The organism is Curtobacterium sp. LFS079 (genome assembly GCF_047977865.1).
In the GTDB taxonomy this organism is placed as follows: domain Bacteria; phylum Actinomycetota; class Actinomycetes; order Actinomycetales; family Micrococcaceae; genus Arthrobacter.
Genome location: NZ_JBFPFO010000016.1, coordinates 1 through 55,316 on the forward strand (window position 1 = coordinate 1; position 55,316 = coordinate 55,316).

Below are 55,316 nucleotides of genomic sequence, written 5' to 3' on the forward strand. Positions count from 1 at the left end.
TGGGCGTCGAACAGGCCTGCGGGGACGCTTTGAGGGCGCGGCGGGGGTACGGCGCCCTTGCCGGCATCCCCGTCCGCGCGCACCAGCGGCATACCCAGTCCAACACTCATGTTTTCAGGCTACGCCAACCGGGGCGGAAGCTCCCCACCGGGAACCGTCGCATTTCGGCCGGCAGTGAAAACAGTTCTTACGGAATGCCAACGGATCCTGCTTCAGTTGCGGGGAACCGCTACGCGGACGGGCCGCAAACCTATGCTGGGAGTGTGAACAAGGCTTCCGAGCAGCGGCCCGATGAACCGGGCAACCGACGCATCCTCGTTGTCGAGGACGAGGCAACGCTGGCCGGCGTCGTCCGGGACTATCTGGCGCGGGCCGGCTTCCAGGTGCGGATCGCCGCGGACGGCTTCAGCGCACTGGATGTTGCCGCCGCCTGGCAGCCGGACCTTGTCCTGCTCGACCGCATGCTGCCCGGGCTCGACGGCGTGGAGGTCTGCCGCAGGCTGCGCCGGACCATGAGCGTCCCCGTCATCATGGTCACCGCGCTGGGAACGGAGGACGACCGCATCCTCGGCCTGGAAACAGGTGCCGACGACTATGTCACCAAACCCTTTTCGCCCCGTGAACTCGTGCTCCGGGTGAAATCCGTGCTGCGCCGCAGCATCAAGGAGTCCGCGCCGGAGCCGCCCGTGGAAACCGCCGGTTTCGTCCTGGACTCCGCCGCCCGGACCGTGCTGCACCGCGGTGAACCGCTCGCCCTGACCTTGCGCGAGTTCGACCTCCTGGCGTTCCTGCTCCGCCGGCCGCGGCAGGTCTTCAGCCGCGAAGAGCTGATCAAGGCCGTCTGGGGCTGGGACTTCGGTGACCTCTCCACTGTTACGGTCCACGTGCGCCGCCTGCGCGAAAAGATCGAAGACGATCCCACGGCGCCGCGGCTGCTGAAAACCGTGTGGGGAGTGGGCTACCGCTTCGACCCGCCGGCGCCCGACGACGACGGCCGGGGACCGCTGGCCGCGCGCGGTTCGCAGGGAGAGCCGGAGGCCGGCCATGGAGAGCGCTGAACTGCTGGCCATCCTGGGCTGGGTGCTGCTCTGGGCCGTTGCGATCGGCGCCGTAACGATCGTCCTGCTGCGCTACCTCCGCCGCGCCTCCATCCTGGTGCAGGTCTGCCTTGTGGTCGTGGCCGCCGTGGCGGTGCTCGTGGCCGGGATGGTGAGTGCCTTCAACGCCATGTTCATCTCCGCCCGGGACCTGGAAGTCATGTGGTACATCCTCGCGGTGGCCTCCGCCGTCGCGCTCGGCATCGCCCTGGTCCTGGGCGCCGGAGTGTCGCGCAACGCCGCGCGCCTTGTCACGGCCGCCCGGCAGCTCGGCAGCGCTGGTGGACCGGACGGCGGGCTCCCGGCCGGCCGCGGACTGCCGGCAATGACTTCGGAGCTGGCCCGGCTCGCCAGGGAACTCGAACAGAGCAGCGTCCGGCTCGAGGAATCCCGGCAGCGGGAGACCGCCGTCGAGAACGCCCGCCGTGAACTGGTCTCCTGGATCTCGCACGACCTCCGCACGCCCCTGGCCAGCATGCGCGCCATGGCCGAAGCACTGGAAGACGGAATGGCCCAGGACCCCTCCGCCTACCACCGCAAGATCATCAGCCAAAGCGAACAGATGGCGGCCATGGTCAACGACCTTCTGGAACTCTCCCGCATCCAGGCCGGAACCCTTCGGCTGCGGGCCGAGGCACTGGACCTGTATGACCTCCTCAGCGACGCCATCGCCGACCTTGCGCCGCTGGCCGCGAGGCGCGGAATCACGCTCGACGGCGGCGGCGTGGCCCAGTGCATGGCCGTCGCCGACGGGCCCAGCCTTGGCCGGGCCGTGCGCAACATCCTGCACAACGCGGTCATCTTCAGCCGGCCGGACAGCACCGTAAGTGTCGGTGCCGCGAACGTTGATGCCGTTGGAGTCGACGGGGCAGCGGCCGAGCGGTCGGAACTCGTGATCACCGTCCAGGACAGCTGCGGCGGGATCGCCGAGGAAGACCTTGTGCACATCTTCGAGACCGGTTGGCAGAAAGATCCCTCGCGCGGCAGGAGCGACGACGGCGGCCCGGGACCTGGCGGTTCGCGTTTCAGCGGAGCGGGCGTCGGCCTGAGCATGGTCGCCGGGATCGTCAAAGCCCACGGCGGCAGCGTCTCGGTGGCTAACCGCGATGGCGGCTGCCGCTTCGAACTGCGCCTGCCGGCCGCGAGCGAGACCAAAGACCACGACACCAAAAACCCCGACACCAAAGACCACGAAACCACAGCCGCCCGAGCGGCAACACCAGGGAAGGACACGCCATGAGTACGGCACCACGTCCAGCCGTGAAAACCACCGCGGCCCGGGCCCGCTGGGCCGCCGCGGCCGGACTGGTTGCCGTGGGGGCCGGCGTCGCCCTCGGCGAACTGCTCGCCGCCCTTTTGAGCCCGGGGGTGTCGCCTGTCACCGCCCTCGGCGGTGCCGTGATCGATGCCGTCCCGCCGGGGGTCAAGGACCTTGCCGTCACCTGGTTCGGCACCGCGGACAAGGCCGTGCTGATCGCCTCCATCGGCCTGGTCACCCTGGCGCTCGCCGCCGTCGCCGGAATCCTCGAGGACCGCAGGGCCGGGATCGGGGTGGTCCTCGCCGGCGCCGCGGGCGCAGCAGGGCTGGCCGCGGTGCTCACCCGGGCACAAGCGCCACAGATTGCAGTGCTGGCCCCGGTGGCCGCAGCGGTGCTGGCGATGGTGCTGCTTCGCATCCTCGTCAGACGGTTGGCACTCTGGAACCCTGCCGGCCTCGGCACACGGCGAAACGGTGCGGCCGCGCGGACAAGGCCGAGGGAAACCGCGCCCTTGGCCCGCCGCGGATTCCTGCAAGTGCTGGGCATCGGGGCCGCGGGGGCAGCCGTCGCCGGAACCGTGACGGCCGTCATCCGCCGGGCAGGGAGCTTGGCCGACACCGCCCGCAGCGCCCTGTCCCTGCCGGCGCCCGCGACACCTGCCCAGGCGATCCCGGCCGGTGCCGCACTCGACGTCCCGGGGATCCCGCCCCTCGTAACCCCGAATCCGGATTTCTACCGGATCGACACCGCCTTGATCGTCCCGACCCTGAGCCCGGACGACTGGAAGCTCAAAGTCACCGGAATGGTTGACCGGGAAGTCGGGCTGTCCTTCGCCGATCTCCTGGCCAAGCCGATGACGGCCCGCCACATCACCATCGCCTGCGTCTCCAATGAGGTGGGCGGAGACCTGATCGGCAACGCGCTTTGGCTCGGCTGGCCGGTCCGGGAACTCCTGGCCATGGCCGGTCCCAAGGAGGGCGCGGACATGGTGCTCTCTGTCAGCAGCGACGGCTGGACCGCCGGCACCCCCCTTGAAGCCCTCACCGATGGACGGGACGCCATGCTCGCCGTCGGCATGAACGGGGAACCGCTGCCGCTCGAACACGGCTTCCCGGTGCGGATGATCGTGCCGGGCCTCTACGGCTACGTCTCGGCCACCAAGTGGCTCACTGAACTGAAGGTCACCCGCTTCGTAGACGACCAAGGCTACTGGACGCCCCGCGGCTGGAGTGCCTTGGGGCCCATCAAGACCCAGTCCCGCATCGACGTCCCGCGGCTGCGCACCTCCGTCAAAGCGGGAACCGTGCAGTTCGGCGGCGTCGCCTGGGCCCAACACCGCGGGATCAGCAAGGTGGAGCTGCGCGTGGACCGCGGCCCGTGGCAGGAAGCGACGCTGGCAGCCGGCATCTCCAAGGACACGTGGGTGCAATGGCGTCGCGGCCTTGACCTGGGTCCGGGCGAGCACGAGATCCAGGTCCGGGCCACCGATTCCAGCGGCACCCCGCAGCCCGAACAGAGAACCCCGGTGGCCCCGGACGGCGCAGCCGGCTACCACACCATCACGGTCACAGCCGGCTGACTCCGCGGGCTGCGTGCCGTGATCCCGTAGGCTGGCAGCACGATCCGCCCAACACCGGAGGTACCCCTGTGGCCCTATCCGTCGCCGAGCACGCCGATGCCGTCCGCGGCCTCCTCGCCGGGCTGCCCGCAGCGAAGGGCAGCGAACGCCTTCCGCTGTTGGAGGCACTCGGCCGGGCGCTCGCCGTCGACGTCCTGGCGCCCGGGCACCTGCCGCCGTTCGCGAACTCCCAGATGGACGGCTACGCGGTCCGCTCCCTGGATTTCCCGCACGACGGCGGCGGTACTGACGGCGTTGGAACCGGCGGTGTTGGAACCGGCGGTGTTGGTATCGGCGGTGCGCGGCTGAAGGTGGTTGCCCCCATTCCGGCGGGTACGGCGCCCCAGGAACTGCTCCCGGGCAGCGCCGCCCCGATCATGACCGGCGCGATGATGCCTGCCGGAGCGGACGCCGTCGTGCCCATCGAGAGTGCGGTGCCGGACCGCTTCCCCGAACCGGGCGCGGACGCCGTCGTCGACCTTCCCGCTACGGAGGCCCGCAGCTTTGTCCGTGCAGCCGGCAGCGACATCGCCGCCGGAACGCTGGCGCTCGCCGCCGGAAGCAGCCTTGGCCCGGGGCAACTGGGCCTGCTCGCCGCGCTCGGCGTTGCCGAGGTGGAGGTCCGCAGGCCGCTGCACGTGTTCCTGGTGACCACGGGGGACGAAGTGGTGGAGCCCGGCCGGCCCCTGCCACCTGGCAAGATCCACGATGCCAACGGGACCCTGCTCGAGGCCGCCATGCGCCAGGCCGGGCTGAGGGTCACGCGGAGCGCCATTTCCTCCGACGACCCCTCCGTGCTGCTCGGGCTGCTGCGCGGCCGGGGCACCGGCACAGACCTCATCGTGACCACCGGCGGCGTCAGCAAGGGCGCCTACGAGGTGGTCCGGCAGGCCATGGCGGAGCACCCGGTGGAGTTCCTGTCCGTGGCGATGCAGCCGGGCGGCCCGCAGGGCATCGGAACCTTCGACGGTGTCCCGTTCCTCGGCTTCCCGGGCAACCCGGTAAGCTGCCTGGTTTCCTTCGAAATGTTCCTTCGTCCCGCGCTTTCCGCCGTCCTCGGCACGCCGGCGCCCCGGCCGGCACCCCGCGCGAAGCTCACGGAACGCCTCAGCTCGCCCGCGGGCAAGCACCAGCTGCGGCGGGCCCGCCTGCTGCCGGATGGCCGGGTGCGCCTGGAAGGCGGCCCCGGTTCGCACCTGGTCCACGCCTTGGCCAACGCCAACGCGCTGGTCCACGTGCCCGCCGACGTCACGGAACTCGAAGCCGGCGCGGAAGTGGAAGTATGGATGTTGTGAGTGATTCCCAATACATCCAGGATGCCGCCGGCGGCCTGACCCACCTGCGCCAGGACGGTACCGCCCAGATGGTGGACGTCTCGGGCAAGGCCGTGACCACCCGCGAAGCCACCGCCACCGCCACGGTCCGCAGCACCCCTGAGGTCCTGGCCCTGCTCGGCGCCGGCGAGCTGCCCAAGGGTGACGCCCTGGCCGTGGCCCGCGTCGCCGGGATCATGGCAGCGAAGAAGACCCCCGAGCTCATCCCGCTGTGCCATCCGCTGCCGATCTCCAAGGTCACCGTGGACTTCGAGCTTGGCAGCGACTCGGTACAGATTCAAGCGACCGTCAAGACCCGCGGAGTCACCGGCGTCGAAATGGAAGCCCTCACTGCGGCGTCCGTGGCGGCGCTCAGCGTCTACGACATGATCAAGGCCGTGGACAAGCACGCCGTCATCAGCGGCATCCAGGTCCTCGCGAAAAGCGGCGGCAAGAGCGGCGACTGGAGCCTTGACGGCGGGACGCCCGGCGGGGAGGCCCGGCAGTGAGCGGCTGCGAACCCGGCGAACACGGGCCCCGCAAGGCCGGCGTCGTCATTGCCTCGACCCGCGCCGCGGCGGGAATCTACCGGGACGAGACCGGCCCGGTGATCGAAGACTGGCTCGCCGAACACGGATTCGATACCTTTCCGGCCATGGTGGTGCCCGACGGCGAGCCGGTGGGTGCCGCGATCCGCGCCCTGCTCAGCCAGGAACCCGCCGTCATCATCACCAGCGGCGGCACCGGGCTCAACCCAGACGACCGGACCCCCGACGTCACCCTGCCGCTGCTGGACCGGGAAATCCCGGGCATCATGGAAGGCATGCGCCGGGCCGGTGCCGCGAAGACCCCGCTGGCCATGCTGAGCCGGGGCCACGCCGGAACGGCGGGCCGCACCTTCATCGTGAACCTGCCCGGGTCCCCCAAAGGCGTCATGGACGGGCTCGCCGTCCTGGACCCCGTCCTCGCCCACGTATGCGAGCAACTGGAAGGAAGCCATGGTCACTGAAAGCAGCTTCGAAGTGGTCCACGCCGTGCTCAGCGCCGAGCCGATTTCCGTGGACCAGGCCATCGCGGCCGTTGAATCGGACACCGCGGGGGCCGTGGTGAGCTTCAGCGGCGTCGTCCGCAACCACGACGGCGGCAAGGCCGTGGAACGGCTCAGCTACAGCGCGCACCCTACGGCGCACCAGGTGCTGGCCGACGTCGTCGCAACCCTGGTTGCCGAGCATTCGGAGGAGGCGGAGCAGCCCGTGAAGATCTGGGCCGCGCACCGCGTCGGCAAGCTGGAGATCGGCGACCCCGCACTGGTGTGCGCGGTGTCCGCCGCCCACCGAGGCCAGGCGTTCGCGATCTGCTCGGAACTGGTGGACCGGATCAAGGAACAGGTCCCCATCTGGAAGGAACAGTTCTTCAGCGACGGCACCGTCGAATGGGTCGGGGCCGGGGAATAGTAGGTCCGGGGCCGGGGAATAGGAGCCCGGGCCTGTGGGGGGGCCGCCGGGGGAGCGGCACCCGTAACCGGTTCAAGGCCTGGCCCCGCCCGACGGTAGGGTTAACGCCATGACCGAACAACTTGCCGTCGCCGTGCTGGGGGCCTCCGGGCGCATGGGAACCGAAGCCGTGAAGGCCGTGGAAACCGCCCCGGACATGAAGCTTGTGGCCGCCCTGGGCCGCAACGACTCCCTCGACACCCTGCTCGACGCCGGCGCCAAGTACATCGTGGACCTCACCGTCCCGGACAGCACCGAAGCGAACGTGCGCTTCGCCGTCGAGCACGGCATGCACGCCGTCGTCGGCACCACCGGCTGGGACGCCGGCCGCCTGGCCGCCCTGCGCGCCCTGCTGGCCGCGAACCCGCAGTCCGGCGTACTGATCGCCCCGAACTTCGCCCTCGGCTCGGTCCTCGCCTCCGCCTTCGCCGCCAAGGCCTCCAAGTATTTCGAGTCCGTGGAAATCATCGAACTCCACCACCCCAACAAGGTGGATGCGCCGTCCGGCACCGCCGTGCGCACCGCCCAGCTGATCGCCGAAGCCCGTGAAGAAGCGGGCGTCCCGGCCAGCCCGGACGCCACCGAAACCTCCCTTGACGGAGCCCGCGGCTGCGAAGTGGACGGCGTCCGCGTCCACAGCGTCCGGCTCCGCGGCTTGGTGGCACACCAGGAAGTCCTGCTGGGTGGACCGGGTGAGCAGCTGACCATCCGCCACGACTCCTACGACCGCGCCTCCTTCATGCCCGGTGTGCTGCTGGGCCTGCGCAATGTCGCGGGACACCCGGGCCTGACGGTGGGCCTGGACGGCTACCTGGACCTGGGTCTCTGAGCCATGGAAGCGTTGTGGTCCGCGGTCAAGAACTACCGCACCAAGATCTGGGTCGGCGCCATCACCTTGCTGCTGGTGCTGTACCTGGCGGTTTCCTTCCAGCGTTCCCTGTTGCTGCTCGGCGACGCCAACCTCGTGGCCAAGGCGATCGGTGCGGCCTACCTGGTGCTGCCGATGGTCGGCGCCTGGGCGATGATCCGCGAACTCATGTTCGGTGCCCGCACCGAGCAGATGGCCAGGATCCTGGAGGCCGAAGGCGGCCTTCCGGAGGACCGGCTGCCCCGGACTCCGGGCGGCCGGATCGTTCGCGCCGCAGCTGACGCCGAATTCGAAAAGTACCGGGTGGAAACTGAAGCGGCGCCGGAGGACTGGCGCTCCTGGTTCCGTCTCGCCTGCGCCTACGATGCCGCCGGGGACCGCAAACGTGCCCGCGCTTCCATGCGCGACGCCGTGCGGCTGTTCCGCGGGCGGCCCGCCGCTGGCGCCTGATCCACGCACGGCCCCGCCTTCCGGCGGCTATCAGCCCAGACGACGACCCCGGATCTTTTTCCTCGCTTTCACGTACGCGGCGTGGGCCTGTTTGGCGGTCTTCTCTTCCCGTCGGACCAGTTGCTCGTAGCTCGTCCGGCTTACTTCGCTGAGATCAGGGGAAGCGGCGAAGCCTGCCAGGAGCTCCCGGGCGATGACGGCATCCTGGTGGTCGCCGAGGATTTCCTGTAGCCGGTGGCTGGATTTCCGGAGTTTCCTGGCGGGTTTGCCGTGCAGGGGAGTAATGGTTTCAGCGCCGTGGCGCAAGCGTTTGGCGTCTTTCCGGACCTTGTGCAGCGCTTTGTCCTGTTTGGGTCCGGCCGCGGCCTTGCTCGCCTTGCGCCCGGATTTTTCCAGCCGGGCGATGGCCCTGTCGACGAGCCTGGCGCTGGCCTTGCGGGCGTTGCGCCGAGCTTTGGGCTTGGCGGGCGGATGGTCGCGGAAGGCCTCCAAGGCGCCCAGCAGCCGGAAGTACCGGGACGAGTCCAGCGCCGCCAACGCCCGGCGGTATCCAGCGTCGTAGCTGGCGCCGAGTTCGTGCTCGATCTGTCCCCGGACAGGTCCTGACGCCTGCTCCTCAGGCAGTTCACCGAGATTGGCGAGGATCCGGGCGCGCATGACCTCCGCATCGCGGGGCCTGCCGAGGATACGCCCGATCCAGCGCAGTTCGTCCTGCAGCCGGGTCACGGCCCGTTTGTCGAACAACGGCCGGTAGATGGCAAGTGCCGACCTGGTTCTCCGGACGGCCGAGCGCATGCCGTGCAGTGCATCGTGCTCCTCGCGGCGGACCCCCGCGTCGTGGGTGAGGATCTCGGTGATGCGGTCATCGATGTAGGCCAGGACGACGTCCTGGACAGGACCCTTCTTGCGCACCCGGATGGGGGGCCGTTTCGCGTCGCCCGGCCATCCGTCGCCGAGGGCTCGTGCAACCTTGGAGCTGTGGCTGGCCATCTGGGCGCCGGCGGCAGCGAACACAGGCCCGGCGGCGTGGAACAACTCAGGTGCGGCGTGGACGAGTTCGAGTTCCCATTCGCGCCAATGGGTTGCTTTTTCCAGGCCCCTGAGGCTTGTCGCATGGACGTGGTCGTCGGAGAAGTCCGCGAGGTGCTCCCCACCCGGCCCGTAGAGCCGGGTGGTGGTCCGCCGCGTCGTGAGCCGGGCCGTGGGCGAAAGTTCCCTGCCGCGGGTGTAGGCGGCCAGTATTTCGAGCAGCCGGGGAGGGACCTCATCAGGCCGGCCCAAGGGCGCGTGGATTTCCTGGCGGTCATCGGGACCGAGCGGCAGTTTCAGGTGCCAGCCGTCATCGCGTCCTCCGGTGCGGCGGCGCAGGGTGATTGCCCGCTTGGCCAGTTCCATGTCCGGGGTGTCGAAGTACACGGCTTCGAGAAGCATTTCGGATGGGTCCCCGGTGTGTTCGACGCCGGGGATGTTGAGGAAGAGCGGTGTCCGGGCGGTGGGGCCGGGCTCGTACTTGCGCTCTGATTCGGTGCTTTCCGCCGTGGTCATGGGGGTCAGGCGACGGGGCTCGCCGGGCTGTCCAGGACGCTGGCGAGGACGGCATCGGCGACGTCGTCACGCAGGTAGTAGGCGCGGTTTTCGCGGGGTTCGAGGCTGCCGTGGACGATGTAGTAGCCGCGGCCTTCGCCCGGTCCGCCGGCGGCGCGGTCGAGGGCCTCGACGGCGGCAGGGTCCAGTTGCTGTTCCCGTCCGAGCCGGCGCAGCCGATCCAGTTCTTCGGGGCGCAGCGCGCTGATCAGCGCGGGGATGTTCGTCATGGCGCACGTCCTTTGCCGGCACCTGCTGGGATGGTGTCGCGTGTCCGTTGGGCCGTCGGTGCCTTGTCCGGCCCGGCACACCCCGATTGTAGGACCGGCGGCAGCCGCCGAGAAGGGCCGGGCCGCGGATTACGGCGACGGCCCCGATGCATGGTCCATCATCCGGCAGCGCACCGTTCCCGCACCTTGTGTTCGAATATATGTTCGAATAATATGTCCGCATGAAAAACCCCAGGCCGGATGGCCCCATGAAAGCGGACGGGCCCATGAAAGCGGACGGGCCCATGAAAGCAATGAGCCCCGGGGTGGTCGACTTCCTCTTCAGGCAGCTCGTCAACGGCGAACCACCGGAAGACGTGCAGTGGCAACGCGAGGGGACCCTCCTCATCGAAGAACCTCCCGGCGCCGAGCTCGCCAGGCGCCTGGCGGAAACCGACCTGGATGCCCTGACGCCCGCGGAACTCTTCGACTACGTCCGTTCAGCCCAGCGCCTTGGCGCCTGGGCCGACAAGCTGCGGGAGGCCGCCGTCGAGCGGTATTGTGCCGGGCGGATCTGACGACGGATGTGAATTTGACGACTGACACCTTGCCCCCATTCCCGTATCGTGCGGCTGACAAGGTAACGTTTTTCGTATGTCTGACTCCCGCGCAAATGTTCCTGCCCTCGGTACCCTGCTGACCGCCATGGTCACCCCCTTCACCAAAGACGGTGAAGTCGATTACAAGCAGGCGGCGGAACTGGCGAGCAAGCTGGTCGACGATGGCTGCGACGGACTGGTCGTCACGGGAACCACGGGTGAAACCTCCACCCTGACCGACGAGGAAAACCTTGGCATGTTCCGTGCCGTCAAGGACGCCGTCGGGGACCGTGCCGCCATCATCGCCGGCACCGGCACCAACGACACCGCGCACTCCGTGCACCTCTCGCAGGAAGCCGCGAAGCTCGGCGTCGACGGGCTCCTGCTCGTCACCCCGTACTACAACAAGCCCAGCCAGGCCGGCGTCCAGGCGCACTTCGAGACCGTTGCCTCCGCCACCGACGTCCCGGTGATGCTGTACGACATCCCGGGCCGTTCCGCCACCGAGATCGCGCCGGAGACCATGATCCGCCTGGCTGCGCACCCCAACATCGTGGCCGTCAAGGATGCCAAGGCCAATTTCGCTTCGGCCACCCGCGTCATGCGTGAGACGGACCTCGCCTTCTACTCAGGCGACGACGGGCTGACCCTCGAATGGATGGCCCTCGGCGCTGTCGGCTTGGTGGGCGTCACCACCCACATCGCCACCCGCCGCTTCCGCGAACTGGTTGATGCAGTCATCGCCAACGATTTCGGCACCGCGCGCAAGATCAACTTTGAACTGGAGCCGGTCATCCGTGCCACCATGACCCGCATCCAGGGCGCCGTCGCCGCCAAACAGATTCTTAAATGGCAGGGAGTCCTGCCGAACTCGTATGTCCGCTTGCCCCTCGTGGAGCCGGACGCCAACGAGATCAACACCATCCGCGAGGACTTGGCGGAAGCCGGAATGGACTTCACCGTCTAGGAAAATTCCGCCGGAAAGTAGCGCACTATGACCCAAACCGCCCTTCCCGGACTTACCACTCCACCCAAGCTCAAGGAGGGAACGCTCCGGATTGTGCCCCTTGGCGGCCTGGGTGAAATCGGCCGCAACATGGCCGTATTCGAAATCGACGGGAAGCTCCTCATCGTCGACTGCGGCGTGCTCTTCCCCGAAGAGACCCAGCCGGGCGTGGACCTGATCCTGCCGGACTTCAGCTACATCGAAGACCGGCTGGATGACGTCGTCGCCGTCGTCCTGACCCACGGGCACGAGGACCACATCGGTGCCGTGCCGTACCTGCTGCGCCTGAAGCCGGACCTGCCCCTGGTGGGTTCGCAGCTGACCCTTGCACTGGTGGAGGCCAAGCTCCAGGAACACCGGATCAAGCCGTACACCCTCACCGTCACCGAAGGCCAGATCGAGCAGTTCGGCCCCTTCGAATGCGAATTCGTCGCGGTCAACCACTCCATCCCGGACGCCCTCGCGGTGTTCATCCGCACGGCAGGCGGCAACGTGCTGCACACGGGCGACTTCAAGATGGACCAGTTGCCGCTGGACGGCCGGATCACCGACCTGCGCCACTTCGCCCGGCTGGGCGAAGAGGGCGTGGACCTCTTCCTGGCCGACTCCACCAACGCGGACGTTCCGGGGTTCACCACCGCGGAAAAGGAAATCGGCCCCACCCTGGACCGGCTGTTCAGCCAGGCGAAGAAGCGCATCATCGTGGCCTCCTTCTCCTCGCACGTGCACCGCGTGCAGCAGGTCCTGGACGCCGCCGCCAAGCACGGCCGGAGCGTGGCCTTCGTGGGCCGCTCCATGGTCCGCAACATGGCCATTGCGGCCAAGCTGGGCTACCTGGACGTTCCGCCGGGCATCCTGGTCGACTTGAAGAACATCGACGAACTGCCGGACCACCGCGTGGTCCTGATGTCTACCGGTTCGCAGGGCGAACCCATGGCGGCGCTGTCCCGTATGGCCAACGGCGACCACCGGGTGGTCGTCGGTACCGGCGACACCGTCATCCTGGCCTCGAGCCTGATCCCCGGCAACGAGAACGCGGTGTTCCGGATCATCAACGGGCTGCTCAAGCTCGGCGCCGAGGTCATCCACAAGGGCAACGCCAAGGTCCACGTCTCCGGGCACGCAGCCGCCGGCGAACTGCTCTACTGCTACAACATCCTCAAACCGCTCAACGCGATGCCCGTGCACGGCGAAACCCGGCACCTGATCGCCAACGGCCGGATCGCCGAGGACTCCGGCGTACCTTCGGAGAACGTCATCCTCGCGGACAACGGCACCGTGATCGACCTGAAGGACCACAAGGCCCGCGTAGCCGGCCAGGTGGAAGTCGGCTTCGTCTACGTCGACGGCTCCAGTGTCGGCGAGATCACCGACGCCGACCTCAAGGACCGCAGGATCCTTGGGGACGAAGGCTTCATCTCGGTCATCACCGTCATCAACCGCACCACCGGCAAGATCGTCTCCGGCCCGGAGATCCATGCACGGGGCGTGGCGGAGGACGACACCGTGTTCGATGACATCGTGCCCAAGATCAACGCCGCCCTCGAAGAGGCCGTGGTCAACCACCCGGACCACACCAACCACCAGCTGCAGCAGGTGGTGCGCCGCGTGATCGGTACCTGGGTGAACCGCAAGCTCCGCCGCCGGCCGATGATCATCCCGGTGGTCCTGGAGGCGTAGCTCACAGGCAACATGGCCCTGGGTGGCCCGAAAAGTCGAACGGCCCGGAAATCCGCAGGATTCCGGGCCGTTTGCGGTACCGTGGCGAGTATGGCGACTCGTACCTCCTCCGCGCCTAAAGGCAACTCCACCAGTAAGTCCGGCGGATCCGGCCGGGGCGGAGCCACCGCAAAATCCAGCAGGGGCAGCAGCTCCGCGTCCCGTGGCGGAACGCGCGGCAAGGCAAGCGCCGAAGCGCAGCAGCCGTGGATCGTCCGGGTCCTCGCCGGAGCCTGGCAAGGAATCGGCCACCTCGTCGGCGCCGGTGTGCGGCGCATCGGCCATGACGTCAGCGAGCTCGACCCGGAGGAACGCCGCGACGGCGCCGCCCTGTTCAACCTCGTGCTCGGCATCTTCATCGCCACGTTTGCCTGGTGGGGCTTCAGGGGCTGGCTGCCGGACCTCGTCTACAGCGTGGTCAACGGTACGTTCGGCTGGATGTCCCTCCTGCTGCCGCTCATGCTCTTGGTCTGCGCTTTCCGGCTGTTCCGGCAGCCCTGGGACGGCCGCGGGAACAACCGGGTGGGCATCGGCTTCCTCATCATGACCTTCGCCGGGAGCGGGCTGGCCCACATCATCGGCGGCCAGCCGGCCGTCGCGGACGGTTTCGACGGGCTCCGCCGCGCCGGCGGCATGCTTGGTTTCCTCGCCGCCGCGCCACTGGCGGCCATCCACACCGCGGTGCCGGTCCTCGTCTACTCCGTCCTCGCCTTCACCTCCTTGCTGATCGTCACCGCGACGCCGTTCGGGGCCATTCCGCAGCGCATCCGCGGCGCCTACGAACACCTCATGGGCGTGGACCTCATGGAGGACGGCACCGGCGACTCCCATGACCGCAGCTACCTGTACGAGAACGACCATCCCGCCCCCAAGAAGAAAAAGCGCATGCGCCTCTTCGGCAAGGACAAGGATGACGAGCCGGGGCTGGAAGGCTACGTCGGGGACGAGGCCTTCGAGCACGCACTGGTCGACGGCGAAAACGGTGCCGGAAGCAAGGCCGCAGCGCCGAAGGCACCCTTGGTGCCCCCGGGCGTCCGCCGTCCCACGCAGGCCGAAATCGCCGTCGAGAAGATCAAGGCAGCCCAAGGACTCGGGAGTGGACCGGCAAGCGGCGAGAACCCCACCGAGGCGATTCCCGTCGTCGCGCCCGCCGTCAAGGTCCCCTCGACGCCGGTCAGCCCGCCTCCGCCGCCAACGCCGATCCCGCAGCGTACCGAGCAGCTGTCCCTGGCGGGCGACGTCACTTACACACTTCCGGCCTCGGACAATCTGACTCCGGGATCCGTGCCGAAGGAACGGACCGAGGCGAACGACGCCGTCGTGGCCGCCCTGACGGATACCCTGCAGCAGTTCAACGTCGACGCCACCGTCACGGGCTTCAGCCGCGGCCCCACCGTGACCCGCTACGAGATCGAACTGGCTCCCGGCACCAAGGTGGAACGCGTCACGGCGCTGTCCAAGAACATCTCCTACGCCGTGGCCAGCTCCGACGTCCGGATCCTCAGCCCCATCCCCGGCAAGTCCGCCATCGGTATCGAAATCCCCAACACCGACCGCGAGACCGTGTCCCTGGGCGACGTGCTGCGCAGCCAGAACGCCCGCCGTACGGACCACCCGATGGTCATGGGTGTGGGCAAGGACGTCGAGGGCGGCTACGTCGTGGCCAACCTCGCCAAGATGCCGCACTTGCTCGTGGCCGGTGCCACAGGTGCCGGTAAGTCTTCCTTCGTGAACTCGATGATCACCTCGATCCTCATGCGTGCCACGCCGGACGAGGTCCGCATGGTCATGGTGGACCCCAAGCGCGTGGAACTCACCGCCTATGAGGGCGTGCCGCACCTCATCACGCCCATCATCACCAATCCGAAGAAGGCCGCCGAAGCTTTGCAATGGGTGGTCCGGGAGATGGACGCCCGCTACGACGACCTGGCCAACTACGGCTACAAGCACATTGACGACTTCAACAAGGCCGTCCGGGCCGGCAAGGTGGTTCCGCCGCCGGATTCCAAGCGCGTCATCAAACCGTACCCGTACCTGCTGGTGATCGTGGACGAGCTCGCGGACCTCATGATGGTGGCTCCGCGCGACGTCGAAGATTCGATCGTGCGCATCACGCAGCTGGCCCGTGCTGCCGGCATCCACCTGGTGCTGGCCACCCAGCGCCCCTCAGTCGACGTCGTCACCGGCCTTATCAAGGCCAACGTGCCCTCCCGCATGGCCTTCGCCACGTCCTCCGTCACCGATTCCCGCGTGGTCCTGGACCAGCCGGGCGCCGAAAAACTGATCGGTCAGGGTGACGCGTTGTTCCTGCCGATGGGCGCCTCGAAGGCGATGCGTGTCCAGGGCGCCTGGGTTACCGAGTCCGAGATCCACAAGGTGGTCGAGCACGTCAAGGGCCAGCTCCAGGCCGTGTACCGGGACGACGTCGCGCCCGAAGCGCAGAAGAAGCAGATCGACGACGACATCGGGGATGACCTCGAGGTCCTGCTCCAGGCGACCGAGCTCGTGGTCACCACGCAGTTCGGCTCCACGTCGATGCTGCAGCGCAAGCTCCGGGTCGGCTTCGCCAAGGCCGGACGCCTCATGGACCTGCTGGAGTCGCGCGGGGTGGTGGGCCCGTCCGAGGGCTCCAAGGCCCGCGATGTGCTCGTCAAACCGGACGACCTCGCCGCCGTGCTGGCCGCGATGAAGGGCGGCGACGCTCCCGCCACCCCGGACGCCCGGACCACCGCCCTGAGCGACAACGCGAACGCGAACATCGCCGTCGGCGGCTATGCCGAGGACCTCGTGGCGGCGGACCTGGACAACCGCACACAGGCGATCGACTACTACGACGGCGCTGACGGCGGCGAGGACGAGGACGGCGAGGACGCCTGGTCACTGACCGGACGGTAAACAGGGACAGGACGGTAAGCGCAGACCGGACGGTAGCCTAGAGGCGTGACTATATCCGAAGGCAGCAAAGCCGGTTCCGGCTCCGAAATCTGGAACCTGCCCAACATCCTGACGATGCTGCGCATCGCGCTCGTTCCGTTCTTCATCTGGTTCCTGCTTGCCGACAACGGCGAGCACGGCATCTGGCGCTGGGCCGCCGTCGTCGCCTTCGCAGCGGCGATCTACACGGATAAGCTCGACGGCGACATCGCCCGCAGCCGGAACCTGATCACCAACTTCGGCAAGATCGCGGACCCGATCGCGGACAAACTGCTCATCGGCTCTGCCTTGGTGCTCCTGTCCGCGCTGGGAGAGCTGCCATGGTGGATCACCATCGTCATCCTCGTGCGGGAGTGGGGGATCACCGCCCTGCGCTTCTTCGTGATCCGCTACGGCGTGATGCCGGCCTCGCGGGGCGGAAAACTCAAGACAGTTGTCCAGACCGTGGCTATCTTCCTGTTCATCGTGCCGCTGGCCTCGATGGCCCCTTGGCTCTATTGGCTGGCGTTCGCCGTGATGCTCGCGGCCCTCGCGATCACCGTCTGGACCGGCGTCGAATATGTCTTCCAGGCCCTCAGGCTGCGGGCGGCAGGACGCCGCGCATGAGCCGGCCGGCACAGGAAACCGCGGCGGACGTCGTCGCGCTGGCCATCGCCAAGGGCATCACGGTGGCGACGGCGGAATCCCTCACCGCGGGCATGGTCGCCGCAGTCCTGGCCAACACTCCGGGAGCCTCCGGCATGTTGCAGGGCGGCGTGGTCGCCTACCAGAACTCGGTGAAATCCGCGGTCCTCGGCGTGCCGCGGGAACTGCTCGCGGAGGCCGGATCGGTGGACGCTGAAGTTGCCCGCGCCATGGCGGAGGGCGCCCGGGCCGCCTGCGGTGCCGACGTCGGGGTGTCCACCACAGGCGTGGCCGGCCCCGACGCGCACGACGGAAAAGAAGTGGGTACGGTCTTCATCGGTGTGGCCTCCGGCCGGGGCAGCGAGGCGTTCCGCTACGCCTTTTCCGGGGGGCGCGCCGAGATCAGGGAACAAGCCGCCGCCGCGGCCCTGGCCAGGACGTTGGAGCTCTTGCGCGACGGCGAGTTACCGCAGGTAAAGTAAGCGGGAACAAAAAAGCCAGCCCGATAGTTGTTACATTGTGTCGCTCCGGAAGAGCCGGGGCGCCTAGGATGTAAGTCAAGCGGGGCACCCTTTGCGGGAGCCCCGGATCGAAGAGGGAGCAAGGCGATACAGATGGTTAAGCAGCCCGTATCCGTAAACGGCGTTGTCCGCTGGAAGGATGTGGGCCTGGCCGAATCGGCACCGCGCGAGCAGAAGGAGCGCAAGATGGTTGTACTGCGTCACGAGATCGGTGATGTTCTGCGCGATGTCCGCCAGCGCCAGGGCCGTACCCTCCGCGAGGTTTCGCACAGCGCCCGCGTATCCCTCGGCTACTTGAGCGAAGTGGAGCGCGGCCAGAAGGAAGCATCCTCCGAGTTGCTGTCCTCAATCTGCACAGCTTTGGACGTCCCGCTGTCAAGCATGCTCCGTGAAGTCAGCGACCGCGTGGCCGTTGCGGAAGGCGTTGCAGTCCCGGATACCGTTCCGCAGGAATTCGCCCAGCGCTACGGACGCGACCTGGACCGCGAACTCAGTGTGGAACTCGGCGGCGACTTCACCCCGGGCATGCTTTCGGCTGCACGCTGAGCATCCTGGCATGAACACCAAGCTGCATAAACACCAAGCGGCATAAATACCAAGGAGGAGGCTCCGGCGACAGCGCCGGAGCCTCCTCCTTTTGTGTGTGATTGCCTCGAGCTTGGGCCTGGGCCCGGGGCGGTCCAGGCTCGCTTCGGTTCAGGCTTGGCGTCGGTTCAGGCCTGCGTCGGTTCAGGCCTGGTCCTTGCCGATCCCTTCGCCGTATGCGGTGTTGAGCCGATCCATGTATTCGGCCAGAGTCCGGATTTCCTCAAGGGGCCACTCGCCAAGCCGTTCCCGGAACGCCTGCCGCCGCGCATCCTGGACCTGGTGCATCTTTTCTTCGCCCTTGGGCGTCAAGCGGATTGACTGCGCCCGCCCATCCTGGGGATCGGCCTCCTTGTAGACCATGCCGATGCTTTCGAGGAACGCGATCTGGCGGCTCACCGAGGGCTTGCCGACGCCGATGCAGGAGGCCAGTTCGGTCAGGCGCATCGGCCCTTCCTTGCGGATGATCGAAAGCAGTCCGTAAGCGGCCGGTTCCATGTCCGGATGCACCTGGCGCGACAGTTGGTGGGAGAGCGAACGTGCCCGGCGCCAGAAGATGCTCAGCTGGTGCTCCACCTGCTGGAGAGCGTCGTCGACGCCGTCTCCGTTGACCGGCACCGGCGCGTCGTCGGGGATATTGCTCATGGCAACCATTCTAGAGTCCGGCCGCGTGAGAGACTCTATTGGTGCGGATCAGTGACTTTTGGCGACTCATGGAAGACGAGTTCGGGAGCGGCTATGCCCGGGTCCTGGCAGGGTCCCTGGTGCTCGCCGGAGTGGGCGGTCGCACGGCCGTCCAGGCACTGGCCGCCGGGGTCGAGCCGCGGAAGGTGTGGCTCGCGGTCTGCGAAGTCCAGGATGTCCCCGAGGAACGCCGGCTGGGGCGGGACATCAAGATCAAGGACGGGGCGTCTCCGCAGTTCTGATCCCGCAGCGGGCTCAGCTTCGAAGCCGTGACACGCGCGGCCTGGCTGTTCGAATATCTGTTCGGATGGGACTATGCTCCTTTCAGAGGAAAATTGATTCTGACGGACCATCTGCCTGTGTCCGCGACCTGCCTGATTCCGCGTGATTATCCACATAGCGCATGTTGACCGCAAATAATGTCTGCGGCCGGCACTAGCGTCGGAAGGGACAGGAAAGCGGCCGTTCAGGCCAGTCCACAGCGAGAAAGCTCAGAGGTGTGAACCATGGCGGCAAACCCGGATCGTGAGAAGGCGCTCGAAGCAGCGCTTGCCCAGATCGACAAGCAATTCGGCAAGGGCTCCATCATGCGCTTGGGGGACGATACCCGCGCTCCGATCGAGGTGATCCCCACCGGATCCATCGCCCTGGACGTGGCCCTGGGCATTGGCGGCCTGCCGCGTGGCCGTGTCGTGGAAATCTACGGTCCGGAATCGTCTGGTAAGACCACCGTGGCACTTCACGCCGTAGCCAATGCACAGCGCAACGGCGGCATCGCGGCCTTCATCGACGCCGAACACGCATTGGACCCGGACTACGCGGCCAAGCTCGGCGTGGACACGGACGCCCTGCTTGTTTCGCAGCCGGACACCGGTGAACAGGCCCTGGAAATCATGGACATGCTGGTGGGCTCGGGTTCGCTGGACATCGTCGTCATTGACTCCGTGGCGGCCCTTGTGCCGCGCGCCGAAATCGAAGGCGAAATGGGTGACTCCCATGTGGGTCTGCAGGCCCGCCTCATGAGCCAGGCCCTGCGTAAGATCACGGGCCGCTTGAGCCAGACGAAGACCACCGCCATCTTCATCAACCAGCTGCGCGAAAAGATCGGCGTGTTCTTCGGCTCCCCGGAAACCACTACCGGCGGAAAGGCCCTGAAGTTCTACGCTTCCGTGCGCATCGATGTCCGCCGCATCCAGACCCTCAAGGAAGGTTCGGATTCAGTCGGTAACCGCACCAAGGCCAAGATCGTCAAGAACAAAATGGCCCCGCCCTTCAAGGTCGCCGAGTTCGACATCATCTACGGCCAAGGCATTTCCCGTGAAGGCGGAATCATCGACATGGGTGTCGAGCACGGAATCATCAAGAAGTCCGGTTCCTGGTTCACCTACGACGGCGACCAGCTCGGCCAGGGCATGGAGAACTCGCGCCGCTTCCTGCGCGACAACCCTGAACTCGCCCAGGAACTGGAACGCCTCATCAAGGAGAAGCTGGGTGTCGGCGTCAAGCCCGCCGACGGCGAGGACTCCCCGAAGCTGAAGGCCGTTGACGGTTAGGCGGCAGCGCATGGCCGGTCCGGGCAGGGAACTCTCTGCGGATTCCCCGGTTGCGGAGGACGCCGAAGCCGATCCCGAGGCCGTGGCCCGGGCCATCGTCCTGCGGCAGTTGACCAGCTCGCCCAAGAGCCGTCAGCAGCTGGCCCGGAAACTGGCCGAACGCCACGTGCCCGAGGCAGTGGCCGAAGCCGTGCTGGACCGCTTCGAGGAAGTCCGGCTCATCGACGACTCGGAGTTCGCGGAGATGTGGGTCCGGAGCCGTTCCCAGACCAGGAAACTGGCCAGGGGCGCGCTCCGGCGTGAACTCGCGGACAAGGGCATCGATCCCGACACCGCAGAAGAGGCCCTCGGGCAACTCAGCGACGAGGACGAACAGCAAGCCGCGCGGGAACTGGTCGCACGCAAGCTTCGGGCCGGCGTGGACCTTGGCAACCGGGAAGAACGGGACAAGCACACCCGGAGGCTTGCGGCGATGCTGGTCCGGAAGGGCTACCAGCCCTCGCTGGCCTTCCGGATCGTCGGGGAAGTGCTGGACGAAGCCGGTACCCTTAACGAGTGAGTTTTACCGCTTCTCCCGCAGCCCCTTCCTCCGCAGCCGAGTTCGCCGACGAGCCCGCGGTCAATGAGCCCCGTGACGACAAGTTCGGCGCCGATGAGTTCGGCCCCGACAAGTTCGGCGCCGACGGGCCCGGCCGCCAGCGGACCTACCAGGTGCGCACCTTCGGTTGCCAGATGAACGTCCATGATTCCGAGCGCATGGCCGGCCTGCTGGAGGACGCCGGGTACGTCCCCGCCGACGGCGGCCTGGCCGACGTCGTGGTCTTCAACACCTGCGCCGTGCGGGAGAACGCGGATAACAAGCTGTACGGAAACCTGGGCGAGCTGAAACAGGTCAAGGCCGCGAATCCGGGCATGCAGATCGCGGTCGGCGGGTGCCTCGCCCAGAAGGACCGGGAAACCATCGTCCGGAAGGCTCCTTGGGTTGACGCCGTGTTCGGCACCCACAACGTCGGCGCCCTGCCCGCTTTGTTGGACCGGGCCCGCCACAACAACGAGGCGCAACTCGAAATCCTGGAATCCCTGGACGTCTTTCCGTCCACGCTGCCCACCAAGCGCGACTCCGTCTACTCAGGCTGGGTGTCGATTTCCGTCGGCTGCAACAACACCTGCACCTTCTGCATCGTTCCCTCCCTGCGCGGCAAGGAGAAGGACCGCCGGCCGGGGGAGATCCTCGCCGAGATCCAGGCCCTGGTGGACGACGGCGCCGTCGAGGTGACCCTGCTGGGGCAGAACGTCAACTCCTACGGCGTGGAATTCGGCGACCGCCTGGCCTTCTCCAAGCTGCTGCGGGCATGTGGCGAAATCGAAGGCCTGGAACGGGTGCGCTTCACCAGCCCCCACCCGGCCGCCTTTACCGATGACGTCATCGACGCCATGGCCGAAACCCACAATGTGATGCCGCAGCTGCACATGCCCCTGCAGTCCGGTTCCGACAAGGTCCTCAAGGACATGCGCCGCTCGTACCGTTCCACCAAGTTCCTTGGCATCCTGGACAAGGTCCGGGGGCGGATTCCCAACGCCGCCATCACCACCGACATCATCGTGGGCTTCCCCGGTGAGACTGAAGAGGACTTCCAGGCCACGCTCGACGTCGTCGAAAAGTCCCGTTTCTCCTCCGCCTTCACGTTCCAGTACTCCAAGCGCCCGGGCACCCCAGCCGCGGAGTTGCCCGAGCAGCTCCCCAAGGCCGTCGTCCAGGAACGCTACGAGCGGCTCACCGCGCTGCAGGACCGGATAGCCGCCGAGGAGAACGCCATGCAGCTCGGCCGCCGGGTGGAGCTTCTCGTCACGGCCCAGTCAGGGCGAAAGGCGGGGGAGACCCACCGCCTTTCCGGCCGCGCCGCGGACCAGCGGCTCGTGCACTTCTCCGTCCCCGAAGGCGCCGAAACGCCCCGGCCTGGCGACTTCGTCACCGTCACCATCACTGAAGCGGCTGCCTTCCACCTGATCAGCGATCCCGCGGGGACCGCCGACTACAGCCTGCGCCGCTCCCGGGCCGGGGATGCCTGGGACCGCTCGCAGGCCGATTCCTGCGGCACGCCGGCGCCTGGCGCTTCGGGCAAGGACGGCAAGGCGGCGGTATCCCTGGGCATGCCGTCGTTGCCGCTGCGCCGCGCTTGAACAAGCAGCAGTTGAACAAGCAGCAGTTGAACAAGCAGCAGTTGAGCATGCGCGGCACCCCGCCGGTGATCGCCGTCGTCGGGCCCACCGGCTCCGGAAAGTCCGATCTCGGCGTCCAGCTGGCCCTGGCACTGGGCGGCGAGGTCATCAACGCGGACGCCATGCAGTTCTACCGAGGCATGGACATCGGAACCGCGAAGATCACTCCCGCCGAGCGCCACGGAGTGCCCCATCACCTCCTGGACACCATGGACGTCACGGAGGAGGCGAGCGTCTCGGCGTTCCAGCAGGAATGCCGCGCCATCATCGACGAGATCCATGCCCGGGGCAAACGAGCCATCCTGGTCGGCGGCTCCGGCCTGTACGTCCGGGCGGCGCTGGACGTCCTCGAGTTCCCCGGAACGGACCCGGTCCTCCGCAAGGCCCTCGAGGACGAAGCTGACGCACACGGACTGTCCGTCCTCGTGGACCGCCTCCGCGCCGTCGATCCCGTCTCCGCCGAACGCCTCGGCGACGCCCGGCGTGTCATCCGCGCCCTCGAGGTGCACCAGCTCACAGGCCGGCCCTTCAGCTCCTTCATGCCCGTGCGCGAGTACGTCCGCCCCGCCGTGCAGATCGGGCTCGACGTCGACCGCGAACTCCTGCGCGAACGCCTCGCCCTGCGGGTGCACCGCATGGTCGACGGCGGCCTGCTGGATGAGGTCCGGACGCTCGACGCCGCCGGCTTGCGCCAGGGCAAGACCGCCTCGCGCGCGCTCGGCTACGCGCAGTTCCTCAGGGTGCTCGACGGCGCGTCCGACATCGCGACGGCGGCCGAGGAGACCATCGTGGCCACCCGGCAGTTTGCGCGCCGCCAGCTCACCTGGTTCCGCGCCGATCCCCGGATAACCTGGCTCGACTGGCAGGACCCCGGGCTCGTCGCCAAAGCCGCGGAGCTGTGCTGACGGAGTTCCGTTGGCTGCTCCCGCCACTGATTTAGGCGGAAGGCTGGCCGCAGGTAGCCTTGAGCCATGGACGAAAGCCTCACGAACACCCTTGGCCTCAACGGACTGCCTTTTTCCAAGGGGCATGGCACCGGCAACGATTTCGTCCTGATCGCCGACCCCGAGGATCAGCACCGGATCTCCCCGGAACAGGTCGCCGCCTTGTGCAACCGGCACCTTGGCATCGGCGGCGACGGACTCATCCGTGCCGTCCCTTCGCGTTTCCTGCCCGAAGGCCGGGACATCCTCGAAACTGAACCCGCCGCGGAATGGTTCATGGACTACCGCAACGGCGACGGCTCGCTGTCCGAAATGTGCGGCAACGGCGTGCGTGTCTTCGTGCACTTCCTCATCGACCAGGGCCTCGTGACGCTGGGCGCCGGCGAATCCCTGGCCATCGGCACCCGTGGCGGGATCAAGCGGATCTCCCGGACGGCCGGGGGCTACGCCGTGGACATGGGCCCGTGGGAATTCATTTTCCCCGAGGACGCCCGGGACAAGGCCATGGACTCCCTGGTCCACGCCGAGGGCCTCGAAGTTGCCCGGCCCGCGCTCTCGGTCAGCATGGGCAACCCGCACACGGTGGTGGCCCTGGCCGAACTGTCGGAACTGGAAGCCACGGAACTCTACAAGGCCCCCCAGGTGGACCCTGTCCCGCCGCACGGCACCAACGTCGAATTCGTCGTCCCGGCCGAACCGCTGGTCCATGACGGCACCGGGACCATCACCATGCGGGTCCACGAACGCGGGGTGGGGGAGACCCAGTCCTGCGGCACCGGAGCCTGCGCGGCCGCCGTCGCGATCCGGCACTGGGCCGGTCCGGAAGCTCCCGACAACTGGAAGGTCAACGTCCCGGGCGGCGTCGTCGAGGTGCGTTTCTTCCCCGGCGCCGGCGGGCGTGAACACGTGGAGCTGAGCGGCCCCGCGGTGATCGTTGCTACGGGTTCGCTTTCCTGACCCGCAGGATCCGGAATGACTTTGCGGTGTTTTCCCTGGTCACTGTGAAGGTATCGTCCAGTTTCTCCGCAAGCCAGCGCTGAAGGGAATCCGAGCCGAGGTTCTTCTGGACCACCAGCCAGGCGTTCCCGCCTGGAGCCAGCCGCGGCAGCCATTTCAGCAGCAGCTCATGCAGCTCGGCCTTCCCGATGCGGATTGGCGGATTGGACCAGATGGTGTCGAAGGTCACGGAGGGGTCGACGTCGTCGGGCAGGCTGGCGGTGACATTGCCCAGCTCCAGCGCGGCAGCGTTCTCGTTGGTGAGGGTGATGCAGCGGTCGTTGACGTCGACGGCGTAGACCTGTGCCTCCGGCGCCATGAGCGCCATGGTGAGCGCGATCGGACCCCAGCCACAGCCGATGTCCAGCAGGTTGCCTCGCGGGGCCGGTGCGGGTACCTCGTCCAGCAGGATCACGGTCCCCTTGTCGATCCCGTCGGGGCTGAAGATACCGGGGGAGCTGTGGAGTCTGCGGGTGGCGCCGGCCAGTTCCACCGTGAGGGGCTTGCGGGGGAAAGGCCCGGCGGGCGCGTTGAAATAGTGAGCAGACTCCATAGCTTGCCAGAGTAGTTGGCCGCGCCAGCCAAGGGAAACCAACGCCCCGGCAAGTGCTTGACAACGCCTGATAAGGTTGTGTGCATGTTCTTGATCTTTGAGTAATTCAGCCCCTGCGATGCAGGCCTGCCCGCTTGTTCCCTTCGGAATCCCCGCGGCAGCGCCTTTCCGCCTTTGGCATGATCCCGGGTTACCGGAACCTCAACAGATCGATCCACCGCCGTCCGTCCCGGCTTTTGCCCGCGGCCCTATGGCGTCCTGGATTTCCTGTCTGGTCCTGCGAAGGCGTCAGCCCAGCGCGAAGCGCGCACCATCAGACATCAAACGGCACTATTCTGGATATGCCGACCCTCTAAGGAGACCATGACCACGCAGCAGAACACCGGAGCCGATTCCGACGCCCAGGACATGAGTCCTGAACAAATCCAGGCTGTCATCGACCGGATTCTCTCCAAGGATGTGCCGGCACCGGCGCGGGAAAGCGAAGATTCCCGAGGCGTGTTCGGCAAGGCCCAGGCGATTTCCACCCTGGACGAAGAACACAGCATTTACGACGGCGAGCAGGAAGACCTGGCCGAACGCCGCGCCCTGCGCCGCACGGCGGGGCTGTCCACCGAACTCGAAGACGTCACCGAAGTCGAATACCGGCAGCTGCGCCTTGAGCGCGTCGTCCTCGCCGGGCTCTGGACCGAAGGGACCCTCGCCGACGCCGAGAACTCGCTCCGCGAGCTTGCGGCGCTGGCCGAGACCGCCGGCTCGGAGGTGCTTGACGGCATCGTCCAGCGGCGGGTCAAGCCGGACCCCGGCACCTTCCTCGGTTCCGGCAAGGCGCTGGAGCTCAGGGACATCGTGATGTCGACGGGGGCGGACACCGTCGTCGTGGACACCGAGTTGGCGCCGTCCCAGCGGCGCGGCCTGGAAGACATCGTCAAGGTCAAGGTGGTGGACCGCACCACCCTCATCCTGGACATCTTCGCCCAACACGCCAAGAGCCGTGAAGGCAAGGCCCAGGTTGAGCTGGCCCAGCTCGAATACCTGCTGCCGCGCCTGCGTGGCTGGGGTGAATCCATGTCCCGCCAGGCCGGTGGCCAGGTGGGTGGCGCCGGGGCGGGCATGGGGTCCCGCGGTCCCGGTGAAACCAAGATCGAACTCGACCGCCGCCGCATCCGCACGCGGATGGCCAAGCTGCGGCGGGAGATCGCGGCCATGAAGCCGGCACGCGAGACCAAGCGGGCAAACCGCCGTCGTAATGCCGTTCCCTCGGTGGCGATCGCCGGCTACACCAACGCCGGGAAGTCCTCGCTGCTCAACCGCTTGACCGACGCGGGCGTCCTGGTCGAGAACGCCCTGTTCGCAACCCTCGATCCGACAGTCCGCAAGGCACAGACGCCGGACGGGATCGGCTACACCCTGGCCGACACCGTCGGTTTCGTCCGTTCCTTGCCCACCCAGCTGGTGGAGGCTTTCCGCTCCACCTTGGAGGAAGTGGCCGACGCCGACCTGATCCTTCACGTCGTGGATGTTTCCCATCCCGATCCCGAAGGGCAGATCGCTGCGGTGCGGACCGTGCTGGCCGAGGTCGATGCCCGGAAGATTCCGGAAATCATTGTGCTGAACAAGGTCGACGCGGCCGATCCCTTCGTCGTCGAACGCCTGAAGCAGAAGGAACCGCGGCATGCCGTTGTCTCCACCCGTACAGGGCAGGGCATTGCCGAACTGCTGGAAGCCATCAGCGCGGCGATTCCGCGGCCGGGGGTCCGGCTGGAGGCGCTGATTCCTTACAACCGCGGCGAACTGATCAGCAAGCTGCACAACTCCGACGCCGAAATCCTCAGCCTCGAGCATGAGGAAAGCGGCACCCGGGTAGTTGCCATGGTGCACGAAAACCTGGCAGCAGAACTCGGCGAGTTCGCCATCAATGGCTGAGCAGGAAACTCCCGTCACAGGAGGGTCCAGGGCGGAACGCACCGCCCTGGACCTCCTGGACAAGGCTGTTGCAGGCATGGGCGGGCAGAACCGCACCGGGCAGCACACCATGGCCCTCCATGTTGCCCGCGCCATCGAGAGCAATGAGCACCTCCTCGTCCAGGCCGGCACCGGAACCGGCAAATCCCTCGCATACCTGGTTCCACTGATCGCGCACGCGATGGACAGCAACAAGCCCACACTGGTGTCGACTGCGACGCTCGCGCTGCAGAGCCAGATTGTTTCCCGCGACCTCCCCAGGCTCCTCGAAACCCTCAACCCCTTGCTGGAGCGTCCCGTGGTCGTCGCCCTGGTCAAGGGCCGGGCCAACTACCTGTGCCTCCACAAGCTTGAGGGTGGCTTTCCCAGCGAAGAACCGGCCGAAGGCCAGCTGTTCTCATTGGGCGAGGACACCAGCGTCCCGCACACGGCGGCCGCGATCGGCGGCCCCGCATCGCAGCTGGGCAAGGAAGTGCTTCGCCTCCGTGAATGGGCCGAAACCACCTCCACGGGCGACCGCGACGAACTCATGCCCGGCGTGACGGACCGGGCCTGGCGGCAGGTTTCGGTGACGTCGATGGAATGCCTCGGCTCGCAGAAATGCCCCTTGGCGGAGGAGTGCTTCAGTGAACTTGCCCGGCAGCGGGCTGCCGAGGCCGACGTCGTGGTCACCAACCACGCGATGCTCGCCGTGAGCGCCTTCGAAGGGCTGGCCGTGCTGCCGGAATACGACGTCGTGGTGGTGGATGAAGCCCACGAACTCCAGGACCGTGTCACCGGGGCGGTGTCCGGACAGCTTTCGGTGACCATGGTCCATGCAGCGGCTTCCAGTGCGCGCAAGCACACCGCGATCACGGTGGATGCGCTCAACTCGGCAGCGGACCGGCTGGAAGTGGCGCTGGCCGGCGCCCCCTCTGGGCTGCTGCCGAACGGACTCAACGACGAACAGCTCGATTGCATCGACCAGCTCCGGGAAGCCTGCCGGGCGGCGCTCTCGGACTCGAAGGGCGATTCTTCCAACGCGGTCGACGGCGGCCGGCAGCTTGCGCGCTCACGCCTCCTGCTGATCCTGGAGCTGTGCGAACGCCTGCTCGCCGCCCGCGAAAACCGCGAGGTGGTCTGGCTTTCGCGCGCCAGCACCTTCGATCCGCAACAGGGGTATTCGGCGCCGGACGAGGGCGCCCCGGCCTTGATCAACATCGCCCCGCTGAGCGTTGCCGGACGCCTGCGCGAAGGCCTGTTTGCGGATCACACCGTGGTGCTGACCTCTGCGACCCTCGCCATCGGCGCGGCATTCGAACCAGCTGCGGGTGGCCTCGGCCTGATGGGGGACGGCGCGCCAAGCTGGACCGGGGTGGACGTCGGCTCGCCTTTCGACTATCCGAAACAGGGAATGCTGTACGTGGCGGCGCACCTGCCGAAACCCGGCCGTGGAACCTCACCCGAAGCGCTCGACGAGCTCGAACGGCTGCTCCGCGCCTCCAATGGCGGCGCGCTGTGCCTGTTCTCCTCCCGCCGCGCAGCCGAAGAAGCGGCCGAACAGATGCGCTCCAGGCTGGACCTCTCGATCCTCTGCCAGGGGGAGTCCACCATGGCCGCCCTCGTGAAGCAGTTCGCCGACGAAAAGGACACCTGCCTTTTCGGAACGATGTCGCTCTGGCAGGGCGTGGACGTCCCCGGTGGTTCCTGCCGGCTTGTGGTGATCGACAGGATTCCGTTCCCGCGGCCGGACGACCCCCTGATGACTGCCCGCTCGCGTGCCGTGGCGCAGTCCGGAGGCAACGGCTTCATGGCGGTCTCGGCCACCCATGCTGCGATCCGCCTCGCCCAGGGCGCCGGCCGGCTGATCCGTACGACGGGTGACAAGGGAGTGGTGGCCGTGCTGGACTCCAGGCTGTCGACCGAACGCTATGGCGGGTTCCTGCGGGCTGCGCTTCCGCCCTTCTGGGCGACGACAGACAGCTCCGTGGTCCGCGGGGCACTCGAACGGCTGAGCGCCGGCTAAGAGGCCCCGCGTCGGGCGGCGGGAGGCCCCGGCCCTGCCGGCTAGAGGGAACGCAGGACCGAAACGACCTTGCCCATGATCGTGGCGTGGTCGCCGAGGATCGGTTCGTACTGGGTGTTCTGGGGCAGCAGCCACGTGTGGCCGTCCCGCTGGCGGAAAGTCTTGACCGTGGCTTCGTCGTCGAGCAGGGCCGCAACGATGTCACCGTTGACGGCGTCGTTCTGGCGGCGCACCACCACCCAGTCGCCGTCGCAGATTGCGGCGTCGATCATGGAATCACCGGCCACCTTGAGCATGAAGAGTTCGCCGTGGCCGACCAGCTGGCGGGGCAGCGGGAGCACGTCTTCCACGGTCTGGTCCGCCAGGATGGGACCACCGGCAGCGATGCGGCCCACCAGCGGAACCATGGCGGTATCGCTGGCGCTGGCCAGTTCGGTGACTGCGAGCCCGCCCGTGCTTCGCAGCGAGGCCGGAGCCTCCACGCCCGGAATCCCTGCCCCGCCGTCGAGGGTGAGTGGCATGAGCACTTCCATTGCACGCGGCCGTTTCGGGTCGCGCCGCAGATAGCCAAGCTTTTCCAACTGGGAAAGCTGGTGCGTGACGCTGGAGAGGCTGGCAAGGCCCACGGTGTCGCCGATCTCGCGCATGGAGGGCGGGTAGCCGTTGTCGTTCACGGAACGCTGGATGGTTTCCAGGATCTTCTTCTGGCGGACGGTCAGGCCCTTGGCTGCCTTGGGCAACTGCTGGCCCCGAGGGGAGGCCCCGTTGCCGTTGGCTCGTGCTGCCATGTGCCGCGTCCTTCCGTTCTTCCCCGGCCGATGGCCGGACCGGGTCCTAAAATGTCAGACCCTCCTGATGCACTTCTCCTGTGCCTGTTCCTTCCCTCAAACGTAGGGCAGGCACAGGGCTTTATCAAACATTTGTTCTAGCGAGTCTCGACACCATTCGTTGATAAGTGCTAAAAATGTCGTAGCAAGGTTCGAATATGTGTTCTAAGTCAGCAGTCCGGCGGTCCTTCGATTCGAATATCGGATTCGAACACCGGGGGATTCGGGTGCTGATGGAAGAGAGAATTGGCAGCCATGTGCCGGGTGGGTCCGGGTGCAGGCTTTTCATCAGGAGGGCTCAGCTCATGTCCGGCATCACCATCACCCGCGAATTTCCCAAGGCTGTCCCCGGCCGCCTCCGCTTGACACGCCGTGGCCGCATCGTCTTCTTCGGAATCCCGGCAATGCTGCTGCTCGCAGCGTTGCTGACCTTCGTCGGCTTCCTGAACTCGCCGGCCAAGGCTGCCGACGACGGAACCGTGCTGCGCGCGACCCCGACGGTCACGGTCACCGTCCAAGCCGGCCAGTCGCTGTGGGGCATCGCAGGAGCCGCCGCGCCGGAACGCGATCCGCGCGACGTCATCGTGGAAATCATCCAGCTGAACAACCTGGAAGGCGGCCGGATCGTTCCTGGTCAGCAGCTGTTTGTCCCTGCCGCCTGAGTCCGCCCCGTGCCGGGCGGCGGGCTGCCCCTGTCACAGTTTCAGGGCACTGGTGCTTGCACCTTAAACTGTCATGGTGAGTGAGCAGCTAGAGCGACTTGACCGACTTCCCCTCCGGAGCAACCTCCGCGGACTGAGCCCCTACGGTGCCCCGCAGCTGGATGTTCCGATCCTGCTCAACGTCAACGAAAACACCCATGGTGTTCCCTCGGATGTCCAGGCCGCCATCACGGAGGCCGTCGCCAAGGCCGCCATGGGCCTGAACCGATACCCGGACCGCGAATTCACGGAGCTTCGCGAAGCGCTTGCGGAGTACCTCGGCCACGGCCTCACCCCCGAGAACATCTGGGCAGCCAACGGTTCCAACGAGGTCCTCCAGCAGATCCTCCAGGCCTTCGGCGGCCCCGGACGCACCGCCCTGGGCTTCCCTCCCACGTACTCGATGTACCCCCTGCTCGCCAGCGGAACCGACACTGCCTACATCACCGGCGTCCGCGCCGACGATTACGGGCTGGACGCCGAGTCGGCCGCCGCACAGGTCCGGGAACTGCAGCCGAACATCGTGTTCCTGTGCTCCCCGAACAACCCCACCGGCACGGGCCTGGGTCTCGACGTCGTCGAAGCCGTCTACGAGGCCGGAGAGGCAAGCCAGGCGATCGTCATTGTCGACGAGGCCTACCACGAGTTCGCCCACGATGACACGCCCAGTGCGTTGACCTTGCTGCCCGGCAGGGAACGCCTGATCGTCTCGCGCACCATGAGCAAGGCCTTCGCCCTCGCCGGCGCCCGGGTGGGCTACCTGGCGGCCGCTCCCGAGGTCGCTGATGCCATCCGCCTGGTGCGCCTGCCGTACCACCTCTCGGCTGTCACCCAGGCCACCGCCCTGGCGGCCCTCCGGCACCGTGAGGCACTCATGGCCGACGTCGAGGACATCAAGGTCCAGCGCGACCGCATCGTCGACGGTCTGATCCGCCTCGGCCTGAAGCCGGCGGCTTCCGATTCGAACTACGTCTTCTTCGGCGGTCTCGAGAATCCGCACGCCGTGTGGCAGGGACTGCTCGACGCCGGTGTGCTGATCCGCGACGTCGGCATCCCCGGACACCTGCGCGTGACCGCCGGCACCGAAGCCGAAACGACGGCGTTCCTCGAAGCCCTCGAGGCCCTGCTTGACGGCCGGGCCCCGGCCCGGGCCTAGACTTGAAGCAGACCCACACCCCCTTCTAAGGACAATTCAATGAGCGAAAACGGCGCCACCACGGCAGCCGCCCGGACCGCACGCATGGAACGCAGCACCAGCGAGTCCTCGGTCTTCGTCGAAATCAACCTCGACGGCACCGGCGTCTCGGACATCAGCACCTCCGTGCCGTTCTACGACCACATGCTGACCGCGCTCTGCAAGCATTCGCTCATCGACATGACGGTGAAGGCCACCGGCGACACCCACATCGACGCCCACCACACAGTGGAGGACGTCGCCATCACCTTCGGCGAAGTCCTGCGGACCGCTCTCGGGAACAAGGCGGGAATCCGCCGCTTCGGCGAAGCCACCGTGCCCCTCGACGAAGCCCTGGCGCACGCCGTCGTGGATGTCTCCGGGCGCCCCTACCTGGTGCACAGCGGCGAGCCTGCGGGCCAGGAGTACCACCTGATCGGCGGGCACTTCACCGGTTCGCTGACCCGCCACGTGTTCGAAGCCATCACCCTGCACGCCGGTATCTGCCTGCACATGAACGTGCTGGCTGGCCGCGACCCGCACCACATTGTCGAAGCCCAGTTCAAGGCCTTTGCCCGCGCCCTTCGCGCCGCCGTGGAATCCGATCCCCGCGTGGAGGGCATCCCGTCCACCAAGGGAGCCCTGTGAGCAAGCAGATTCTCAAGGACGGCGCCGTCGTCAACCCCGACGCCGCCGGCCGCATCGCTTCGCCTGAGGGCAAGCCGACCGTCACGGTCCTGGATTACGGTTCCGGGAACGTCCGGTCCGCCGTGCGCGCCCTGGAGCGGGCAGGCGCCCAGGTGACGCTCAGCGCCAAGCCCGAGGACGTCCTGAACGCGGACGGGCTGCTGGTGCCCGGCGTCGGTGCCTTCGAAACGGTGATGCGTGAACTGAAAGCCGTCGACGCGATCCGGATGATCGGGCGCAGGGTGGCCGGCGGCCGCCCCGTCCTCGGCATCTGCGTAGGCCTGCAGGTCCTCTTCGAAGCCGGCGTGGAGCACGGCACCGAGGCCGAGGGGATGGGCGAGTGGCCCGGGAAGGTGGAACTGCTGCCCGCCCAGGTAGTGCCGCACATGGGCTGGAACACCGTGAAGGTCCCGGAGGGCTCCAAGCTGTTTGCCGGCGTCGAGAACGAACGCTTCTACTTCGTGCACTCCTACGGCGTGCAGAAATGGGAGTTCGACGTCGCGCAGCCGCGCATGGCCCCGCCCATGGTCACCTGGTCCGAACACGGCGCGCCCTTCATCGCGGCCGTGGAGAATGGGCCGTTGTGCGCCACCCAGTTCCACCCGGAGAAGTCCGGCGACGCCGGGGCACGCTTGCTGCGCAACTGGGTCGAGGGCCTGCGCCCCAAGCCCGCTGCGGACGGCGCCCCGGAAGCCACTGCCTGATATGTGGTCGATCATCATGATGGGCGCGGCCGGGCTCCTGATCGGCGGCGGAATTTCCTTCCACCAGCAGAAGCGCCCGCGCTGGGTCTCCATCTCCTTCTACGTGCTGGCTGCCATGGCGCTGCTGGCCGCCTACCTCTTCACCCTGCCGGGCAAGTGACGCCCGTTTCCGTCCCCAACCCCGAGGATCCCCATGGCCACCGCCCCTGAACTGCCCGTCCTGGAACTGTTGCCCGCCGTCGACATCGTGGACGGCCAGGCCGTCCGCCTCCTGCAGGGCGAGGCCGGCTCCGAAACCAGCTACGGCACCCCGCTGGAAGCCGCCCTGAACTGGCAGAATGCCGGCGCCGAGTGGGTGCACATGGTGGATCTCGACGCCGCCTTCGGCCGCGGCGACAACGCGGACCTCATCAGCGAGGTCGTCTCGCAGCTCGACGTGAAAGTCGAGCTTTCCGGCGGCCTGCGCGACGACGAGTCCCTTGAACGCGCCCTTGGGCTCGGCGTCGCCCGCGTCAACCTCGGCACCGCCGCCCTCGAGAACCCGGAGTGGACGCGGCGCGCCATCGAGCGCTTCGGCGACAAGATCGCCGTCGGCCTCGACGTCCGCGGCACCACCCTGGCCGGGCGTGGCTGGACCAAGGAAGGCGGGGACCTCTGGGAGGTTCTGGCCCGCCTTGAGGACGCCGGCTGCGCGCGCTACGTCGTGACCGACGTGACCAAGGACGGCACGCTGCAGGGCCCCAACGTCGAACTGCTCAAGCAGATGGTCGAAAAGACCGGCAAGCCCGTGGTCGCCTCCGGCGGTATCTCCAGCCTCGAGGACCTGCGCGTCCTCCGCGAACTGGTCCCGCTCGGCGTCGAGGGCGCGATCGTGGGCAAGGCCCTGTACGCGGGGGCCTTCACGCTTCCCGAAGCCCTGGACGTAGCCGGCCGCCGCTGATGCACGGACAGCAGGAACCGGCAGCCGGGCAGCGCTCGCCCCAAAGCGGCACGCCGCGGCGTGAACTGCCGGGCCACATCGCCGCGGCGCTGGCCGGCGCCGGGGGAGCGGGCGACTCGGCGGGTACGCCGTGGGCCGGCCGCGACCTCAGCGGAGACGCCGCGAAGATCCATAACTTCGAGGACGACGACGGAAGGGCCGACGCCGGATACCTTGCAGCGGTCGAGGCCCTCCGTGAGGGCCGCGGCGGCGAAGCGGGCGTCGTCAGGGCGCTGGCCACCGCCCGGGTCTTCGTACCCGTCATGGCGACCCTGGCCGAGGAAGCCGACGGCGCCGCCGGAGCGGACGGTCATACGCTGCACGCCGACAAACAAGCCGACATGGCCTTGGTCACCCTCAAAGCCCCCGACGGCCGGACGGCGATGCCGGTGTTCACTTCGGCGGCCGCACTCGAATCCTGGCACCCGAACGCCCGGCCTGTGGCCGTGTACGCGGCCAGGGCGGCCCTTTCAGCGGTCTCCGAAGGGGCTCAGTTGCTGGTCCTGGACCCTGGCTCCGAGCTGACCTTCGTGGTCCGCAGGCCCGCGGTGTGGGCATTGGCACAGCAGCGGGACTGGACGCCGTCGTACCTGGATGATCAACTGGAGTCTGCTCTCGCTTCCGCGGCACGGGAGTTCCCGGTGGTCCGCCGCCTGGAAACCCGCCAGGGCGCCGGAACGGCGGCCCGCACCGCCAGCGGGCAGACAGTGGCCGGCGGTGGTGCCGGCCCCGAACTGCAGGTGGTGCTCTTCCTTGACGACGGGCTTGATGCGGCCGCCCTGCAGGTGCTGCTGGGACGGCTGAACGAAGCGTGGGCGCAGCTTGAGGCCTTCGCCGAAAACGTCGATTCGCTTGAGGTCAAGCTGCAGCGCGCAGCGCAGGAGACTGCGCCTTAGTCACGGTTGCACCGGTTCCCGGGCAGCCACCCGGGGAACAAAGAGGTTGTAGCTCGTGAATTTCGCTCTCTACAAGGAGACACTGTCCGTCCGCCCGGTCAGGCAACTGCTGATCATCGGGTTGATCGCGCGCATTCCGCATTCGGCGGCCGGTGTGCTCCTGACCCTGCATATCGTGCTGACCCTGAACCAGGGGTACGCGGCTGCCGGTGCCGCCGCGGCCCTGATGACGATCGGCATTGCCATCGGTGCGCCCTGGCGCGGCCGTCGCGTGGACCGGGCCGGCCTCCGCAAGGCCCTCATCCCTTCCGTGGTCTCCGAAGCGCTCATCTGGGCCGTCGTCCCGCACGTCAGCTACCAGTGGGTGCTGCCCCTGGTCTTCGTGGGCGGCCTGTTCAGCCTGCCCATCTTCAGCGTCATCCGGCAGTCCCTGGGCGTTCTGGTCGACGGCGAACAACGGCGCTCGGCTTTTGCCCTTGATTCCATCTTCACGGAACTGGTCTTCATGATCGGTCCGGCGGTCGGCGCCATCGCGGCCACGAGCGGCTACTCTGCGGTCGCCCTGACCGCAGTCGGCGCATCGGCCTCGGTCGCCGGCCTCTTCCTGATCTGGTTCAACCCGCCCACCCGGAGCGAGGACGTCTGCACCGCGGAGGAGAGCGCCGCGCGTGCCGCGGACGATCTCGCCGCTGCCGGCGCCGCGATCGTCGCCTCCGCCGCGCACGTTCAGGAAGCCGCCTCCGAACTGGCGCCTGCCGGGTCCAGGCTGGCCAGGCTCCGCGGGCACGTGGTGCGCAACTTCGCGTGGCTCACGGTCTCCGTGGCGGCGGTGTTCGTCGTCGCGGCGGGCTCCGGCATGGTGCTCAGCGGGACCGACGTCGGCATCGTGGCGATCCTCGAGCGTTCCGGCCACCAGACCGAGCTCGGCATCGTCTTCTTCTTCTGGTGCGCGGCGTCCGTGGTCGGTGGCGTGGTCTATGGTGCGATGCACCGCCCTGTTTCGCCGCTGCTGCTCCTGCTCGGCATGGCCGCCCTGACCATCCCGATGGGCCTGGCCAAGGACACCTGGACCCTGTCCATCCTGTCCATCTTGCCTGGCCTGCTGTGCGCCCCTGTCCTGTCGGCAGCTTCGGAGAAGGTTGCCGAACTCGTCGGGGAGGAACGCAGGGGAGAGGCCATGGGCTGGTACGGCTCCGCCCTGACCGCGGGCGTCGCCCTCGGCGCACCCCTGGCCGGGGTGTTCATCGACGGCGTCGGTTCCTGGGGCGGTTTCGTGTCGGTGGGCGTTGCCGGCGTCGTGCTCTGCCTCGCGGGGCTCGTGCTGATGAAGATCCGCCGGGCGGCGCTGGTCCGGTAGCAGGGTCCGCTGGCAGTTTTTGCAACACAAACGACGACGGCGGCCGCCCCCCACCGGGAACGGCCGCCGTCGTCGTTATGCTTGCCTGCGTTTGGGTTAGTTCACCGGCTTTAGTTCACCGGGCCAGTGAACTTTTCGCCCGGGCCCTTGCCCGGCTCGTCCGGGATCAAGGATGCCTCGCGGAACGCCAGCTGCAGCGAACGCAGGCCGTCCCGCAAGGGCCCGGCGTGCTGCGAGCCGATCTCCGGGGCCGCAGCCGTCACGAGTCCGGCCAGGGCGGTGATGAGCTTGCGGGCTTCATCCAGGTCCTTGAGGTCCTCTGCGTTGGGGTCGTCGGCCAGCCCCACCTTGACGGCAGCCGCGCTCATCAGGTGCACCGCTCCGGTGGTGATGACCTCCACGGCCGGCACCTCCGAAATGTCGCGGATTTGCTGGGCCAGTCCGGCGTCGTCGCCTTCCTCGGTCCGGTCGGGGGAATTGCTGTCTGAAGTGCTCATGCTGGTAAGCTTGACACAGACCGACTGAGAGTCGCCATTTTGCCGTGGAACCACAATGTGGACCGCAGCGCTTGGCCAGCGAAGTCCGGCAGCTGCCACCCGATGTGCAGTTGGCGGACTGTTTCTGTAGACTTGACTTTCAGTTTGCAAGCGGAGTTCTCTCCCACCCGCGTCAGCCGTTTCCCTCAGGGGATGTTAAGTTGCCGGGTATCTGGTCGGACATTGTCCGGGACCTTATCCCGTTCAGTGCGTACCTGTCGTAGCGGCAGGTCCCGATCTTCCGAGGCCTTCGATTGCGCCAGCAATTGGGGGCCTTCTCTTTTTGCCGGTGGAACACTAACCACAACCACAGGAGCTTTGACATTAGCGAGCCAAGAATCAATGAGCGTATCCGCGTCCCCGAGGTGCGGTTGGTCGGCCCTGCCGGCGAACAGGTAGGAATTGTCCGTATCGAGGATGCCCTGCGCCTGGCTGCCGAATCTGATCTGGATCTCGTTGAAGTTGCACCGCAGGCCAAGCCTCCGGTGTGCAAGCTGATGGACTTCGGCAAGTACAAGTACGAAGCCGCCGTCAAGGCCCGTGAGGCCCGCAAGAACCAGACCAACACGGTTCTGAAGGAAATCCGCTTCCGCCTCAAGATCGACACCCACGACTACGAAACGAAGCGCGGCCACGCGCTCCGCTTCCTGGGTGCCGGTGACAAGGTGAAGGCCATGATCCAGTTCCGCGGCCGTGAGCAGCAGCGCCCCGAAATGGGCATCCGCCTGCTGCAGCGCTTCGCGGAAGACGTCGCCGAAGTCGGTGTGGTTGAGTCCAGCCCCCGGATCGACGGCCGCAACATGGTCATGGTGATCGGTCCGCTGAAGAACAAGGCAGAGGCCAAGGCCGAAGCCCGCCGCGCGGCCCAGCGTGCCGAAGCCAAGGCGCAGAACGAGGCCAAGGCTGCAGCGCGGATCGACACCTCGGGCAACGACGCTCCGCTGACCCAGACCCTGGGGGACCTGCTTCCGGCAGGGCTCCTGAACCAGTCTGAAGAGCAGGGCATCGAGCAGGAAGCGACCCCGGTCGTGGAGGCTCCCGTCGTGGAAGCACCCGTTGACGAAGCTCCGGTTGCGGAAACCGTCGTCGAGGAGACTCCTGCCGTCGAGGAGGTTCCGGTTGCGGAAGCTCCCGCTGAGGAAGCCCCCGTCGTCGAGGAAGCACCGGCAGAAGCTCCCGTCGTCGAGGAAGCTCCCGTCGTCAAGCAGGCCGAGGTAGCTCCGAAGCCTGCCGCCGCGCCGAAGCCCGCAGCTGCAGCGGTTCCGAAGCCGATGGCAAAGCCTGCGGCTCCGAAGCCCGTCGCCCGTCCGGCGGCACCGAAGCCGGCCAAGCCGGCAGCGCGCAAGACCAACTAGTCACGCCGCCGGAAGCAACGCTTCCGCCCGGCACGCAAACAGCACGCCGGCCCTACGGGGCCGGCTGCACCAAAGAACTGCAGACCCGTCTGCGGACACGTAAGGAGATCGGTTCCCATGCCGAAGATGAAGACCCACAGCGGTGCCAAGAAGCGCTTCAAGCTGACCGGTACCGGCAAGCTGAAGCGCCAGCAGGCCAACCGCCGCCACTACCTGGAGCACAAGTCCTCCACCCTGACCCGTCGCCTCGCCGGCGACAAGATCGTCTTCAAGGGCGATGCCAAGGTCATCAAGAAGATGCTCGGCGTCTAAGTTCCACGTTTTTGCTGCCACCCGGCAGCACTGACTACACCAAAGCCTTCCCCCACCGCCAGGAATACGGCGGCCGAGGGGATAAGAATTCTGAAGGAGTACGCACGTGGCACGTGTGAAGCGGGCGGTAAACGCCCACAAGAAGCGTCGGGTCATCCTTGAACGGGCAAAGGGCTACCGCGGTCAGCGGTCCCGCCTGTACCGCAAGGCCAAAGAGCAGCTGTTGCACTCGTTTGTGTACAGCTACGGCGACCGCCGCAAGCGCAAGGGTGACTTCCGTCGCCTCTGGATCCAGCGCATCAACGCTGCATCCCGCGCCAACGGCCTCACCTACAACCGCCTCATCCAGGGCCTGAAGGCCGCTGAGGTTGAGGTTGACCGCCGTATGCTGGCCGAGCTGGCCGTTTCCGACGCCAACGCCTTCACCGCGCTGGTGAACGTGGCCAAGGCTGCCCTGCCCGCCGACACCTCCGCTCCGGCCGCCAAGGCCGAGGCTGCCCCGAAGGCTGCTTCCAAGGCTGCCGCCGCTCCGAAGGCTGCTGCAAAGCCGGCCATCGAAGGTGCCGTCGCCGCCGTTGAGGGCGAAGACGCTCCGGAAGGCTACGAGATCAAGGGCAACGCCGAGTCCAAGAAGTACCACGTTCCGGGTTCCACCTGGTACGACGCCACCGCCGCCGAATACTGGTTCTCCACCGTTGAGGCTGCAAAGGCTGCCGGCTTCGAGCCGGCCGGCGGCGAAGCCCGCCAGCAGATCAAGAACTAGTCGCAACAGCCACTAAAGTTCTTTATATGAACGAAACCGGGCGCCCGCAAGATTTTCCGATGTCCAACCCCCGAGCCGATCGGGTCAGGGATGTCGCAAAGCTTGCAGGGCGCCCGGCCCGTTTAAAGCGCGGCCACTTCCTGGCGGAGGGTCCGCAGGCTGTGCGCGAGGCTCTGGTGCTGCACCGGGAACGCACGCTGGCGGGCGGGCCCGGCGTCGTCCATGAGCTCTACGCGAGCCAAAGCTGCCTTGAGCGGCTCCCCGAACTTGCCGATCTGGCGGAGGGCGTGAACCTCCGCCTGGCCACCGACGAAGTCCTCGCCGCCATGGCCGATACCGTGAACCCCCAGGGCATCCTGGCGGTCTGCGGCTTCGTCGACGTCAGCCTTGATTCAGTGCTCGACGCCGGTCCGCGCCTTGTGGCGGTCATGTGCCAGGTGCGCGACCCCGGAAACGCGGGAACGGTGCTGCGTGCAGCTGACGCGGCGGGCGCGGACGCGGTGGTGCTGACGGCGTCGAGCGTGGATATCTACAACCCCAAGGCCGTGCGCTCCACGGCTGGCTCGCTGTTCCACCTTCCCGTGGTCCTCGGAGCGGACGTCGATGAGCTGGTGGCCGCCTGCAAGGCCCGCGGAATCGGCGTGCTGGCCGCGGACGGCTACGGCACGGTCAACCTGGACAAGCTGCAGGACGAGAACGCCGCCCGCAGGCTGGGCGCCACTGACGTCGTATCCGAGTACGCCCTCGAAAACCCGACGGCCTGGCTCTTCGGCAACGAAGCGCAGGGCCTGTCCGACGCCGAGCTCGCCCTGGCCGAGCACCGCGTGGCCGTTCCCGTCTACGGCTCGGCGGAAAGCCTGAACCTCGGCACGGCGGCCACGGTGTGCCTCTACGCCAGCGCACGGTCCCAACAGGCAAGCTGAGCCGCCGGATTAACGGCAGGAGGTTCCTGCCGGTACGGTATTTCTTGCAGGGGAGGGGGCCGCGGGTCCCGGCTGTTCCCCGCGATTTCCCCGGATCCTGTGAAGAGGAGAAGCTTTCGTGGCTGCAAATGGCGGTACCAAGGCGATTGTGGCGGCACTGGCCGCCAACCTGACCATCGCCTTGTTGAAGTTCGTTGCCTTCGCCCTGACGATGTCATCGTCCATGCTCGCGGAGGCGATCCACTCCGTTGCCGACTCCGGAAACCAGCTGCTGCTGCTGATCGGCGGCAAGCGGGCACAGCGCGCCGCGAGCCCGGAACACCCTTTCGGCTACGGCCGGGAGCGGTATATCTATGCCTTCATCGTCTCGATCGTGCTGTTCAGCGTCGGTGGCCTGTTCGCCCTGTATGAGGCCTGGGAGAAGTTCCAGCACCCGCACGCCATCGAGGGCGATTTCTGGTGGGTTCCGCTCGCCGTCCTGGTCGGCGCGATCGTCGCGGAAGGCTTCTCCTTCCGCACGGCCATCATGGAGTCCAACCACATTCGCGGCAAGCAGAGCTGGGCGAAGTTCATCCGCAACGCCAAGCAGCCCGAACTGCCCGTGATCCTGCTGGAGGACTTCGGCGCCCTGCTCGGCCTGGTGTTCGCGCTCTTCGGCGTCGGCCTGACCCTCCTAACGGGCAACGGCATCTGGGACGCCGCGGGCACCGGCATGATCGGCCTGCTGCTGGTTGCGATCGCCGTCGTCCTGGCCGTTGAAACCAAGTCCCTGCTGCTGGGCGAATCCGCCACCAAGGAAGACGTCGCCCGCATCACCGAGGCCCTCGAGTCCGACGGCACCCGCCTGATCCACCTCAAGACGATGCACCTCGGCCCGGAAGAGCTGCTCGTGGCGGCGAAGATCAGCGTGGGGGCTGCCGATACCGGCGAGGGCATCGCCCGGGCGATCGACGACGCCGAGAGCCGGATCCGTGCGGCGGTGCCGATCGCGCGTGTCATCTACCTCGAACCGGACATCGTCCGCGTCAAGGCGTGATGCAGGACCGGCAGGACGGTCCCAAAGAACGACGCCGGCCGTGCATGATGCACGGCCGGCGTTCTCTGTTTTCGGATGCTGTGTTGGACCCGCCCCGGGGGGCAGGCAGCAGGGGTCAGGCGGTGAGCAGGCGCCTGCGTTCCAGCAGGCCGCTCAGGGCCGCGACGCCAAGCCCCAGCAGGGCCAGCACGGCGCCAACGAGGGCCGGGGCCACGTAGCCCCAGCCCCAGGCGATGACCACGCCGCCGAGGAAGGCGCCGAGCGCGTTGGCGACGTTGAGTGCCGAGTGGTTCAACGACGAGGCCAGCGAGGGTGCGTCGGGGGAGGCGTCGAGCAGGCGGGTCTGCAGCGCGGGAACGAGCATTGAACCCGCGCCGCCGACAATGAAGACCATGACCAGGGCGGACCATGCCCAGTGAGCGGCCACCGCGTAGACGACGAGAGCCAGCGCAATCGCCGGAAGCACCCGGTAGATCGTTCCCATGACGGACTTGTCCGCGATACGGCCGCCCAGGATGTTTCCGGCCACCATGCCGAGTCCGTAGAGGGCCACGACGAGCGGGACCATCCCTTCGGGCATCCCGGCAACAGAGGTCATGGTGTGGGCAATGTAGGTGTAGGTGGCAAAGAAACCGCCGAAACCGACGATTCCGATCAGCAGGGCAAGCCAGACCTGGGCACGCTTCAGGGCACCGAGTTCGCGGCGGATGCTCGCGCCCGGATGGGCCGCTTCGAAGGGCACGAACTTCCAGATCAGCGCCGTGCAGAGGGCGCCGATGACGCCGACCACCACGAAGAGCAGCCGCCAGCCGTAGTTCTGGCCCAGCCAGGTGGCAGCGGGAACCCCGATGACATTGGCCACCGTCAGGCCCGCCATCACCATGGAGATCGCCCATCCCCGCTTCGTGGGGGCAACCAGGCTTGCCGCAATCACCGCGGCCACGCCGAAGAACGCGCCGTGCGGGAGGCCGGCGGCAAAGCGGCTGAGCACCATGCTGCCGTAGTCCGGGGCGATGAATGAACTCAGGTTGGCCACGCTCAGGAAGAGCATCAGGCCCAGGGCAAGGTTCTTGCGCGGAAGCCGGGCACCCAGCGCCGCGAAAACCGGAGCGCCGACCACCACGCCGAGGGCGTAGGCGGAGATCAGGTTGCCGGCTTCCGGCGTGCTGATGCGCAGGCCATGTTCGATTTCCTTGAGGAGGCCCATCATGGCGAATTCGGTGGTGCCGATGGCAAAGCCGCCCATGGCGAGGGCAAAGATCGCCAGGGCAAGGTGTCGGGTGCCGCGCTTTGCAGCAGCAGCGGGCGCTTTGGTTTGGGTCATGGTCCTGTTTCCTGGGCTGTGGTGCCGGACATTCCGCACGGCTTTTTGGGCCGCGGGAGGATAAATCTGATTTTCAAGTCTAATGTTCTGCAACCGTCCCTTGCCCGTGGCTGTTCCCCGGCGAAGGAACGAGGCGAGGGTGGCGGTGGAGGGCCCACGCCGCCCGGGTTCCCTGGCTGAGGAACGAGGCGAGGGTGGCGGTGGGGACTAGGCTGGAGCGGTGACTTCGCTGATCAGTGTCTCCGGTGCCGCCATCGTAGACTCCCTGGACAATCCCCGCCTCCTTCTGGTGGCGCGTCGCAGCGCACCGCCGAAGTTCGCCGGAATGTGGGAATTCCCGGGCGGAAAGGTTGAGGCAGGGGAAAGTTTCGAGGACGCACTGCACCGGGAGCTCCGGGAAGAACTCGGGGTCGATGTTCGCCTGGGCCCCGAAATCCCTTCGCCGGAGGAGGCCGGGTGGACGCTGAACGAGCGAGCCGTCATGCGGGTCTGGTTCGCGGAAGTGCTCGACGGCGAGCCGCACCCCCTCGAGGACCACGACGAACTGCGCTGGGTCCGCTTGGAGGACAGCGAAAAAGCCCTGGGGCTGCCGTGGATTCCGGCGGACTTCCCGATTGTGCGGGCTTTGCTGGAACAGGTGGCCGCCAGGGCCTGAGGGGCTCTGTGCCGGACGCCCACTGCCGGACCCATGCGTTGGGCGGACTCAGAAGAGAGTGCTCTGCCCCGGGGCGAGCGCCTGCCCTTTCGCGTGTGAAAGCCCTTCCGGATGAGCCGGCCCGGCGCCGGCCGTGCGGCTGTGGTTCCGGGCATGGCGGTGACTGAACCCGCTGCTTGCGGTGAATCCGTGGCGGGCCTTGAAATACCTCACCCGGCCGGCCAGCCACTCACGGTACTCCTTCGGTGGATACGCGCCTTGCGCGTAGAGCCGGCGATACCTTTCCGTCAGTTCCGGATGGTGTGCGGCCAGCCATCGCATGAACCACTCGCGGGTTCCCGGCTTGAGGTAGAGCGCCCCGGCAGTCACTCCGGTGGCTCCCGCGGCCGACAGTGCGCTGAAGAGTGCTTCAAGGGCGTCGTCGCTGTCGCTCAGCCAAGGGAGGACCGGCATCGCCATCACACCGCAGGGTAGTCCGGCGTCGCGCAGGCGGGCGATCAGCTTCAGCCGCGCCCGCGGTGCCGGAGTGCCGGGCTCGACGACGGCCGCCAGGGCCTCGTCCATGGTGGCCAGGGAAATGCCGAGGTCCACGGGTACCTGGCTGGCTGCGTGCTTCAGCAGCGGGATGTCCCTCGCCAGCAGGGTTCCCTTCGTGAGGATCGAAAACGGTGTGCCGGAATCTGCCAGTGCCCTGATGATTCCCGGCATGAGCTGATACCGGCCTTCGGCGCGCTGGTAGGGATCGGTGTTGGTGCCAAGGGCCACCTGATGGCGGCCCCAGGACGGTCTGGCGAGTTCCTTGCGCAGGACCTCCGCGGCGTTGATCTTCACCACCACCTGGGAATCGAAGTCCTGGCCGGCGTCGAACTCCAAGTACGTGTGGGTCTTGCGGGCAAAGCAGTACACGCATGCATGGCTGCACCCCCTGTAGGGGTTGATGGTCCATTCGAACGGCATGCGGGAACCGGCAGCCACCTTGTTGAGCACTGATTTTGCTGTGACCTCATGGAAGGTGACCCCGGAGAATTCGGGAGTCGAGATGGAACGCACAAGCCCGGCCAGCGGAAGCAGGGCATCAGGAGCAGGGGCGGCCCTGGAGGCAGTGCTCTTGCCGGCGTCTCCACCGGCCGGTCCGGGCAGTTCCGGTTCGGGCATCGGTGAAAGAGCCTGTGCGTCCCATCTCATGGACCAATTCGAATATATGTTCGAACTTAAGTCAAGGAAGCCCGGAGCGCCGGACCCGGGAAGGTACTAACGTGCTGGCTAGCGGAGTGATCCAAGGGACACTGCGCAACCTCCTGGCCGTCCTCCCGCGCCAGGACATCAACGCCTAACAGCGGGGGAGGAATGGTCATGATGCGTTCACGTTCCTCGGGCGGGAGCCCAGCGGACCAGGCCCGGGGCGACGCCGGTGTTCTCGGCAATGAGCGCTTGACGGCGTTGACCGGTGCTGTGCTGCTGGTGCTGTTCGCGGTGGAGATCGTCACCGTGGTCCTGCTGCGTGGCCTGATGCCGGCCCACTTCTTCGTCGGCGTGTTGCTCATCGGCCCCGTGGCGGTGAAGACCGCGAGCACGGGTTGGCGGTTCCTGCGCTATTACACCCGCCATCCGGCTTACCGGCGGAAGGGACCGCCTCGGCCCGCGATGAGGGTGCTCTCGCCGCTCCTGCTCGTCTCCACCCTTGCCGTGATCGGCAGCGGGGTTGCCCTCGCACTCACCGGCCCGGCTCCGGCGCTCCTGCTCAGGATCCACGTGATCAGCTTCCTGGCCTGGCTGGTGCTCACCATCATCCACGTCACCGTCTACGCCGCACGGGTACCCAAGGCCATCGACGAGGACTGGAGGCGGAGAACGGACCGAGGCGAACCGAGAACGGGAAGACGGGCCCGGCTGGCGGTCAACGTCGCGGCTCTGGTCGCCGCCGCGATCCCTGCCGTGGCCCTGGTGCCCACCGCCGCCCCGTGGGCCGGCTGGCCGGAACAGGCAGTGTCCGGATTCGGGGTCGTCGCCGTCGTCGCGATAGCCGTCACCGGGGTGCTGACCGCCATCCGCCGGCGCCTCCAGTAGGCCTGGGACCCCCGGCTCAAGGGACGCCATGAGATCTCCGGACCCCTGCAAGGGCCCACGCCGCCAGGGTTCCCTGTGCGAGCGCAGCGAGTTCAGGGTGGCGGTGGGGACTAGTCTTAGGCACATGATCCTCCTCAGCGGCTTCGAGCCTTTCGACGGCGATCACGCCAACCCCTCCTGGGCTGCCGTGCGGCTAGCCCGCGACATCCTCCGTGGCGAGGGGCTGGACGTCGAGGCCGTGGAACTGCCGTGCGTCTTCGGGGAGTCCGTGCGGGTCCTCCGCCGGGAGATCGACCGGCTGCAGCCGGCACTGGTCATCAGTGCCGGACTGGCCGGCGGGCGCGAAAGGCTTTCCCTGGAACGCGTGGCCATCAACTGCGACGACGCCCGGATCCCGGACAACGCAGGCAACCGCCCCGTGGATGAGGAAGTGGTTCCGGGAGGCCCTGCGGCCTACTTCAGCACCCTTCCCGTGAAGGCGGCGTTGCGCGCCCTGCAGCTCGCGGGCCTGCGGGCAGAGGTTTCGCAGACCGCCGGAACGTACGTGTGCAATCACGTGTTCTACGGGCTCATGCACTGCCTTGCCACGGATTCACCGGGGACGCGCGGGGGCTTCATCCACGTTCCGCGGGAGAGTCAAGCGGGCACTTCCGGCGGCATGTCCCTGCAGGACATGGGCGAGGGGATCGCCGTCGTCGTCCGGACCGCCCTGGCGACCACGCTGGATGTGAAGGTCTCCGCGGGCGCCATTTCCTGAAGGTCACCCTTCCGGTGCAAGCAACTCCCATGTCACCACGATGCTCGCCGAGACCGCGACCGTGCCCGGCTCGATGGCGACCCCTTCGGCAGCGAAAGTCCGTGCCATGTCGCGTGCAACGGGAACCGGCATGCCATGCTCCGGGCGCTGCTCGATCGACAGCACCTGGCCAAGCCGGGAAGCGGCAAGGCCGGCGAAGCGCCGGGCCTTGACCTCGGCGTCACGCCACGCGGCGTCCTGCGCCATCGCTGCCACTGCGGAGGAGTCCTTGAACCCCTGTTCGATGCCGTTGATCCGCACGCTGTTGCCGCCCGCCGAAATCGCGGCGGAAATCGCTGCAGGCGCCAGGTGCGGCGGTCCCAGGCGGGCCACAAGATCCGTGGATGCCACATAGCCGGTGACCTTCTGGCCCTGGTTCTCCACCCAGACCACGTCCGGCCGCAGGTTCAGCCCGCTGGTACGGAGGTCGCTGTCCGCCACCCCGCGCTGGCGCAGTGCTTCCGTGACGGTGAGCGCGACGTCGGCGGCGTCGTCGTAAGCGCGCGCGGCGGTGTCCTGGCGGACCTCGACGGCGAGGGTCAGGGTGAGCAGGTCAGGAACCGCTTCGGCGGTGCCGTCCCCCGTCACAGTGATGCTGCGGGTCATGTCATGCCTCGATTCGTTGTGCCGTTCCGGGTTTTTCGGCTGGCAGCCTGCCTGTCAGGGTAGCCGCCGGCGGCGAGCCCGGCCTGCCGTTCGAAGAAGTTCGCGGTGCCCGGATTGCCGGTGCGCAGCACGGACCATCCGGCGCACAGGGAATACAGGACGAGGAACGGCAGGCCGAGGCACCAGGCGTACTGCGTGCTGTGCCGCTCCTCGTGGCCCAGCAGCACAGGATCCCGTCCGGCGCTCGCAGTCCCCGCCCGGTACAACACCACATTTCCCACGGTGAACGCCCGTGCGTCCGGCAGGGCTCAGGTGTAGCCTTCCGCGATGGTCAGTCCCCGCGGACCGCGGCTGCAGCGGGCACCCGCAACCCGGGCCAGCAGCAGGCCCAGGGGAGTGGAAAGGTTCAATGCGTTGGCGATCCGGCGGAGCCGCTGCCCGGGAGTCATACGGCCATGCTAGCGCCGCCCCTTGGCCCCGTCCGCCGGCAAGGCTACTCTGATCCTGCAAACACCAGGAACCCTGGTGGGCGGATGATCGGGGGGAACCATGCGGCCAGGACGTGCCGTTGCTGCCATCGCAGTTCTGGTGGCCGTGCTCTTTGCGCTGACGGGTTGTTTCAAGCTCAACATGGACATCAAGGTCCACAGCGAGAAGAGCGTGGACTATGAAGTGGTCTACGCGCTCCAGAAGGACGTCCTGAAGGGCAAGTCCTTCGACGAATTCATGAAGTCGAACAACGGTTCGGCGGACATGACCATCCCCGAAGGGGCGAAGGTCGAGGAGTTCGAAGACGCCAAGTACAAGGGCAAACGGATCACTGCCGCCAACATCGACCCCGGCAAGATCGCCGAGGCCGAGAAGGACTCCGCCAACAAAATGACCCTGGTCAAGGACGGCGACTTCTACGTCCTGACCGTGGGGAACCTCTCCAACGATTCCAATGACCCGCAGGGTGCACAGATCGCCAAGGCCATCTTCGACGAAGCCGTGCTGAAGGTGACCTTCCCCGGGAAGGTAGTGGAGGCCGACGGCGCGAAGATCGACGGCAACACGGCCACCATCGACTTCTTGTCCACGGACGCCAAGCAGATCAGGGTCAAGGCCGAAAGCTCCCCGGGCTTCCCCATCCCGATGTGGGCGCTATGGGGCGGCATTGCCCTGGTGGTGGTCATCGCAGGCCTCATCCTGCTGTTCGTCCTGTTGTCCCGGCGCAAGGCCCAGCCGGTGCCGGCCGGAGGCCCGATGTTCCCTGGAGGCCCGGTGCCCCCTGGAGGTCCTGCGGGCTGGGCGCCGGGGGCGGGAACACCGCCGGTCGCAGCGCCGTCGTGGCCCGCGCCTCAGCCCGCCGCCCCGACTCCCGCGCCCGCACCGCCCCTGCCGGGCCACCCGCCGGCGCAGCACGGTACGCCTCCGGCGCAACCCGGCACGCCTCCGGCGCAACCCGGCCAGGGCGGGCCTGCCTGAATGACGGACGGGTTAAATCCCGCCTGCGGCGTTCAACTAGACTGAGGGGTAATGCCCGCCGGATGATCCGGTGAGCGTTGCCCCTTTGTCTTTGCCGTGCTGCTGGCCGGCGGAGGACACTTCCGACTCGTAGCTAAGAACAGTAGATGACTGACACTTTGCCGGGCGCCGCCATCCCGAACCCGCTGGATGAAGCCGCCATCACTGCCGCCGTCGAGGCCGCCGTCGCCGCGATTGCCGCAGCGTCCTCGCTCGAAGAACTCAAGGCCGTCCGTCTGGCCCACACGGGGGAGAAGTCGCCCCTGAGCCTTGCCAACCGCGAAATCGGCGGCCTGGCCAAGGAACACAAAGCCGCTGCCGGCAAGCTCATGGGCGCCTCCCGCGGCCGCGTCAACCAGGCCCTCGCCGCCCGCACCGCGGAGCTCGAAGCCGAAAACGACGCCCGCATCCTGGTCGAAGAGACCGTTGATGTCACGGCGGCACCGCGCCGCCGTCGCGCCGGTGCCCGGCACCCGCTGTCCACCCTTCAGGACCGCGTCGCGGACATCTTCGTGGGCATGGGCTGGGAGATCGCCGAAGGTCCCGAGGTCGAGTCCGAATGGTTCAACTTCGACGCCCTGAACTTCAAGCCGGACCACCCGGCCCGCGAAATGCAGGACACCTTCTTCGTGGAGCCCCCCGAAGCCCACCTGCTCATGCGCACGCACACCTCTCCGGTGCAGGTCCGCTCCATGCTGGACCGTGAAGTGCCCATCTACGTGCTGTGCCCCGGCAAGGTCTTCCGCACCGATGAACTCGACGCCACGCACACCCCGGTCTTCCACCAGTTCGAAGGCCTGGCCATCGACAAGAACCTCAGCATGGCCGACCTGCGCGGAACCCTGGAACACTTCGCCCGGCAGATGTTCGGCGACGAAGCCTCCATCCGCCTGCGCCCCAACTACTTCCCCTTCACCGAGCCGTCCGCCGAGCTGGACATCTGGCACCCCGGCGCCAAGGGCGGCCCCCGCTGGATCGAATGGGGCGGCTGCGGCATGGTCAACCCGAACGTGCTGCGCGCCGCCGGCATCGACCCCGAGGAGTATTCAGGTTTTGCCTTCGGCATGGGCATCGAGCGCACCCTCATGTTCCGCAATGAGGTCAGCGACATGCGCGACATGATCGAAGGCGATGTACGTTTCAGCGAGCACTTCGGGATGGAGATCTAACAGTGCGTATCCCCCTTTCCTGGCTGCGCGAATTCGCGCAGGTACCGGCCGATGCCACGGCCGAAGATGTCATGGCCGAGCTCGTCAAGGTCGGTTTTGAGGAAGAAGCAGTCCACCGTCCCACCGACGCACTGAAGGGCCCGGTCGTCGTCGGGCAGGTCCTGAGCCTCGTCAAGGAACCGCAGTCCAACGGCAAGACCATCAACTGGTGCCAGGTCCGCGTAGTCCCCGAAGGCCAGGAGCAGACCCTCACCGGCAAGGGCATCGACCCGTCCGGCGTGCAGGGCATCGTCTGCGGTGCGCACAACTTCGTTGAGGGCGACAAGGTGGTTGTCACCCTGCCCGGTGCCGTGCTTCCCGGCGACTTCCACATCTCCGCCCGCAAGACCTACGGCCACATGTCCGCGGGCATGATCGCCTCCGTCCGCGAACTCGGCATCGGCGAGGACCACGACGGCATCCTGGTGCTGTCCCGGATCGGCCTCGACCCCGAAATCGGCAGCGACGCGATGGAACTGCTCGGTCTCTACGACCAGGCAGCGGAAATCAACGTCACCCCGGACCGCGGCTACGCCTTCTCCATCCGCGGCGCGGCCCGCGAATACGCCCACGCCACCGGAACGGCCTTCACGGATCCGGCCTCCAAGGTCAACGCCCCGGAGACGTTGCAGGGCGGCTACGGCGTCAAGCTCAACGACGACGCGCCCATCTACGGCAAGCCCGGCTGCGACCGTTTCGTTGCCCGCACCGTGCGCGGCGTGGACGCCACCGGACCGACGCCTCCGTGGATGGCGTCGCGGCTGCGCCTGGCCGGCATCCGCTCCATCTCGCTGCCGGTGGACATCTCCAACTACGTCATGCTTGAGCTCGGCCAGCCGAACCACTGCTACGACCTGGACAAGCTCGCCGGGGACATCGTGGTGCGCCGCGCCGTGCCCGGCGAGAAGATCCTCACCCTGGACGGCAAGGAACGCGCGCTCGACGTCGAAGACCTGCTGATCACCGACGATTCCGGAGCGATCGGGATCGCCGGCGTCATGGGCGGGGCCAACACCGAGGTGTCCGACTCGACCACGAACATCCTGGTCGAGGCCGCCCACTTCGATGAGGTCTCCATCGCCCGTGCCCGCCGCCGCCACAAGTTGCCGTCCGAAGCCTCCAAGCGCTTCGAACGCGGCGTTGACTGGCAGCTTGCCGGGGTGGCCGCGCAGCGCGTGGTGGACCTGCTGGTGGAACTCGCGGGAGGCACCGCCGACGAGGCGGGCACCGACGTCGGGACCGCGCCGGAAACCGCCACGATCGAGCTTCCCGCAAGTTTCCCGGCCGAGCGCATCGGCATCGACTTCAGCGAGGAGCAGATCATCGGCTGCCTCGAAGACCTGGGTGCCGCCGTCGAGAAGACGGAGAACGGCTATCGGGTCACCGCACCGAGCTGGCGCCAGGACCTGGAGACCAAGGAAGACCTTTCCGAGGAAATCGCCCGCCTGGTGGGCTACGAGAACATTCCGGCCACCCTGCCGGTGGCTCCTCCCGGCCGCGGGCTGACCCGTGCGCAGCAGCAGAAGCGCCGCGTGGTCCAGGCCCTGGCTGACGCCGGCCTCACCGAGGTGCTGTCCTACCCGTTCGTCTCCAAGGCCGCCAATGACACCTTCGGCGTCGCCGAGGAAGGTGCGGGCCGTGAGGCCCTCAAGCTGGCCAACCCGATCAGCGAAGAACAGGGCTACCTGCGCACCTCGGTGCTGCCCGGGCTGATCGAAGCGGCCCGCCGCAACCTCTCGCGCGGCTTCCGCGACCTCGCCCTGTACGAGTCCGGACTGGTGTTCCTGCCTGACGGGAAGCTCGGCACGGAGTCCATTCCGCCGCTTGGCGTCCGGCCGGCTCCGGAGGTCCTGGATGGACTGTTCGACGGCGTCCCGCACCAGCCGCTGCACATCGCCGCCCTGATGTGCGGCCACGACTCGCCCGCGGCCGCCGGCCACGCTCCGCGCCCGTGGGACTGGGCGGACGCGCTTGACGCCGCCCGCTTGGTGGGCGACGTGCTCGGCGTCGAACTCGTGGTCAGCCAGGGGAGCCACCAGGCCTTCCACCCCGGCCGCGCCGCCCAGCTGGCGCTGCGCTCGGGTGAAGTGGTCGGCTACGCCGGTGAACTCCACCCGAAGCTGCTGGCCGCCCACGACATGCCTGCCCGTTCGGTGGCCATGGAACTGGACGCGGACGCGATCTTCGAGGCCGCAGCGGACGTCATCGTCGCCAAGCACATCTCCGGCTTCCCCGTAGCCACCCAGGACGTTGCCCTGGTGGTTCCGCAGGATGTGCCGGCCGATGCTGTCCTGGCTGCCCTCCGCGAGGGCGCTGGTGAATTGCTCGAAGACGTGGCACTGTTCGACGTTTACGTGGGCAAGGGCATCGAGGACGGCAAGAAGTCCCTCGCCTTCGGGCTGCGTTTCCGGGCGACGGACCGCACGCTCACCGCCGACGAAGCATCGGAAGCCCGCGAGGCCGCCGTCGCCGTCGCCGCGGAGCGCTTCGGCGCAGTGCAGCGCTGACCTGACGCCGCGAAACCAATGGCAAAAGCCCCTTGAACCGGACGGTCCAAGGGGCTTTTGCGTGACGGGATGGACATGGACAGGCTGAACCTGCGGCTGGAGGTGCTCGACGCCGTGGCGGCGCCTTCCGCCGTCATGGCTTCGGTGCTGCGCGGAGCCGCCGGGGAGCGGGCCGCCGCCTTCGCGCATGAGCCGGACAGGGCGGAGTTCCTGGCCGGGCGCGCCGCCCTGCTGGTCTTCGCCGCCGGGCTCCTCGAGGTGGACCCCGCCCGGCTGGAACCGCGGTATGACTGTCCGCTGTGCGGACCGGATGCCGGCCACGGCCGCCCGGCCTTCACGCTCGACGGCGGCCCCGCACCGCTGCTGCTCAGCGCCTCCCGGGCGGCGGGCAGGGTGCTGCTGGCCGGCGTCGTGCATCCGGAACCGGGCGTGCGGCTGGGGGTGGACCTGGAAGACTTCACCAAGGTTGCGTTCGGTGGATTCGACGCAGTGGCACTGGGGAGCCCGGAACGAAGCTGGGTGCAGGGGCTGCCTGAGCAGGACCGCAACCGGGGACGGGCGCGGCTGTGGGCACGCAAGGAAGCCTGGTTGAAGCGCAGCGGCGAGGGCCTGCGGCGGGATCCTGCCGGCTTGGACGCCCTGGAACTGCCCGGCCTGGCGGACCTCGCGCTGGACGGAACGGACCCATGCATCGAACTGGCGGCGCCGGTGCCCGCAAACCTGGTTGCCGCCGTCGCCTTCGCCTAGCGGCGTTCAGGGAGCCATTCAGGGAAGCAGCGGCAGGGCTTTGCGGTAGAGCCACGGCTCCAGCACGGAAGCGCAGTCCAAACCGGGCACGCAGCTGTCTGCAGTGGCCACGAAATCCGCGGTGGACACCGAGCCGTGCTTGAAGGCCGCGGTCCACCGCCGGAGCAAGCCGAAGAACGCTTCGTCCCCGCAGGCGGTCCGCACCGCGTGCAGGGCCAGGGCGCCGCGCTTGTAGACGCGGTCATCGAACATGAGCCTGGGACCGGGGTCGCCCACCAGCAGATCCTGGGGTTCGAGGGCGAGCTTCCGCCACGCCGCCGCCGCCCGCGCGGCCAGGGGCATCACCCTGGACTCCTCGGACCAGATCCATTCCGCGTAGCAGGCGAAACCCTCGTGCAGCCAGATGTCTTTCCAGGAGGACACGGTCAATGAGTTCCCGAACCACTGGTGGGAGAGCTCATGGGCGATCAACCGCTGCGACTCCCAGTCCTGGCCCAGGTGGTTGCGGCCGAAGATCGAGAGCGTCTGGGCCTCCAGCGGGATTTCGAGATGGTCCTCGGTGGCCACCGCCGTGTACTCCTGGAACGGGTAAGGGCCGAAACAATCCACGAAAGTGCGCATCATGTCCGGCTGCCGGGCCAGGCCCTCCCGGGCGTCGGCGGCCATGGCCCGGGTGGCAGCGACGTACTGCGGCACTGCGGCGGGCCGGGGCGCGTCGGCGTGGTGCGGGTGTCCGGAGTCCGGAGTGAGGGGCAGCAACTCATAGCGTCCGATCTGCACCGTGGCCAGGTAGCTCGGCATCGGCTCGAGTTGTTCGTACACCCAGGTTTCGCGGCTGGACTTGCGGCTGTGCGAGATAAGCCGCCCGTTGCAGATGGCACGGTAGTTGGCATCCGTGGTCACGCTGATCAGGTAGCTCGACTTGTGCCGCGGGTGGTCGTTGCACGGGAACCAGGACGCGGCGCCGTTAGGCTGCCCGGCGACCAGGACGCCGTCTTCCAGTTCCTCCCAGCCGACCTCGCCCCAGAGCCCGCGCCGGGGCTGCGGATTGCCCTCGTAGCGCACCTCCACGGTGAAGGACTGGCCGGGGCTCAGGCGCTCCTTGGCCGTGATGACCAGGTGCTCGCCCCGGGCGCCGAACCTGGGCACCTTCTTCCCGTCCACCAGCACCTTCGAGGCCCTGAGCCCCACCAGGTCCAGCATGATCTGCTGCGTCTCCGCCAGGGCAACGCAACGCAGCACGGCCCTCCCGCTGAGCCGGTTGCTGCCCAGGGCGCACTCCAGGTCGAGTTCGTAGCGTTCCACCCGGAAAGCCAGGCTTCCGTGCTGCAGGGTGTAGCGGTCCGTCGCTGCGTCCGGGCCGGGGACTGTCTCGCTGCGACTCATCGTGTTCTGCCTGCCTCCGGGGTTCGCTGCTGTGCCGGTCTCGTTGCTGTGCCGGTCTCACTGCCGTGCCGGTCTCACTGACGTGCCGCCGGGGCGGCTTCCTGCCAATCTACGTTACGGCACCGGGATCATTGGGAACTGTTCACGCACTGTGTTCACAGCCCATCGTTTGGTCCGGCCCAGGGGCTGACGGGGTTGCCCATCCAGTAAGTCCCCGCCGGGACGGCCTCGCCGCGCATCACCAACGACGCCGGCCCCACGGTTCCGCCGCTGCCGATGCTGGCCTGGGGGAGGATGACGCCGTGCGGTCCCATGGTGGCGCCGTCGTCGAGGACGACCGTGTCGATCGCCATGATGCGGTCGTGGAACAGGTGGGTCTGCACCACGCAGCCCCGGTTCACCGTGGAGCTCCTGCCGAGGCTTACCAGGTCGGCCTCGGGAAGCCAGTAGCTTTCGCACCAGGTGCCGCGCCCGATCTTCGCGCCGAGGCCGCGCAGCCACCACACCAGGGCGGGCGTCCCTGCGGCGGCACGGGCGAACCACGGTGCACTGACCATTTCGATGAAAGTGTCCACCACCTCGTTGCGCCAGATGAACGCACTCCAGAGGGGATGCTCGCCGGCCGTGATCCGGCCCACCAGCAGCCATTTCGCCGCGACGGAGCTGAGCGCGGCCACTGCACCGGCGAGCAGCATCACAACTCCGCCCAGCAGGGCGGCAACCCAGTAGGACGTGCCGGAGGCGATCCAGTCGAACGCCAGCATGATCACGACGGCGATCCCCGCCGTCAGCATGACCGGCAGCAGGCGGCAGAGTTCCCACAGCCCGCGCCGGGTCTTCAGGGCGGCCGAAGGGTTGAAGGTGAGGCTCTTGTCGGCGTCTACCACCGTGCGCCGCAGCCGGACCGGCGGACTTCCCAGCCACGAGGTGCCGGACTTCGCCTTCGCCGGGGTGGCGGACAGCACGGCCACCAGGGAGTTCTTGGGCACGCTGCGGCCGGCGGCCGTCATTCCGGAGTTTCCGAGGAAGGATCGTTTGCCGATCTTGGCCGGGCCGATCTTGATCCAGCCGCCGCCCAGTTCGTAGGAGGCCACCATTGTGTCGTCGGCCAGGAACGCGCCGTCGCCGATCGTCGTCATCCTCGGCAGCAGCAGCACGGTGGACGCCTCGACGTTCTTGCCCACGGTGGCCCCAAGCAGGCGCAGCCACAACGGGGTGAACAGGCTGGCATAGATCGGGAACAGCAGGTCCCTGGCCAGGTCCAGCACACGTTCAGTGGCCCAGACCTGCCAGCCGGCCCGGCTGTTGACCCTGTAGTACCCCTCCTTGAGGCCAAGGCCGAGCAGCCGCGTCACGGCGAGGACCAGCAGAAGGTTGCAGAGGAACCAGGCCAGGGCGGCGAACGGCACCGAAAGCAGCACCTCGGGAAGGGCCGACTGCAGGGACGGCTTGCCGCGGACGAAGG

The 55,316-nt window shown here is 67.6% G+C and carries 57 protein-coding genes (1 of these 57 running past the window's edge); 44 read left to right on the forward strand and 13 right to left on the reverse strand.

Annotated elements, in window-relative coordinates; genetic code table 11:
• Window positions 1–194 precede the first annotated feature (194 nt).
• The 9 genes from ACNQPB_RS18440 to ACNQPB_RS18480 all read left to right on the forward strand — a co-directional run bounded on the left by ACNQPB_RS18440 (window position 195) and on the right by ACNQPB_RS18480 (window position 8,098).
• A complete protein-coding gene (locus ACNQPB_RS18440; protein WP_498753873.1) occupies window positions 195–1,058 on the forward strand; it encodes a response regulator transcription factor in 864 nt (287 codons plus the stop codon).
• Window positions 1,045–2,337: a sensor histidine kinase gene (locus ACNQPB_RS18445; RefSeq protein WP_498753874.1), complete on the forward strand. Its 1,293-nt coding sequence runs from the start codon at window positions 1,045–1,047 to the stop codon at window positions 2,335–2,337. The genes ACNQPB_RS18440 and ACNQPB_RS18445 overlap by 14 nt, the downstream gene beginning before the upstream one ends.
• The gene (locus ACNQPB_RS18450) at window positions 2,334–3,935 is read left to right on the forward strand and encodes a molybdopterin-dependent oxidoreductase (protein WP_498753875.1); all 1,602 of its coding nucleotides are present in this window, start codon (window positions 2,334–2,336) and stop codon (window positions 3,933–3,935) included. Before ACNQPB_RS18445 ends, ACNQPB_RS18450 begins: the two co-directional genes overlap by 4 nt.
• Window positions 3,936–4,003: 68 nt before the next feature.
• Window positions 4,004–5,269, forward strand: a complete 1,266-nt coding sequence (locus tag ACNQPB_RS18455) for a molybdopterin molybdotransferase MoeA (RefSeq protein ID WP_498753876.1) — start codon at window positions 4,004–4,006, stop codon at window positions 5,267–5,269.
• A complete protein-coding gene (moaC, locus tag ACNQPB_RS18460) occupies window positions 5,266–5,796 on the forward strand; it encodes a cyclic pyranopterin monophosphate synthase MoaC (RefSeq protein ID WP_498753877.1) in 531 nt (176 codons plus the stop codon). Before ACNQPB_RS18455 ends, moaC begins: the two co-directional genes overlap by 4 nt.
• Entirely contained in the window at window positions 5,793–6,296 is a 504-nt protein-coding gene (locus ACNQPB_RS18465) for a MogA/MoaB family molybdenum cofactor biosynthesis protein (protein WP_498753878.1), read from the forward strand. The genes moaC and ACNQPB_RS18465 overlap by 4 nt, the downstream gene beginning before the upstream one ends.
• A complete protein-coding gene (locus ACNQPB_RS18470; protein WP_498753879.1) occupies window positions 6,286–6,741 on the forward strand; it encodes a molybdenum cofactor biosynthesis protein MoaE in 456 nt (151 codons plus the stop codon). The genes ACNQPB_RS18465 and ACNQPB_RS18470 overlap by 11 nt, the downstream gene beginning before the upstream one ends.
• Before the next feature lie 109 nt (window positions 6,742–6,850).
• The gene (dapB, locus tag ACNQPB_RS18475; protein WP_498753880.1) at window positions 6,851–7,609 is read left to right on the forward strand and encodes a 4-hydroxy-tetrahydrodipicolinate reductase; all 759 of its coding nucleotides are present in this window, start codon (window positions 6,851–6,853) and stop codon (window positions 7,607–7,609) included.
• 3 nt (window positions 7,610–7,612) lie between these two features.
• Complete coding sequence (locus ACNQPB_RS18480; RefSeq protein ID WP_498753881.1) at window positions 7,613–8,098, forward strand: hypothetical protein; 486 nt, start codon at window positions 7,613–7,615, stop codon at window positions 8,096–8,098.
• Between the two features lie 30 nt (window positions 8,099–8,128).
• On the opposite strand, the gene ACNQPB_RS18485 is transcribed toward ACNQPB_RS18480, so the two are convergent.
• Window positions 8,129–9,643: a CYTH and CHAD domain-containing protein gene (locus tag ACNQPB_RS18485; RefSeq protein ID WP_498753882.1), complete on the reverse strand. Its 1,515-nt coding sequence runs from the start codon at window positions 9,641–9,643 to the stop codon at window positions 8,129–8,131.
• Window positions 9,644–9,648: 5 nt separating this feature from the next.
• The gene (locus ACNQPB_RS18490; RefSeq protein ID WP_498753883.1) at window positions 9,649–9,912 is read right to left on the reverse strand and encodes a hypothetical protein; all 264 of its coding nucleotides are present in this window, start codon (window positions 9,910–9,912) and stop codon (window positions 9,649–9,651) included.
• A gap of 293 nt (window positions 9,913–10,205) precedes the next feature.
• Here ACNQPB_RS18490 and ACNQPB_RS18495 point away from each other — a divergent pair, with 293 nt between their 5' ends.
• The 7 genes from ACNQPB_RS18495 (at window position 10,206) to ACNQPB_RS18525 (ending at window position 17,840) form a co-directional block, all read left to right on the forward strand.
• Window positions 10,206–10,469 carry a hypothetical protein gene (locus ACNQPB_RS18495; RefSeq protein WP_498753941.1) on the forward strand — a complete coding sequence of 88 codons (264 nt, stop codon included), beginning with the start codon at window positions 10,206–10,208 and terminating at the stop codon, window positions 10,467–10,469.
• 76 nt (window positions 10,470–10,545) lie between these two features.
• Entirely contained in the window at window positions 10,546–11,457 is a 912-nt protein-coding gene (gene dapA, locus ACNQPB_RS18500) for a 4-hydroxy-tetrahydrodipicolinate synthase (protein ID WP_498753884.1), read from the forward strand.
• Between the two features lie 27 nt (window positions 11,458–11,484).
• Entirely contained in the window at window positions 11,485–13,176 is a 1,692-nt protein-coding gene (locus ACNQPB_RS18505; protein WP_498753885.1) for a ribonuclease J, read from the forward strand.
• 90 nt (window positions 13,177–13,266) lie between these two features.
• On the forward strand, window positions 13,267–16,110 hold the full coding sequence (locus tag ACNQPB_RS18510) for an FtsK/SpoIIIE family DNA translocase (protein ID WP_498753886.1): 2,844 nt from the start codon (window positions 13,267–13,269) through the stop codon (window positions 16,108–16,110).
• 45 nt (window positions 16,111–16,155) lie between these two features.
• On the forward strand, window positions 16,156–16,755 hold the full coding sequence (gene pgsA, locus ACNQPB_RS18515; RefSeq protein ID WP_498753887.1) for a CDP-diacylglycerol--glycerol-3-phosphate 3-phosphatidyltransferase: 600 nt from the start codon (window positions 16,156–16,158) through the stop codon (window positions 16,753–16,755).
• Window positions 16,752–17,255, forward strand: a complete 504-nt coding sequence (locus tag ACNQPB_RS18520; protein ID WP_498753888.1) for a CinA family protein — start codon at window positions 16,752–16,754, stop codon at window positions 17,253–17,255. Before pgsA ends, ACNQPB_RS18520 begins: the two co-directional genes overlap by 4 nt.
• A gap of 132 nt (window positions 17,256–17,387) precedes the next feature.
• Window positions 17,388–17,840, forward strand: coding sequence for a helix-turn-helix domain-containing protein (locus ACNQPB_RS18525; RefSeq protein WP_498753889.1), 453 nt, complete (start codon window positions 17,388–17,390; stop codon window positions 17,838–17,840).
• Between the two features lie 183 nt (window positions 17,841–18,023).
• Here ACNQPB_RS18525 and ACNQPB_RS18530 read toward each other — a convergent pair whose 3' ends face one another.
• Complete coding sequence (locus tag ACNQPB_RS18530) at window positions 18,024–18,524, reverse strand: MarR family winged helix-turn-helix transcriptional regulator (protein ID WP_498753890.1); 501 nt, start codon at window positions 18,522–18,524, stop codon at window positions 18,024–18,026.
• A gap of 41 nt (window positions 18,525–18,565) precedes the next feature.
• On the opposite strand from ACNQPB_RS18530, the gene ACNQPB_RS18535 reads away from it, so the two are divergent.
• The 6 genes from ACNQPB_RS18535 (at window position 18,566) to dapF (ending at window position 24,237) form a co-directional block, all read left to right on the forward strand.
• A complete protein-coding gene (locus ACNQPB_RS18535) occupies window positions 18,566–18,805 on the forward strand; it encodes a DUF3046 domain-containing protein (protein WP_498753891.1) in 240 nt (79 codons plus the stop codon).
• Between the two features lie 264 nt (window positions 18,806–19,069).
• Window positions 19,070–20,116, forward strand: a complete 1,047-nt coding sequence (gene recA, locus ACNQPB_RS18540) for a recombinase RecA (protein ID WP_498753892.1) — start codon at window positions 19,070–19,072, stop codon at window positions 20,114–20,116.
• Between the two features lie 10 nt (window positions 20,117–20,126).
• Entirely contained in the window at window positions 20,127–20,675 is a 549-nt protein-coding gene (locus tag ACNQPB_RS18545; RefSeq protein WP_498753893.1) for a regulatory protein RecX, read from the forward strand.
• A 173-nt stretch (window positions 20,676–20,848) separates the two neighbouring features.
• On the forward strand, window positions 20,849–22,297 hold the full coding sequence (gene miaB / locus ACNQPB_RS18550) for a tRNA (N6-isopentenyl adenosine(37)-C2)-methylthiotransferase MiaB (protein ID WP_498753942.1): 1,449 nt from the start codon (window positions 20,849–20,851) through the stop codon (window positions 22,295–22,297).
• A 47-nt stretch (window positions 22,298–22,344) separates the two neighbouring features.
• A complete protein-coding gene (gene miaA, locus ACNQPB_RS18555; protein WP_498753943.1) occupies window positions 22,345–23,241 on the forward strand; it encodes a tRNA (adenosine(37)-N6)-dimethylallyltransferase MiaA in 897 nt (298 codons plus the stop codon).
• Window positions 23,242–23,307: 66 nt separating this feature from the next.
• Entirely contained in the window at window positions 23,308–24,237 is a 930-nt protein-coding gene (gene dapF, locus ACNQPB_RS18560) for a diaminopimelate epimerase (RefSeq protein ID WP_498753894.1), read from the forward strand.
• Here dapF and ACNQPB_RS18565 read toward each other — a convergent pair.
• Entirely contained in the window at window positions 24,218–24,829 is a 612-nt protein-coding gene (locus ACNQPB_RS18565) for a class I SAM-dependent methyltransferase (RefSeq protein WP_498753895.1), read from the reverse strand. The two genes, dapF and ACNQPB_RS18565, sit on opposite strands and share 20 nt — an antisense overlap.
• 363 nt (window positions 24,830–25,192) lie before the next feature.
• On the opposite strand from ACNQPB_RS18565, the gene hflX reads away from it, so the two are divergent.
• Entirely contained in the window at window positions 25,193–26,755 is a 1,563-nt protein-coding gene (hflX, locus tag ACNQPB_RS18570; protein WP_498753896.1) for a GTPase HflX, read from the forward strand.
• The gene (locus ACNQPB_RS18575; RefSeq protein WP_498753897.1) at window positions 26,748–28,799 is read left to right on the forward strand and encodes an ATP-dependent DNA helicase; all 2,052 of its coding nucleotides are present in this window, start codon (window positions 26,748–26,750) and stop codon (window positions 28,797–28,799) included. Before hflX ends, ACNQPB_RS18575 begins: the two co-directional genes overlap by 8 nt.
• Before the next feature lie 41 nt (window positions 28,800–28,840).
• On the opposite strand, the gene lexA is transcribed toward ACNQPB_RS18575, so the two are convergent.
• Window positions 28,841–29,587 carry a transcriptional repressor LexA gene (gene lexA, locus ACNQPB_RS18580; RefSeq protein ID WP_498753898.1) on the reverse strand — a complete coding sequence of 249 codons (747 nt, stop codon included), beginning with the start codon at window positions 29,585–29,587 and terminating at the stop codon, window positions 28,841–28,843.
• A gap of 344 nt (window positions 29,588–29,931) precedes the next feature.
• Between lexA and ACNQPB_RS18585 the strand changes: the two genes are divergently transcribed.
• The 8 genes from ACNQPB_RS18585 (at window position 29,932) to ACNQPB_RS18620 (ending at window position 36,124) form a co-directional block, all read left to right on the forward strand.
• Entirely contained in the window at window positions 29,932–30,288 is a 357-nt protein-coding gene (locus tag ACNQPB_RS18585) for a LysM peptidoglycan-binding domain-containing protein (RefSeq protein WP_498753899.1), read from the forward strand.
• Between the two features lie 76 nt (window positions 30,289–30,364).
• Window positions 30,365–31,483 carry a histidinol-phosphate transaminase gene (locus ACNQPB_RS18590; protein WP_498753900.1) on the forward strand — a complete coding sequence of 373 codons (1,119 nt, stop codon included), beginning with the start codon at window positions 30,365–30,367 and terminating at the stop codon, window positions 31,481–31,483.
• A gap of 39 nt (window positions 31,484–31,522) precedes the next feature.
• Window positions 31,523–32,149: an imidazoleglycerol-phosphate dehydratase HisB gene (gene hisB / locus ACNQPB_RS18595; protein WP_498753901.1), complete on the forward strand. Its 627-nt coding sequence runs from the start codon at window positions 31,523–31,525 to the stop codon at window positions 32,147–32,149.
• Complete coding sequence (gene hisH, locus ACNQPB_RS18600; protein WP_498753902.1) at window positions 32,146–32,892, forward strand: imidazole glycerol phosphate synthase subunit HisH; 747 nt, start codon at window positions 32,146–32,148, stop codon at window positions 32,890–32,892. Before hisB ends, hisH begins: the two co-directional genes overlap by 4 nt.
• Before the next feature lies 1 nt (window position 32,893).
• Window positions 32,894–33,052 carry a CG2302 family histidine operon protein gene (locus ACNQPB_RS18605; protein ID WP_498753903.1) on the forward strand — a complete coding sequence of 53 codons (159 nt, stop codon included), beginning with the start codon at window positions 32,894–32,896 and terminating at the stop codon, window positions 33,050–33,052.
• Between the two features lie 33 nt (window positions 33,053–33,085).
• On the forward strand, window positions 33,086–33,832 hold the full coding sequence (gene priA / locus ACNQPB_RS18610) for a bifunctional 1-(5-phosphoribosyl)-5-((5-phosphoribosylamino)methylideneamino)imidazole-4-carboxamide isomerase/phosphoribosylanthranilate isomerase PriA (protein WP_498753904.1): 747 nt from the start codon (window positions 33,086–33,088) through the stop codon (window positions 33,830–33,832).
• Complete coding sequence (locus ACNQPB_RS18615) at window positions 33,832–34,767, forward strand: SseB family protein (protein ID WP_498753905.1); 936 nt, start codon at window positions 33,832–33,834, stop codon at window positions 34,765–34,767. Before priA ends, ACNQPB_RS18615 begins: the two co-directional genes overlap by 1 nt.
• Before the next feature lie 55 nt (window positions 34,768–34,822).
• On the forward strand, window positions 34,823–36,124 hold the full coding sequence (locus ACNQPB_RS18620) for an MFS transporter (protein ID WP_498753906.1): 1,302 nt from the start codon (window positions 34,823–34,825) through the stop codon (window positions 36,122–36,124).
• 110 nt (window positions 36,125–36,234) lie between these two features.
• Here the strand turns inward: ACNQPB_RS18620 and ACNQPB_RS18625 are convergent, their stop codons facing one another.
• Window positions 36,235–36,621: a DUF1844 domain-containing protein gene (locus tag ACNQPB_RS18625; RefSeq protein WP_115789832.1), complete on the reverse strand. Its 387-nt coding sequence runs from the start codon at window positions 36,619–36,621 to the stop codon at window positions 36,235–36,237.
• A gap of 404 nt (window positions 36,622–37,025) precedes the next feature.
• On the opposite strand from ACNQPB_RS18625, the gene infC reads away from it, so the two are divergent.
• From infC to ACNQPB_RS18650, 5 genes are all read left to right on the forward strand, one after another.
• Window positions 37,026–38,015: a translation initiation factor IF-3 gene (infC, locus tag ACNQPB_RS18630; RefSeq protein WP_498753907.1), complete on the forward strand. Its 990-nt coding sequence runs from the start codon at window positions 37,026–37,028 to the stop codon at window positions 38,013–38,015.
• A 117-nt stretch (window positions 38,016–38,132) separates the two neighbouring features.
• The gene (rpmI, locus tag ACNQPB_RS18635; protein WP_059387794.1) at window positions 38,133–38,327 is read left to right on the forward strand and encodes a 50S ribosomal protein L35; all 195 of its coding nucleotides are present in this window, start codon (window positions 38,133–38,135) and stop codon (window positions 38,325–38,327) included.
• Window positions 38,328–38,433: 106 nt separating this feature from the next.
• A complete protein-coding gene (gene rplT, locus ACNQPB_RS18640; protein WP_498753908.1) occupies window positions 38,434–39,090 on the forward strand; it encodes a 50S ribosomal protein L20, sunset domain variant in 657 nt (218 codons plus the stop codon).
• 26 nt (window positions 39,091–39,116) lie between these two features.
• Window positions 39,117–40,013, forward strand: a complete 897-nt coding sequence (locus ACNQPB_RS18645; protein WP_498753909.1) for a TrmH family RNA methyltransferase — start codon at window positions 39,117–39,119, stop codon at window positions 40,011–40,013.
• A 118-nt stretch (window positions 40,014–40,131) separates the two neighbouring features.
• Window positions 40,132–41,049 (forward strand): cation diffusion facilitator family transporter, encoded by a 918-nt coding sequence (locus tag ACNQPB_RS18650; RefSeq protein WP_498753910.1) that lies wholly within the window; start codon window positions 40,132–40,134, stop codon window positions 41,047–41,049.
• Window positions 41,050–41,164: 115 nt separating this feature from the next.
• On the opposite strand, the gene ACNQPB_RS18655 is transcribed toward ACNQPB_RS18650, so the two are convergent.
• Window positions 41,165–42,373, reverse strand: coding sequence for an MFS transporter (locus tag ACNQPB_RS18655; RefSeq protein ID WP_498753911.1), 1,209 nt, complete (start codon window positions 42,371–42,373; stop codon window positions 41,165–41,167).
• Window positions 42,374–42,593: 220 nt separating this feature from the next.
• Between ACNQPB_RS18655 and ACNQPB_RS18660 the strand changes: the two genes are divergently transcribed.
• Window positions 42,594–43,028, forward strand: coding sequence for a (deoxy)nucleoside triphosphate pyrophosphohydrolase (locus ACNQPB_RS18660; RefSeq protein WP_498753912.1), 435 nt, complete (start codon window positions 42,594–42,596; stop codon window positions 43,026–43,028).
• Between the two features lie 48 nt (window positions 43,029–43,076).
• Here the strand turns inward: ACNQPB_RS18660 and ACNQPB_RS18665 are convergent, their stop codons facing one another.
• Window positions 43,077–44,213 (reverse strand): Rv2578c family radical SAM protein, encoded by a 1,137-nt coding sequence (locus tag ACNQPB_RS18665; RefSeq protein ID WP_498753913.1) that lies wholly within the window; start codon window positions 44,211–44,213, stop codon window positions 43,077–43,079.
• A 168-nt stretch (window positions 44,214–44,381) separates the two neighbouring features.
• Here ACNQPB_RS18665 and ACNQPB_RS18670 point away from each other — a divergent pair, with 168 nt between their 5' ends.
• Entirely contained in the window at window positions 44,382–45,095 is a 714-nt protein-coding gene (locus ACNQPB_RS18670) for a hypothetical protein (RefSeq protein WP_498753914.1), read from the forward strand.
• A 124-nt stretch (window positions 45,096–45,219) separates the two neighbouring features.
• Window positions 45,220–45,852 carry a pyroglutamyl-peptidase I gene (gene pcp, locus ACNQPB_RS18675; protein ID WP_498753915.1) on the forward strand — a complete coding sequence of 211 codons (633 nt, stop codon included), beginning with the start codon at window positions 45,220–45,222 and terminating at the stop codon, window positions 45,850–45,852.
• A 3-nt stretch (window positions 45,853–45,855) separates the two neighbouring features.
• On the opposite strand, the gene ACNQPB_RS18680 is transcribed toward pcp, so the two are convergent.
• Genes ACNQPB_RS18680 through ACNQPB_RS18690 form a run of 3 tightly spaced genes read right to left on the reverse strand, consistent with a single transcriptional unit; the run spans window position 45,856 to window position 46,946 of the window.
• On the reverse strand, window positions 45,856–46,497 hold the full coding sequence (locus ACNQPB_RS18680; protein ID WP_498753916.1) for an SIMPL domain-containing protein: 642 nt from the start codon (window positions 46,495–46,497) through the stop codon (window positions 45,856–45,858).
• Window positions 46,494–46,766, reverse strand: coding sequence for a hypothetical protein (locus ACNQPB_RS18685; protein WP_498753917.1), 273 nt, complete (start codon window positions 46,764–46,766; stop codon window positions 46,494–46,496). Before ACNQPB_RS18685 ends, ACNQPB_RS18680 begins: the two co-directional genes overlap by 4 nt.
• A gap of 39 nt (window positions 46,767–46,805) precedes the next feature.
• Window positions 46,806–46,946, reverse strand: coding sequence for a hypothetical protein (locus ACNQPB_RS18690; RefSeq protein WP_498753918.1), 141 nt, complete (start codon window positions 46,944–46,946; stop codon window positions 46,806–46,808).
• Window positions 46,947–47,046: 100 nt separating this feature from the next.
• On the opposite strand from ACNQPB_RS18690, the gene ACNQPB_RS18695 reads away from it, so the two are divergent.
• From ACNQPB_RS18695 to ACNQPB_RS18710, 4 genes are all read left to right on the forward strand, one after another.
• Window positions 47,047–47,964: an LppM family (lipo)protein gene (locus ACNQPB_RS18695; RefSeq protein ID WP_498753919.1), complete on the forward strand. Its 918-nt coding sequence runs from the start codon at window positions 47,047–47,049 to the stop codon at window positions 47,962–47,964.
• 146 nt (window positions 47,965–48,110) lie between these two features.
• Window positions 48,111–49,172 (forward strand): phenylalanine--tRNA ligase subunit alpha, encoded by a 1,062-nt coding sequence (pheS, locus tag ACNQPB_RS18700; protein ID WP_498753920.1) that lies wholly within the window; start codon window positions 48,111–48,113, stop codon window positions 49,170–49,172.
• A 2-nt stretch (window positions 49,173–49,174) separates the two neighbouring features.
• Window positions 49,175–51,718 (forward strand): phenylalanine--tRNA ligase subunit beta, encoded by a 2,544-nt coding sequence (gene pheT / locus ACNQPB_RS18705; protein ID WP_498753921.1) that lies wholly within the window; start codon window positions 49,175–49,177, stop codon window positions 51,716–51,718.
• 75 nt (window positions 51,719–51,793) lie between these two features.
• Entirely contained in the window at window positions 51,794–52,465 is a 672-nt protein-coding gene (locus ACNQPB_RS18710) for a 4'-phosphopantetheinyl transferase family protein (RefSeq protein ID WP_498753922.1), read from the forward strand.
• A gap of 18 nt (window positions 52,466–52,483) precedes the next feature.
• On the opposite strand, the gene ACNQPB_RS18715 is transcribed toward ACNQPB_RS18710, so the two are convergent.
• Window positions 52,484–53,851, reverse strand: coding sequence for a M1 family metallopeptidase (locus tag ACNQPB_RS18715; protein ID WP_498753923.1), 1,368 nt, complete (start codon window positions 53,849–53,851; stop codon window positions 52,484–52,486).
• A gap of 155 nt (window positions 53,852–54,006) precedes the next feature.
• On the reverse strand, window positions 54,007–55,316 hold the final stretch of the coding sequence (locus ACNQPB_RS18720) for a Pls/PosA family non-ribosomal peptide synthetase (protein WP_498753924.1). 2,635 nt of this gene lie beyond the right edge of the window; the window shows 1,310 of its 3,945 coding nt (coding positions 2,636–3,945); its start codon lies off the right edge, out of view; the stop codon is at window positions 54,007–54,009.

Bases quoted from the DNA above. Each gene is read 5' to 3' on its own strand.
- ACNQPB_RS18440 (WP_498753873.1), top strand. From the start codon at position 195: ATGCCAACGGATCCTGCTTCAGTTGCGGGGAACCGCTACGCGGACGGG.
- ACNQPB_RS18445 (WP_498753874.1), top strand. From the start codon at position 1,045: ATGGAGAGCGCTGAACTGCTGGCCATCCTGGGCTGGGTGCTGCTCTGG.
- ACNQPB_RS18450 (WP_498753875.1), top strand. From the start codon at position 2,334: ATGAGTACGGCACCACGTCCAGCCGTGAAAACCACCGCGGCCCGGGCC.
- ACNQPB_RS18470 (WP_498753879.1), top strand. From the start codon at position 6,286: ATGGTCACTGAAAGCAGCTTCGAAGTGGTCCACGCCGTGCTCAGCGCC.
- dapB (WP_498753880.1), top strand. From the start codon at position 6,851: ATGACCGAACAACTTGCCGTCGCCGTGCTGGGGGCCTCCGGGCGCATG.
- ACNQPB_RS18480 (WP_498753881.1), top strand. From the start codon at position 7,613: ATGGAAGCGTTGTGGTCCGCGGTCAAGAACTACCGCACCAAGATCTGG.
- ACNQPB_RS18485 (WP_498753882.1), bottom strand. From the start codon at position 9,643: ATGACCACGGCGGAAAGCACCGAATCAGAGCGCAAGTACGAGCCCGGC.
- ACNQPB_RS18490 (WP_498753883.1), bottom strand. From the start codon at position 9,912: ATGACGAACATCCCCGCGCTGATCAGCGCGCTGCGCCCCGAAGAACTG.
- ACNQPB_RS18495 (WP_498753941.1), top strand. From the start codon at position 10,206: ATGAGCCCCGGGGTGGTCGACTTCCTCTTCAGGCAGCTCGTCAACGGC.
- dapA (WP_498753884.1), top strand. From the start codon at position 10,546: ATGTCTGACTCCCGCGCAAATGTTCCTGCCCTCGGTACCCTGCTGACC.
- ACNQPB_RS18505 (WP_498753885.1), top strand. From the start codon at position 11,485: ATGACCCAAACCGCCCTTCCCGGACTTACCACTCCACCCAAGCTCAAG.
- ACNQPB_RS18510 (WP_498753886.1), top strand. From the start codon at position 13,267: ATGGCGACTCGTACCTCCTCCGCGCCTAAAGGCAACTCCACCAGTAAG.
- ACNQPB_RS18520 (WP_498753888.1), top strand. From the start codon at position 16,752: ATGAGCCGGCCGGCACAGGAAACCGCGGCGGACGTCGTCGCGCTGGCC.
- ACNQPB_RS18525 (WP_498753889.1), top strand. From the start codon at position 17,388: ATGGTTAAGCAGCCCGTATCCGTAAACGGCGTTGTCCGCTGGAAGGAT.
- ACNQPB_RS18530 (WP_498753890.1), bottom strand. From the start codon at position 18,524: ATGAGCAATATCCCCGACGACGCGCCGGTGCCGGTCAACGGAGACGGC.
- recA (WP_498753892.1), top strand. From the start codon at position 19,070: ATGGCGGCAAACCCGGATCGTGAGAAGGCGCTCGAAGCAGCGCTTGCC.
- ACNQPB_RS18545 (WP_498753893.1), top strand. From the start codon at position 20,127: ATGGCCGGTCCGGGCAGGGAACTCTCTGCGGATTCCCCGGTTGCGGAG.
- miaB (WP_498753942.1), top strand. From the start codon at position 20,849: ATGAACGTCCATGATTCCGAGCGCATGGCCGGCCTGCTGGAGGACGCC.
- miaA (WP_498753943.1), top strand. From the start codon at position 22,345: ATGCGCGGCACCCCGCCGGTGATCGCCGTCGTCGGGCCCACCGGCTCC.
- dapF (WP_498753894.1), top strand. From the start codon at position 23,308: ATGGACGAAAGCCTCACGAACACCCTTGGCCTCAACGGACTGCCTTTT.
- ACNQPB_RS18565 (WP_498753895.1), bottom strand. From the start codon at position 24,829: ATGGAGTCTGCTCACTATTTCAACGCGCCCGCCGGGCCTTTCCCCCGC.
- hflX (WP_498753896.1), top strand. From the start codon at position 25,193: ATGACCACGCAGCAGAACACCGGAGCCGATTCCGACGCCCAGGACATG.
- ACNQPB_RS18575 (WP_498753897.1), top strand. From the start codon at position 26,748: ATGGCTGAGCAGGAAACTCCCGTCACAGGAGGGTCCAGGGCGGAACGC.
- lexA (WP_498753898.1), bottom strand. From the start codon at position 29,587: ATGGCAGCACGAGCCAACGGCAACGGGGCCTCCCCTCGGGGCCAGCAG.
- ACNQPB_RS18585 (WP_498753899.1), top strand. From the start codon at position 29,932: ATGTCCGGCATCACCATCACCCGCGAATTTCCCAAGGCTGTCCCCGGC.
- hisB (WP_498753901.1), top strand. From the start codon at position 31,523: ATGAGCGAAAACGGCGCCACCACGGCAGCCGCCCGGACCGCACGCATG.
- ACNQPB_RS18605 (WP_498753903.1), top strand. From the start codon at position 32,894: ATGTGGTCGATCATCATGATGGGCGCGGCCGGGCTCCTGATCGGCGGC.
- priA (WP_498753904.1), top strand. From the start codon at position 33,086: ATGGCCACCGCCCCTGAACTGCCCGTCCTGGAACTGTTGCCCGCCGTC.
- ACNQPB_RS18615 (WP_498753905.1), top strand. From the start codon at position 33,832: ATGCACGGACAGCAGGAACCGGCAGCCGGGCAGCGCTCGCCCCAAAGC.
- ACNQPB_RS18625 (WP_115789832.1), bottom strand. From the start codon at position 36,621: ATGAGCACTTCAGACAGCAATTCCCCCGACCGGACCGAGGAAGGCGAC.
- rpmI (WP_059387794.1), top strand. From the start codon at position 38,133: ATGCCGAAGATGAAGACCCACAGCGGTGCCAAGAAGCGCTTCAAGCTG.
- ACNQPB_RS18645 (WP_498753909.1), top strand. From the start codon at position 39,117: ATGAACGAAACCGGGCGCCCGCAAGATTTTCCGATGTCCAACCCCCGA.
- ACNQPB_RS18655 (WP_498753911.1), bottom strand. From the start codon at position 42,373: ATGACCCAAACCAAAGCGCCCGCTGCTGCTGCAAAGCGCGGCACCCGA.
- ACNQPB_RS18665 (WP_498753913.1), bottom strand. From the start codon at position 44,213: ATGAGATGGGACGCACAGGCTCTTTCACCGATGCCCGAACCGGAACTG.
- ACNQPB_RS18670 (WP_498753914.1), top strand. From the start codon at position 44,382: ATGATGCGTTCACGTTCCTCGGGCGGGAGCCCAGCGGACCAGGCCCGG.
- pcp (WP_498753915.1), top strand. From the start codon at position 45,220: ATGATCCTCCTCAGCGGCTTCGAGCCTTTCGACGGCGATCACGCCAAC.
- ACNQPB_RS18680 (WP_498753916.1), bottom strand. From the start codon at position 46,497: ATGACCCGCAGCATCACTGTGACGGGGGACGGCACCGCCGAAGCGGTT.
- ACNQPB_RS18690 (WP_498753918.1), bottom strand. From the start codon at position 46,946: ATGACTCCCGGGCAGCGGCTCCGCCGGATCGCCAACGCATTGAACCTT.
- ACNQPB_RS18695 (WP_498753919.1), top strand. From the start codon at position 47,047: ATGCGGCCAGGACGTGCCGTTGCTGCCATCGCAGTTCTGGTGGCCGTG.
- pheS (WP_498753920.1), top strand. From the start codon at position 48,111: ATGACTGACACTTTGCCGGGCGCCGCCATCCCGAACCCGCTGGATGAA.
- ACNQPB_RS18710 (WP_498753922.1), top strand. From the start codon at position 51,794: ATGGACAGGCTGAACCTGCGGCTGGAGGTGCTCGACGCCGTGGCGGCG.
- ACNQPB_RS18715 (WP_498753923.1), bottom strand. From the start codon at position 53,851: ATGAGTCGCAGCGAGACAGTCCCCGGCCCGGACGCAGCGACGGACCGC.